The sequence below is a fragment of the Streptomyces sp. H27-D2 genome (genome assembly GCF_035828615.1).
Classification (GTDB): domain Bacteria; phylum Actinomycetota; class Actinomycetes; order Streptomycetales; family Streptomycetaceae; genus Streptomyces.
The window spans coordinates 1-55,401 of the sequence record NZ_JAYMZR010000033.1 but is presented as its reverse complement, the minus strand read 5'-3'; the positions used below and the strand labels follow the sequence as shown (position 1 = coordinate 55,401).

The 55,401-nt window shown below is 71.2% G+C and carries 50 protein-coding genes, 6 pseudogenes and 1 riboswitch (1 of these 57 only partly in view); of the genes and pseudogenes, 22 read left to right on the top strand and 34 right to left on the bottom strand.

Features of this window, described 5'->3' with window-relative positions; translation table 11 throughout:
* Window positions 1-2,379, bottom strand: the 5' portion of a protein-coding gene (locus tag QMK28_RS15280) for an ABC transporter permease (protein ID WP_326438114.1). Its footprint begins 195 nt before the window's first position; the window shows 2,379 of its 2,574 coding nt (coding positions 1-2,379); it begins with the start codon at window positions 2,377-2,379; its stop codon lies beyond the left edge, outside the window.
* A gap of 5 nt (window positions 2,380-2,384) precedes the next feature.
* The gene (locus QMK28_RS15275) at window positions 2,385-3,191 is read right to left on the bottom strand and encodes an ABC transporter ATP-binding protein (RefSeq protein ID WP_326438112.1); all 807 of its coding nucleotides are present in this window, start codon (window positions 3,189-3,191) and stop codon (window positions 2,385-2,387) included.
* 200 nt (window positions 3,192-3,391) lie between these two features.
* Between QMK28_RS15275 and QMK28_RS15270 the strand changes: the two genes are divergently transcribed.
* A complete protein-coding gene (locus QMK28_RS15270; protein WP_326438110.1) occupies window positions 3,392-3,619 on the top strand; it encodes a toxin-antitoxin system HicB family antitoxin in 228 nt (75 codons plus the stop codon).
* The gene (locus tag QMK28_RS15265) at window positions 3,616-3,987 is read left to right on the top strand and encodes a fic family toxin-antitoxin system, toxin component (protein WP_326438108.1); all 372 of its coding nucleotides are present in this window, start codon (window positions 3,616-3,618) and stop codon (window positions 3,985-3,987) included. The genes QMK28_RS15270 and QMK28_RS15265 overlap by 4 nt, the downstream gene beginning before the upstream one ends.
* A 36-nt stretch (window positions 3,988-4,023) precedes the next feature.
* Here the strand turns inward: QMK28_RS15265 and QMK28_RS15260 are convergent, their stop codons facing one another.
* The 4 genes from QMK28_RS15260 to bioB form a co-directional block, all read right to left on the bottom strand.
* The gene (locus QMK28_RS15260) at window positions 4,024-4,800 is read right to left on the bottom strand and encodes a class I SAM-dependent methyltransferase (RefSeq protein WP_443050733.1); all 777 of its coding nucleotides are present in this window, start codon (window positions 4,798-4,800) and stop codon (window positions 4,024-4,026) included.
* A 158-nt stretch (window positions 4,801-4,958) separates the two neighbouring features.
* On the bottom strand, window positions 4,959-5,681 hold the full coding sequence (gene bioD, locus QMK28_RS15255) for a dethiobiotin synthase (RefSeq protein WP_326438106.1): 723 nt from the start codon (window positions 5,679-5,681) through the stop codon (window positions 4,959-4,961).
* 85 nt (window positions 5,682-5,766) lie between these two features.
* Window positions 5,767-7,164: an adenosylmethionine--8-amino-7-oxononanoate transaminase gene (locus QMK28_RS15250; RefSeq protein WP_326438105.1), complete on the bottom strand. Its 1,398-nt coding sequence runs from the start codon at window positions 7,162-7,164 to the stop codon at window positions 5,767-5,769.
* Window positions 7,157-8,485 carry a biotin synthase BioB gene (gene bioB, locus QMK28_RS15245; RefSeq protein ID WP_326438103.1) on the bottom strand — a complete coding sequence of 443 codons (1,329 nt, stop codon included), beginning with the start codon at window positions 8,483-8,485 and terminating at the stop codon, window positions 7,157-7,159. Before bioB ends, QMK28_RS15250 begins: the two co-directional genes overlap by 8 nt.
* Window positions 8,486-8,656: 171 nt before the next feature.
* Here bioB and QMK28_RS15240 point away from each other — a divergent pair, with 171 nt between their 5' ends.
* A complete protein-coding gene (locus tag QMK28_RS15240; protein ID WP_326438101.1) occupies window positions 8,657-9,817 on the top strand; it encodes an 8-amino-7-oxononanoate synthase in 1,161 nt (386 codons plus the stop codon).
* 4 nt (window positions 9,818-9,821) lie between these two features.
* Here QMK28_RS15240 and QMK28_RS15235 read toward each other — a convergent pair whose 3' ends face one another.
* A complete protein-coding gene (locus tag QMK28_RS15235; RefSeq protein ID WP_326438099.1) occupies window positions 9,822-10,088 on the bottom strand; it encodes a DUF397 domain-containing protein in 267 nt (88 codons plus the stop codon).
* Window positions 10,069-10,957: pseudogene (locus QMK28_RS15230) on the bottom strand (helix-turn-helix domain-containing protein). Before QMK28_RS15230 ends, QMK28_RS15235 begins: the two are co-directional and overlap by 20 nt.
* A gap of 264 nt (window positions 10,958-11,221) precedes the next feature.
* Here QMK28_RS15230 and QMK28_RS15225 point away from each other — a divergent pair.
* Window positions 11,222-11,665, top strand: coding sequence for an ATP-binding protein (locus QMK28_RS15225; protein ID WP_326438097.1), 444 nt, complete (start codon window positions 11,222-11,224; stop codon window positions 11,663-11,665).
* Between the two features lie 239 nt (window positions 11,666-11,904).
* Here the strand turns inward: QMK28_RS15225 and QMK28_RS15220 are convergent, their stop codons facing one another.
* The 3 genes from QMK28_RS15220 to QMK28_RS15210 all read right to left on the bottom strand — a co-directional run bounded on the left by QMK28_RS15220 (window position 11,905) and on the right by QMK28_RS15210 (window position 14,578).
* Window positions 11,905-12,378 carry a C40 family peptidase gene (locus QMK28_RS15220; RefSeq protein ID WP_326438095.1) on the bottom strand — a complete coding sequence of 158 codons (474 nt, stop codon included), beginning with the start codon at window positions 12,376-12,378 and terminating at the stop codon, window positions 11,905-11,907.
* A 3-nt stretch (window positions 12,379-12,381) separates the two neighbouring features.
* Window positions 12,382-12,566, bottom strand: a riboswitch (cyclic di-AMP (ydaO/yuaA leader).
* A 535-nt stretch (window positions 12,567-13,101) separates the two neighbouring features.
* Window positions 13,102-13,371: an ATP-dependent Clp protease proteolytic subunit gene (locus QMK28_RS15215; RefSeq protein ID WP_443050732.1), complete on the bottom strand. Its 270-nt coding sequence runs from the start codon at window positions 13,369-13,371 to the stop codon at window positions 13,102-13,104.
* A 256-nt stretch (window positions 13,372-13,627) separates the two neighbouring features.
* Window positions 13,628-14,578, bottom strand: coding sequence for a M28 family metallopeptidase (locus QMK28_RS15210; protein ID WP_326438094.1), 951 nt, complete (start codon window positions 14,576-14,578; stop codon window positions 13,628-13,630).
* 467 nt (window positions 14,579-15,045) lie between these two features.
* On the opposite strand from QMK28_RS15210, the gene QMK28_RS15205 reads away from it, so the two are divergent.
* From QMK28_RS15205 to QMK28_RS15175, 7 genes are all read left to right on the top strand, one after another.
* Entirely contained in the window at window positions 15,046-15,348 is a 303-nt protein-coding gene (locus QMK28_RS15205; protein WP_326438092.1) for an urease subunit gamma, read from the top strand.
* Between the two features lie 16 nt (window positions 15,349-15,364).
* Window positions 15,365-15,676: an urease subunit beta gene (locus tag QMK28_RS15200; protein WP_326438090.1), complete on the top strand. Its 312-nt coding sequence runs from the start codon at window positions 15,365-15,367 to the stop codon at window positions 15,674-15,676.
* Window positions 15,669-17,390: an urease subunit alpha gene (locus tag QMK28_RS15195; RefSeq protein WP_326438088.1), complete on the top strand. Its 1,722-nt coding sequence runs from the start codon at window positions 15,669-15,671 to the stop codon at window positions 17,388-17,390. Before QMK28_RS15200 ends, QMK28_RS15195 begins: the two co-directional genes overlap by 8 nt.
* Window positions 17,391-17,398: 8 nt before the next feature.
* Window positions 17,399-18,163 carry an urease accessory protein UreF gene (locus QMK28_RS15190; protein ID WP_326438086.1) on the top strand — a complete coding sequence of 255 codons (765 nt, stop codon included), beginning with the start codon at window positions 17,399-17,401 and terminating at the stop codon, window positions 18,161-18,163.
* 105 nt (window positions 18,164-18,268) lie between these two features.
* The gene (gene ureG, locus QMK28_RS15185; protein ID WP_326438084.1) at window positions 18,269-18,964 is read left to right on the top strand and encodes an urease accessory protein UreG; all 696 of its coding nucleotides are present in this window, start codon (window positions 18,269-18,271) and stop codon (window positions 18,962-18,964) included.
* Window positions 18,965-19,080: 116 nt separating this feature from the next.
* Window positions 19,081-19,881: an urease accessory protein UreD gene (locus tag QMK28_RS15180; RefSeq protein ID WP_326438134.1), complete on the top strand. Its 801-nt coding sequence runs from the start codon at window positions 19,081-19,083 to the stop codon at window positions 19,879-19,881.
* A gap of 115 nt (window positions 19,882-19,996) precedes the next feature.
* Window positions 19,997-21,634, top strand: a complete 1,638-nt coding sequence (locus tag QMK28_RS15175) for an alpha/beta hydrolase (RefSeq protein WP_326438082.1) — start codon at window positions 19,997-19,999, stop codon at window positions 21,632-21,634.
* A 176-nt stretch (window positions 21,635-21,810) separates the two neighbouring features.
* Here QMK28_RS15175 and QMK28_RS15170 read toward each other — a convergent pair whose 3' ends face one another.
* The 6 genes from QMK28_RS15170 to QMK28_RS15145 form a co-directional block, all read right to left on the bottom strand.
* A complete protein-coding gene (locus QMK28_RS15170; protein WP_326438080.1) occupies window positions 21,811-22,512 on the bottom strand; it encodes a lysophospholipid acyltransferase family protein in 702 nt (233 codons plus the stop codon).
* Between the two features lie 292 nt (window positions 22,513-22,804).
* Window positions 22,805-22,963, bottom strand: coding sequence for a hypothetical protein (locus QMK28_RS15165; protein WP_326438078.1), 159 nt, complete (start codon window positions 22,961-22,963; stop codon window positions 22,805-22,807).
* 87 nt (window positions 22,964-23,050) lie between these two features.
* Complete coding sequence (locus QMK28_RS15160; RefSeq protein ID WP_326438076.1) at window positions 23,051-24,001, bottom strand: cytochrome c oxidase assembly protein; 951 nt, start codon at window positions 23,999-24,001, stop codon at window positions 23,051-23,053.
* A 139-nt stretch (window positions 24,002-24,140) separates the two neighbouring features.
* On the bottom strand, window positions 24,141-25,166 hold the full coding sequence (locus QMK28_RS15155) for a 6-phosphofructokinase (RefSeq protein ID WP_326438074.1): 1,026 nt from the start codon (window positions 25,164-25,166) through the stop codon (window positions 24,141-24,143).
* A 134-nt stretch (window positions 25,167-25,300) separates the two neighbouring features.
* Window positions 25,301-26,029, bottom strand: coding sequence for a type 1 glutamine amidotransferase (locus tag QMK28_RS15150; protein ID WP_326438072.1), 729 nt, complete (start codon window positions 26,027-26,029; stop codon window positions 25,301-25,303).
* A gap of 19 nt (window positions 26,030-26,048) precedes the next feature.
* Window positions 26,049-27,287, bottom strand: a complete 1,239-nt coding sequence (locus QMK28_RS15145) for a Mur ligase family protein (protein ID WP_326438070.1) — start codon at window positions 27,285-27,287, stop codon at window positions 26,049-26,051.
* 194 nt (window positions 27,288-27,481) lie between these two features.
* On the opposite strand from QMK28_RS15145, the gene def reads away from it, so the two are divergent.
* Window positions 27,482-28,036 carry a peptide deformylase gene (gene def / locus QMK28_RS15140; protein ID WP_326438068.1) on the top strand — a complete coding sequence of 185 codons (555 nt, stop codon included), beginning with the start codon at window positions 27,482-27,484 and terminating at the stop codon, window positions 28,034-28,036.
* A gap of 201 nt (window positions 28,037-28,237) precedes the next feature.
* On the opposite strand, the gene QMK28_RS15135 is transcribed toward def, so the two are convergent.
* A complete protein-coding gene (locus QMK28_RS15135; RefSeq protein WP_326438066.1) occupies window positions 28,238-28,882 on the bottom strand; it encodes a TetR family transcriptional regulator in 645 nt (214 codons plus the stop codon).
* A gap of 161 nt (window positions 28,883-29,043) precedes the next feature.
* Between QMK28_RS15135 and QMK28_RS15130 the strand changes: the two genes are divergently transcribed.
* Window positions 29,044-30,270 carry an acyl-CoA dehydrogenase family protein gene (locus QMK28_RS15130; protein ID WP_326438064.1) on the top strand — a complete coding sequence of 409 codons (1,227 nt, stop codon included), beginning with the start codon at window positions 29,044-29,046 and terminating at the stop codon, window positions 30,268-30,270.
* Between the two features lie 333 nt (window positions 30,271-30,603).
* Here the strand turns inward: QMK28_RS15130 and QMK28_RS15125 are convergent, their stop codons facing one another.
* The gene (locus QMK28_RS15125; protein ID WP_326438062.1) at window positions 30,604-31,413 is read right to left on the bottom strand and encodes a helix-turn-helix domain-containing protein; all 810 of its coding nucleotides are present in this window, start codon (window positions 31,411-31,413) and stop codon (window positions 30,604-30,606) included.
* Between the two features lie 64 nt (window positions 31,414-31,477).
* Between QMK28_RS15125 and QMK28_RS15120 the strand changes: the two genes are divergently transcribed.
* Window positions 31,478-32,056: a TIGR03086 family metal-binding protein gene (locus QMK28_RS15120; RefSeq protein WP_326438060.1), complete on the top strand. Its 579-nt coding sequence runs from the start codon at window positions 31,478-31,480 to the stop codon at window positions 32,054-32,056.
* A gap of 246 nt (window positions 32,057-32,302) precedes the next feature.
* Here the strand turns inward: QMK28_RS15120 and QMK28_RS15115 are convergent, their stop codons facing one another.
* The 4 genes and pseudogenes from QMK28_RS15115 to QMK28_RS15100 all read right to left on the bottom strand — a co-directional run bounded on the left by QMK28_RS15115 (window position 32,303) and on the right by QMK28_RS15100 (window position 36,802).
* On the bottom strand, window positions 32,303-33,196 hold the full coding sequence (locus QMK28_RS15115; protein WP_326438058.1) for a hypothetical protein: 894 nt from the start codon (window positions 33,194-33,196) through the stop codon (window positions 32,303-32,305).
* Between the two features lie 424 nt (window positions 33,197-33,620).
* A complete protein-coding gene (locus tag QMK28_RS15110) occupies window positions 33,621-34,976 on the bottom strand; it encodes a 6-phospho-beta-glucosidase (protein ID WP_326438056.1) in 1,356 nt (451 codons plus the stop codon).
* Window positions 34,973-35,726 (bottom strand): annotated as a pseudogene (locus QMK28_RS15105) (DeoR/GlpR family DNA-binding transcription regulator). Before QMK28_RS15105 ends, QMK28_RS15110 begins: the two are co-directional and overlap by 4 nt.
* A 56-nt stretch (window positions 35,727-35,782) precedes the next feature.
* Window positions 35,783-36,802 (bottom strand): zinc ribbon domain-containing protein, encoded by a 1,020-nt coding sequence (locus tag QMK28_RS15100; protein ID WP_326438055.1) that lies wholly within the window; start codon window positions 36,800-36,802, stop codon window positions 35,783-35,785.
* Between the two features lie 12 nt (window positions 36,803-36,814).
* Here QMK28_RS15100 and QMK28_RS15095 point away from each other — a divergent pair.
* The 3 genes and pseudogenes from QMK28_RS15095 to QMK28_RS15085 all read left to right on the top strand — a co-directional run.
* A pseudogene (locus tag QMK28_RS15095) lies at window positions 36,815-37,125 on the top strand (carbohydrate kinase family protein); the annotation flags it as partial.
* Window positions 37,126-37,213: 88 nt separating this feature from the next.
* Window positions 37,214-37,641, top strand: a pseudogene (locus tag QMK28_RS15090) (extracellular solute-binding protein); the annotation flags it as partial.
* Between the two features lie 110 nt (window positions 37,642-37,751).
* The gene (locus QMK28_RS15085; RefSeq protein ID WP_326438054.1) at window positions 37,752-38,546 is read left to right on the top strand and encodes an SDR family NAD(P)-dependent oxidoreductase; all 795 of its coding nucleotides are present in this window, start codon (window positions 37,752-37,754) and stop codon (window positions 38,544-38,546) included.
* A 116-nt stretch (window positions 38,547-38,662) separates the two neighbouring features.
* On the opposite strand, the gene QMK28_RS15080 is transcribed toward QMK28_RS15085, so the two are convergent.
* Entirely contained in the window at window positions 38,663-39,691 is a 1,029-nt protein-coding gene (locus QMK28_RS15080) for a PHP domain-containing protein (protein ID WP_326438053.1), read from the bottom strand.
* Window positions 39,692-39,997: 306 nt separating this feature from the next.
* Between QMK28_RS15080 and QMK28_RS15075 the strand changes: the two genes are divergently transcribed.
* Entirely contained in the window at window positions 39,998-40,147 is a 150-nt protein-coding gene (locus tag QMK28_RS15075) for a hypothetical protein (RefSeq protein ID WP_326438051.1), read from the top strand.
* An 18-nt stretch (window positions 40,148-40,165) separates the two neighbouring features.
* On the opposite strand, the gene QMK28_RS15070 is transcribed toward QMK28_RS15075, so the two are convergent.
* The 7 genes and pseudogenes from QMK28_RS15070 to QMK28_RS15040 form a co-directional block, all read right to left on the bottom strand.
* Entirely contained in the window at window positions 40,166-40,501 is a 336-nt protein-coding gene (locus QMK28_RS15070; RefSeq protein ID WP_326438049.1) for a hypothetical protein, read from the bottom strand.
* Window positions 40,502-40,624: 123 nt separating this feature from the next.
* Window positions 40,625-41,614 (bottom strand): zinc-dependent alcohol dehydrogenase family protein, encoded by a 990-nt coding sequence (locus tag QMK28_RS15065; RefSeq protein ID WP_326438047.1) that lies wholly within the window; start codon window positions 41,612-41,614, stop codon window positions 40,625-40,627.
* Window positions 41,611-42,474, bottom strand: a complete 864-nt coding sequence (locus tag QMK28_RS15060) for a carbohydrate ABC transporter permease (RefSeq protein WP_326438045.1) — start codon at window positions 42,472-42,474, stop codon at window positions 41,611-41,613. Before QMK28_RS15060 ends, QMK28_RS15065 begins: the two co-directional genes overlap by 4 nt.
* Window positions 42,471-43,457 carry a carbohydrate ABC transporter permease gene (locus tag QMK28_RS15055; protein ID WP_326438043.1) on the bottom strand — a complete coding sequence of 329 codons (987 nt, stop codon included), beginning with the start codon at window positions 43,455-43,457 and terminating at the stop codon, window positions 42,471-42,473. Before QMK28_RS15055 ends, QMK28_RS15060 begins: the two co-directional genes overlap by 4 nt.
* Window positions 43,457-44,628 (bottom strand): annotated as a pseudogene (locus tag QMK28_RS15050) (ABC transporter substrate-binding protein). The gene QMK28_RS15055 and the pseudogene QMK28_RS15050 overlap by 1 nt, the downstream one beginning before the upstream one ends.
* A 189-nt stretch (window positions 44,629-44,817) precedes the next feature.
* The gene (locus QMK28_RS15045) at window positions 44,818-45,579 is read right to left on the bottom strand and encodes a DeoR/GlpR family DNA-binding transcription regulator (RefSeq protein ID WP_326438041.1); all 762 of its coding nucleotides are present in this window, start codon (window positions 45,577-45,579) and stop codon (window positions 44,818-44,820) included.
* A gap of 397 nt (window positions 45,580-45,976) precedes the next feature.
* Window positions 45,977-48,235, bottom strand: coding sequence for a family 2 encapsulin nanocompartment cargo protein terpene cyclase (locus tag QMK28_RS15040; protein ID WP_326438039.1), 2,259 nt, complete (start codon window positions 48,233-48,235; stop codon window positions 45,977-45,979).
* Window positions 48,236-48,662: 427 nt separating this feature from the next.
* On the opposite strand from QMK28_RS15040, the gene QMK28_RS15035 reads away from it, so the two are divergent.
* A complete protein-coding gene (locus QMK28_RS15035; protein WP_326438037.1) occupies window positions 48,663-49,091 on the top strand; it encodes a LysM peptidoglycan-binding domain-containing protein in 429 nt (142 codons plus the stop codon).
* Window positions 49,092-49,184: 93 nt separating this feature from the next.
* Here QMK28_RS15035 and QMK28_RS15030 read toward each other — a convergent pair whose 3' ends face one another.
* Window positions 49,185-49,463 (bottom strand): peptidoglycan-binding domain-containing protein, encoded by a 279-nt coding sequence (locus tag QMK28_RS15030; protein WP_326438035.1) that lies wholly within the window; start codon window positions 49,461-49,463, stop codon window positions 49,185-49,187.
* 212 nt (window positions 49,464-49,675) lie between these two features.
* Here QMK28_RS15030 and QMK28_RS15025 point away from each other — a divergent pair, with 212 nt between their 5' ends.
* The gene (locus QMK28_RS15025; RefSeq protein ID WP_326438033.1) at window positions 49,676-50,773 is read left to right on the top strand and encodes a hypothetical protein; all 1,098 of its coding nucleotides are present in this window, start codon (window positions 49,676-49,678) and stop codon (window positions 50,771-50,773) included.
* A 264-nt stretch (window positions 50,774-51,037) separates the two neighbouring features.
* Here QMK28_RS15025 and QMK28_RS15020 read toward each other — a convergent pair whose 3' ends face one another.
* The gene (locus tag QMK28_RS15020; protein WP_326438031.1) at window positions 51,038-52,366 is read right to left on the bottom strand and encodes an aldehyde dehydrogenase family protein; all 1,329 of its coding nucleotides are present in this window, start codon (window positions 52,364-52,366) and stop codon (window positions 51,038-51,040) included.
* A gap of 53 nt (window positions 52,367-52,419) precedes the next feature.
* Here QMK28_RS15020 and QMK28_RS15015 point away from each other — a divergent pair, with 53 nt between their 5' ends.
* A complete protein-coding gene (locus QMK28_RS15015; protein WP_326438029.1) occupies window positions 52,420-53,106 on the top strand; it encodes a TetR/AcrR family transcriptional regulator in 687 nt (228 codons plus the stop codon).
* Window positions 53,107-53,411: 305 nt separating this feature from the next.
* Window positions 53,412-54,395, top strand: a complete 984-nt coding sequence (locus tag QMK28_RS15010) for an acyltransferase domain-containing protein (protein ID WP_326438132.1) — start codon at window positions 53,412-53,414, stop codon at window positions 54,393-54,395.
* Between the two features lie 140 nt (window positions 54,396-54,535).
* On the opposite strand, the pseudogene QMK28_RS15005 reads toward QMK28_RS15010, so the two are convergent.
* Window positions 54,536-55,401: pseudogene (locus QMK28_RS15005) on the bottom strand (pyridine nucleotide-disulfide oxidoreductase); the annotation flags it as partial.

Sequence of the window (55,401 nt, the reverse complement as noted above, 5' to 3'; positions counted from 1 at the left end):
GCCCAGCACCGCGCCGAAGACCGCGATCACCACCGATTCGAGCCGGATCATGCGGCGCAGCTGCACCCGTGACAGACCGAGCGCCCGCAGCAGCCCGATCTCCCTGGTGCGCTCCACGACCGCCAGCGCGAGGGTGTTGACCACCCCGAGCACGGCGATCACGATCGCCAGCCCCAGCAGGGCGTACACCAGGTAGAGCAGGACGGAGATCTGGCCGCGGATCAGCTCCTTGTAGTCCGCCTGGTCGCGTACCTGGATCTGCGGGAAGGGCTTGAGGGCCGCTTTGAGGTCCGCCCGCAGCCGTTCCTTGTCGGTGCCGGACGCGGCGTTGGCGTACAGCGCGGCGTCCTGCCCGCCCGGCAGGTACTTCTCCAGGGTGGCCAAACCCATCATGACGCCCTCCGCCGGAGCGCCTCCCTGGGCCTGGTCCGAGGTCAGCGCGCCCACCGTCAGCTCGGCCGTGCGCCCGGTGGAGAAGAGGGCCTTGACCCGGCTGCCGATCCGTACGTCGTGCTGCTCGGCGAACTCGCGCCGGAGGCCGATCCGGCCGGGCGCGAGCGCCGCGGCGGTGTCACCGGCCGCGTAGTGGAACCGCACGGCCCGGTCGAGTTGCGGATCGAAGGCCCCGCCGGTGGTCTTCACGGTCCTGCCGTCCGGCAGGACGAGCCGCATCGGCGCGTACCGCTGCCGGACGAGGGTGCCGACGCCGTCCACCTCGCGGACCCGTTCGGTCACCTCCCGCGGGAACGGCCCGAAGTTACTGCTCTGCAGCACGAAGTCGGCTCCGAGCGACTCGTCGATCTGCTGGTCGAAGGACTTGGTCATCGACGCGCCCGCCACCGACATCCCGGTGACCAGCGCGAGGCCGATCATCAGCGCGGCCGCGGTCGCCCCGGTGCGGCGCGGGTTGCGCAGCGCGTTGCGCTGGCTCATCCGGCCGACGGAGCCGTAGACCTTGGGGAACGCGGCGCCCAGCACCCGGATGACCGGGCGGACCAGGATCGGCCCGGCGACCACCCCGGCGATCAGCGTCAGCACGACGCCCAGGCCCAGCAGCGAGGAGGCCGTCGCGGTCTTCGTGGCCAGCGCGCAGCCGACCAGGGCCGCCGCCCCCGCCGCGCCCAGCACCAGCCCCACCACGGCGCGGATGCGCAGCGGCCTGCCGGTGCCCGCCACCTCGATGTCCGCGAGCGCGGCCATCGGGGAGACCCGGGCGGCCCGGCGCGAGGGCAGATAGGCCGCGACGAACGTCACGCCGATGCCGACCACATACGCGGCCACCGGCGTCGGCCAGCGCACCGCCAGCTCCGCCGCGTCGAGGTTCATGCCGAACTGGCCCATCACCCAGAGCAGTCCGACCGCGAGCCCGATGCCGGCGGCCAGCCCCAGCGTGGAGCCGACCAGGCCGAGCAGCAGGGCCTCGGTGAGCACCGACCGGCGCACCTGGCGGCGGTCCGCGCCCAGCGCGCGCAGCAGCCCCAGCTCGCGGGTGCGCTGCGCGATGAGCATCGAGAAGGTGTTGACGATCAGGAAGATCCCGACGAGCACCGCGATGCCGGCGAAGCCGACCATCACGTACTTGATCACGTCGAGGAAGCCGCCGAGATCGGCCGCCGAGGACTCCGCCTGCTCCGCGCCCGTCTTCAGCTCGTACTTCGGTCCCAGCTCGGCCGCGATCCGGCGCTTGAGCACCTTGTCCGAGACCCCGGGGGCCGCTTCCGCCGAGATCGACGTCGCCCGGTCCGTGCTGCCGAGCAGCTTCTTCTGGGCGGTGGGGGTGTCCAGGAAGACCAGCGCCGCGCCCGGGTTGGTGGTGGTGAAGGTCGCGATGCCCACCACTTCGACCGGGAAGGCGCCGGGCGGGGCGATCACCCGCAGCCGGTCGCCGATCCTGATGTGCTTCTGGTCGGCGGTGTCGGCGTCGATGAGGGCCTGCCGGTCACCGCGCGGGGCGTGCCCGCTGGACAGCCGCACCGGGCTGCGGTCGCTGGCGTACCAGTTGGTCGCGATGGTCGGCGCGCCGCTGGTCGGGCCGACCTGCTTGTCCGCCGCGTCGACCACGGTGGCGTTCTCCAGCGCCGCGTCCACATGCGCGTCGGCGACCCCCTTGACCGCCGCGATCCGGTCGCGCAGCGCGGCGGGCACGGTCGGGACGCGTCCCGAGCCCAGCCCCTGGCCGCCGTTCTCGTCGAAGGCGGTCTTCGGCTCCACCTTCACGTCCGCGGCCGTCGAGGCGAACAGCCGGTCGAAGGTCCGGCTGACCGTGTCGGAGAAGATCAGGCTGCCGGAGACGAACGCCACCGACAGCACGACGGCGAGCGCGGACAGCAGCATCCGGCCCTTGTGCGCGAAGAAGCTGCGCAGAGTCGCCCGCAACACCGCGATCAGCCCTTCCGCGCCGAGTCGAAGAGTTTCATTCGCTCCAGCACCGTCTCGGAGGACGGGCGGACGATCTCATCGACGATCCGGCCGTCGCCGAGGAACAGCACCAGATCCGCGTGCGCCGCCGCGCCCGGGTCGTGGGTGACCATCACCACCGTCTGGTCCAGTTCGTCCACCGCCTCCCGCAGGAACCGCAGCACCTCCAGGCCGGAGCGCGAGTCGAGGTTTCCCGTCGGCTCGTCGGCGAAGATCAGCTCGGGCCGCGAGGCCAGCGCGCGGGCGCAGGCCACCCGCTGCTGCTGGCCGCCGGACAACTGGGCGGGCCGGTGCTTGAGCCGGTCGCCGAGCCCCAGCGTGTCGATGACCTTGCGCAGCCATTCCTGGTCCGGCTTGCGGCCCGCGATGTCCATCGGCAGCGTGATGTTCTCCTCTGCCGAGAGCGTGGGCAGCAGGTTGAAGGACTGGAACATGAAGCCGATCTTGTCCCGGCGCAGCCGCGTCAGCTCGCGCTCGTTCAGCCCGGTGATCTCGGTGTCGCCCAGCCACACCTGGCCCGCGGATACCGTGTCGAGCCCCGCCAGGCAGTGCATCAGCGTCGATTTCCCGGAGCCGGACGGCCCCATCACCGCGGTGAACCGGCTGCGGGCGATCGCCACGTCCACCCCGTCCAGGGCCACTACCCGGGTCTCACCCGTGCCGTACGTCTTGGTCAGCGCCGAGGCCCGCGCGGCGGCCGACCCGTGCCCCTCGGCTTCTTGCGGTGTCCGATCCGCCGGAACCGACACAACTGCCTCCCCGTTTTGGGACATTCCAACTCCCGTACAGCACAGGAGCGTAGAGGCGGGACCGCGCCTCCGGTATCCCTTTGCGACAGCCGGGCGTGGCACGCCCGGCGCGGGGCTCGGTCCGGGGGAGGCGGTGGGGGCGGCGTCGGGGGAGACCGCGGCGGCCGTACGTACGAGCTGATCCGCGCTTGCGGATGCTAGCGGATGGGCGCTAGCTTGGAAGTGTGGCGAAAACACAGCTGAACGTGCGAGTGGACGAAGCCACCGCTGAGGCGGCGCGGGAACGCGCGCTGCAGCGGGGCGTGAGCGTGAACCGCTATATCGAGGAGCTCGTCCGCCAGGACGCGGGCGAAGTCGGCCATACCTTCGTGGAATCGGCCGCGGACTTCATGAAGCAGTACGAGACCGTGTTCGCCGAGGAGTTCGGCGCGGAGCGCGAAGGCCGCCGTTGAGCCTCCGCATCGACCTCGCCTGGCTGCTCATGATCGCTGAACACAACACACCCGGTGACCCCCAGGTCACCGACTGGGGCGCCCTCGTCGCCGCCGTGAGCAGGCACGAGGCGGACATCTTCGGCACCCCCGTCTACCAGGACCCGCAGGCCCGCGCCGCCGCGCTGCTTCAGCTGCTGCTGCACGTACCGGCGCTGGAACGCTCCAACGCGCTGTTCGCCTCCGCCGTCGCCTACGCTTATCTCGTCGCCAGCGGCCTCAAGATCGTCACCTCGCCGGAGCAGGTCCGCGACCTGGCCCGGCTGGTCAAGGACGGCACGGCGGACGTGCACGCCATCGCCGACGAGCTGCGCACCTGGAGCCTTTAGCGGCGGGGGTCGCCAGTGCCCCTCCCGGAACAGGCCCTAGGAGGCTTCCGCGTCCGGGCTCTCGACCGGGCCTTCGCCGCCGTCCTCGTCCTCGACCGGCCGCCGGGCGACGCCCAGCACATGCGCCGAACTCGGCAGCGGCAGCCCGTGCTCCGGCACCCGCAGCCTGCGGTACGGGCCGACCTCGAAGCCCGCCTCCGCCAGCGCGGCCAGCGTGTCCCGGCCCGTATGGCAGCCCCCGAAGAACAGCGGCCACACCGTATGGTCCAGCGCCCGCTGCATCGCGGCCAGGCACCGGCCGCGGGCCCGGCAGTGCTCGTAGAAGCGCAGCTCGCCGCCCGGCCGCAGCACCCGCCGGATCTCCCGCAGCGACCGGGGCAGGTCCCGCACCGAGCACAGCACAAGCGACGCGACGGCGGCGTCGAACGCCTCGCTCTTGACCGGCAGCGCCTCCGCCGCGCCCGGTGCGACGTCCACCGGGACCTCGGCGCGCAGCGCCGCGCCGACCGCCAGCCGGCGCAGGCTGCGCTCGGGCTCGATCGCGACCACCTCGGAGACCGTCAGCGGGTAGTGCGGGAAGTTCAGCCCGTTGCCCGCCCCGACCTCGATCACCCGGCCGGACAGCCCGGCGAGCAGTTCCTCGCGGTGCGCCCCGACGCCGGCCCGTTCCTCGGCCAGTGCGCTGAGGCGGACGCAGAGGCGGGCGAACCAGGGGTGGTGCACCGCGTCGTGCGGCAGCTTCCTTCTCCGGGAGAACGGCAGAGACCGCCAGAACGGCAAAGACCTCGTAGACCGCGTAGACCGTGAAGACATAGCCCGACCCCTTCCTGCACGGCACTTCGGCTACCGCGATTGTGCCCTGCGGATGCGCTCCGTGACCGGACGACGCCGGACCGGCGGGTCCGCCCGCACGGAGCCCGTACGACCAGAGGGGCGGGGCCGCCCAGTGAGGCCGGAGGGGGAGTGCGGGACTACGCGTCAGGGGCCATCCGGGCGCGGAACTCCTCGGCGTCCCACCCGCCGTCGAGGGCCGGCGCGAGCCAGCCGGCCGAGGCCGCCCGGAACGCGGCGGGTGTCAGCGCCCCCGCGCCGGCGGGGATCGCGCCCAGCAGCGGAGCGCCGGCCGACTCGGGCAGATCGGCCAGATTGCAGCGCGCGGCCAGATCCGGTCCGGCCGGCCAGCTGCCGACCAGCACCCCCGCGCACACCAGGCCGCCGACGCGCAGCGCCTGCGCCGTCAGCGCGGTCGCGTTGAGCGTGCCGAGCCCGGCCGGGGCGACGATCAGGACCGGCGCGTCCAGCAGCGTCGCCGCGTCCGCCAGCGTCGAGCCCGCCGCGTCGAACCGTACGAGCAGCCCGCCCGCGCCCTCGATCAGCACCAGGTCGTGCTCGGTGGCCAGTTTCCCGGCGGCCTCGGCGATGTCGCGCGGCTGTACGGGTGTCATCGCGGCCCGCCGGGCGGCCGTCGCCGGGGCCAGCGGCTCGGGGAAGCGGGCGAGTTCGACGGCGGTCACCGCTCCGGCGAGCCGCACGACCTCCATCGCGTCGCCCGGCTCGCCGGGACCGACGCCGGTCTGCGCGGGCTTGAGCACGGCCACGCTCCGGCCGCGAGCCAGCGCCGCCGCCGCGATCGCCGCGGTGGCCACCGTCTTGCCGACCTCCGTGCCGGTCCCCGTGACGACCAGTACCGACATCCCGCCCCCTTCCGCTCTGTCCAGCTCTGACTCTGTCCATCGATCCCGCTGGCGGGGTGCGCCGGCGCACCCCGCCCCGGCGGCCTCAGCCCGCGCTCGCCGCCGCGCTCACCGCCGCGCAGATCCGGGCCAGATCCTCGTCATCGGTGACGAACGGCGGCATCGTGTAGATCAGGTCGCGGAACGGCCGCAGCCAGACGCCCGCGCGCACTGCGGCCTCGGTCGCCGCCGCCATGTCCACCTCGTGGTCGAGCTGCACGACGCCGATCGCGCCGAGCACCCGTACGTCCCGTACGCCCTCGACCGCGGCCAGCGGCGTCAGGCCGTCCCGCAGTCCTGTCTCGATCCGCTTGACCTCCTGCCGCCAGTCCTGCGCGAGGAGGAGGTCGATGGAGGCCGTCGCGACGGCCGCGGCCAGCGGGTTGGCCATGAAGGTGGGGCCGTGCGCGAGCACCGGGACCTCGCCCCGGGAGATGCCCTCGGCGACCCCGGAGGTGCACAGCGTGGCCGCCATCGTCAGATAGCCGCCGGTCAGCGCCTTGCCGACGCACATGACATCGGGGGAGATCCCCGCGTGGCCGGCCGCGAACAGCTCGCCCGTGCGCCCGAAACCGGTCGCGATCTCGTCGAGGATCAGCAGCACGCCGTACGCGTCGCACGCCTCGCGCAGCACCCGCAGATAGCCGGGGGAGTGGAAGCGCATCCCGCCCGCGCCCTGCACCACCGGCTCCACGATGACCGCGGCGAGTTCGTCGGCGTGCTCGGCGATCAGCGCCCGCAGTCCCGCGACGTAGCCGGGGTCGGGGTCGGCGTCGAAGCCCGCGGGCGGCTCGTCCGCGAAGATCTGCCGCTGGAGCACCCCCGACCAGAGCTGGTGCATCCCGCCGTCGGGGTCGCACACCGACATCGGCTGCCAGGTGTCGCCGTGGTAGCCGCCGCGCCAGGTGAGCAGCCGCTGCTTGGCCGGCCGCCCGGCCGAGCGCCAGTACTGGAGGCACATCTTCACGGCGACCTCGACCGAGACCGAACCGGAGTCGGCGAGGAAGACATGGCGCAGCGGCTCCGGGGTGATCTCCACCAGCCGGGCCGCGAGCCGCACGGCGGGCTCATGGGTGAGCCCGCCGAACATCACATGGCTCATCCGGTCCAGCTGGCCGCGCGCGGCCTCGTTGAGCACCGGGTGGTTGTAGCCGTGGATGGCCGACCACCAGGAGGACATGCCGTCGATCAACTCAACGGCGCCCCAGGCCGGTTCGGCGAGCCGCAGCCGGACCCCGGACGCGGATTCGACGACCAGCGGCGGCTGCCGGCCGGGCATCGGCCCGTACGGGTGCCAGACGTGCTCACGGTCGAGGGCCAGCAGCTCGCCGGTGGTCAGCGCGCCGGTGCCGACGCCGCCGGCGGAAGGGCCGAGCGCGGGCCCGGTATCGGGCGGCGTGGCGTCGGGCGGCGCGGCTTCGGCGCGGGGGAGCGGCTCAGGCATTGGGCGGCAGCTCGGTTCCCGCGCCGCGGCGGCGCACCGAGACCAGATCCGCGCGGGACGGGCCGGCGGCGACGGCCGCGACCGGCGCGGGAGCCGCAGCGGGAGCCGGGGCGACCTTGACCGCCGGGCCGGGTACGACGGCGGTGACCGGCGCGGACTCGGCGGGCGCGCCCGGAGTGCCGTCCGATGCGGTGCCGCCCGATGCGGCGTCGTCCGAAGAGGTCTCCGCGGCGGAGCCCCCGCACGGGCCGCGGCCCCCGGCGTCGTGGCCGGAGCAGCCGCCGTCCGCCGCCGCCTTGGCCGCGGTCTGCGCGTCCACGCGATGCGTGGGCAGCGTCGTCGCGTCGGTGCCCTCCACCTCGAAGCCCGCGTCGGCGATCATGTCGAGGTCGGCCTGGCCCTCCTGGCCCTCGCTGGTCAGGTAGTCGCCGAGGAAGATGGAGTTGACCAGGTGCAGCGCGAGCGGCTGCATCGTCCGCAGATGCACCTCACGGCCGCCCGCGAGACGTACCTCCACATCCGGGCAGACGAACCGGACCATCGCGAGGATGCGCAGCGCCCGCTGCGGCGTCAGGTTCCACTCCTTGCCGAGCGGTGTGCCCTCGAACGGGATCAGGAAGTTGACCGGCACCGAGTCCGGGTCCAGCTCGCGCAGCGCGTAGACCACGTCCACCAGGTCCGCGTCGGACTCGCCCATGCCCGCGATCAGCCCGGAGCAGGCGGACAGCCCGGCCGACTGGGCCTGCTTCACCGTCGAGACCCGGTCCGCGTAATCGTGCGTCGTGCAGATGTCGCCGTATGTCGCTTCCGAGGTGTTGAGGTTGTGGTTGTACGCGTCCGCGCCCGCCGTCCGCAGCCGCGCCGCCTGGCCGTCCGAGAGCAGCCCGAGGCACGCGCAGACCTCGATGCCCTCGTTCTGCGCCTTGATCGCCTCGATGGTCTGCGAGACCCGGTCCACGTCCCGGTCCGTCGGCCCGCGGCCGCTGGCGACCAGGCACACCCGCTTCGCGCCGCCGGCCACCCCCGCGCCCGCCGCCGCGGCGGCCTCGTCCGGCTTGATCCAGGTGTACTTGAGGATCTCGGCCTTCGAGCCGAGCCGCTGCGAGCAGTATCCGCAGTCCTCGGGACACAGCCCCGACTTGAGATTGACCAGGTAGTTCAGCTTCACCCGCCGCCCGAACCACTGCCGGCGCACCTTTCCGGCGGCGGCCACCACGTCGAGCAGTTCGTCGTCCGAGGTGGCCAGCACGGCCAGCGCCTCGTCCCGCGTGGGCAGCTCGCGGCGCAGCCCCTTGTCCACCAGTGTGTTCAGCAGGTCCATGTGGCTGATCCTCGCCTACGCCGGCATCCGGGGCCAAGGAGAGATCGAACAACACCGGCCGATCCAGGTGTGTGTATCGCCACACCCTGTGCCGGCTCCCGCGCGGCTACGTTTTAGTCGAACCCCACAGGAACAGCAGCAGAAACACGCAGCAGCAGCGAAGGACGGCCGATGCCGCAGGACCCGCGCGACCCGTTCGACTGGATCGACGAGCAGGCGCGGGCGCGCCGCGGCGCCGGGCTGGTGCGTACGCTGCGGCCGCGGCCCGCCGACTCCCCGCTGCTGGACCTGGCGAGCAACGACTACCTGGGCCTGGCCCGGCACCCGGAGATCACCCGGGCCGCCGCCGAGGCGGCCGAGCGGTGGGGCGCGGGCGCGACCGGCTCCCGGCTGGTGACCGGCAGCACCGAACTGCACGCCGAGCTCGAAGCCGAACTCGCCGACTTCTGCGGATTCGAGTCCGCGCTCGTGCTCTCCTCCGGCTACGCGGCCAACCTCGCCGCCGTCACCGCGCTCACCGCCGCCGGCACCCTCGTGGTCTCCGACGCGGGCAACCACGCCTCGCTCATCGACGGCTGCCGGCTCTCGCGGGCCGAGACCGCCGTCGTGCCGCACACCGACCCCGAGGCGGTGCGCAAGGCCCTCGACGCGCACGATCCGGTGGACGGCCGCGCCCTCGTGGTCACCGACTCCGTCTTCTCGGTGGACGGCGACGCCGCGCCGCTCGCCGCGCTGGCCGCCGCCTGCCGCTCGTACGGCGCGGCCCTGGTGGTGGACGACGCGCACGGCCTCGGCGTGCTGGGCCAGGGCGGTCGCGGCGCGGCGCACGCCGCGGGGCTCGCGGGGGCGCCCGACGTCGTCGCCACCGTCACCCTCTCGAAGTCGCTGGGCAGCCAGGGCGGCGCGGTGCTCGGCCCGGCCCGGGTCATCGAGCATCTCGTCAACACCGCCAGGACCTTCATCTTCGACACCGGGCTCGCCCCCGCGGCGGTCGGCGCCGCCCTCGCGAGCGTGCGGCTGCTGCGCCGGGAGCCCGAACGGGCCGCGCGGGCGCGTACGGTCGCGGGCGAACTGCACCGGCGGCTGAGCGCGGCGGGCCTCGACGTGACCCGCCCCGACGCCTCGGTGGTCTCGGTACGGGCCCCCTCGGCGCGATCGGCGCTGCGCTGGGCCGCGGACTGCCGCTCGGCGGGGCTGGCGGTCGGCTGTTTCCGTCCGCCGTCCGTGCCCGACGGCGTCTCCCGGCTGCGGCTGACGGCCCGCGCCGATCTGACGGATCAGCGGATCGGGGACGCGGTCGACGCGATCGTGAAGACCGCGCCGACCGGTTGAGCACTCAACTCCGGGTCGGGAACGTCCCGTTGCCCACTGCTTCGACGAACGCCGCCCAGCTGGGCGGCGAGAACAGCAGCGCCGGGCCGGCCGTGTTCTTGGAGTCGCGCACGGCCAGCGCCCCGGAGCGCAGCGAAGCCGCTTCGAGACAGTTGTTCATCGCGGTGCTCCAACTGCTGCGATGCCAATGGACGCCGATCAGGGTCGCGCTGTGCGGTACGTGGCGAGGAGGTGCGGACCATGGTGCCTCCTTACGTTCGCGCGCCGCCATACGCCTGCGCGATGCCGGCGATGAAAGCCAACGAATCCTTGTCGGGAAGGGCGCGGGCCCGCAAAATGTCGAATGCGGCGTTGCACGCCCTGAGGTCTTCCTTCTGTTCGAGATAGAGGCTACTCGTCAGGTGGTCCAGAACAACCATATCCAGATCAGCAATGAGCGGAAAGGAGAAGATAACGAAAGGGCCGGTCACTCCGATATGCACCCCACGCGAGAACGGCAATACGCTGGAGCCGCACCCGGGGCAGCGCTCCCCATTCCACCAGCCGCCACAATTGCTCGGCCATTACCCGCGGGCCACCCACATCGCGGCGCAGCACCGCCTCGTCCAGCACCGCGCACAACTCCATCGGCGGGTCGGCCCGCAGCACCGCCTGCCGCGCCATCCGCACCTCCACCAGCGAGTTCAGCTTGGCCGGCGGCAGCGCGCCGAGGGTCGCGCGGGTCAGCGCGCGGGCGTAGCCGGGTGTCTGCAGCAGCCCCGGCACGACGGTCGTCTCCAGCGTGCGCACCCGCGCGGCCTGCGACTCCAGACTGATGAAGTCCCGGCGCTCCGGCGGCAGTAGTTCCCGGTAGGCGTTCCACCAGCCCTGCCGGACCCCGTCGCCCCGCTCGCTGTCCGCGCCGCCGCAGAGTGCCGTCAGCAACGCCCGCAGCTCCGGATCGGTCACCGCGTACGCGTCCATCAGCCGCGCGACGTCCCAGGGCTTCACACCGCTGCGGCCGGTCTCGATCCGGCTGACCTTGGACTGGTGCCAGCCCACCCGGCGGGCCGCCTCACCGCTGGTGAGCCCGGCGTGATCGCGCAGCCGGCGCAATTCCGCGCCGAGCTTTCGGCGGCGCACCGCGGGACCGTGGCGCATGCCGCCTCCTCCGGACAATGCCGCCCGTTCGATCCGTTGTGGCCGATCCGTTCGTGGTCAATGCACCAGTGTGCCGCCCGAATACGGTCTCCCGTAGCAGAGTTCACCGCTTCGAGCGACAGATATATGCATACCTTGGTGGATCGCCACCAATGACGGCAGCATAAATGGGACTCTGGCGCGAAGCAGCCGTTCGGGGCCGCCCGCGACTTCGCTACGCACCGCATCGGAGTCCGGCCTCGGCGGGAAAGGGACAGCGTCGCCATGGCAGACCACCAGGAAGTATCCGTCACCCTGCCGAGCACTCCGGTGTCGGTTTCCACGGCGCGCGCCTATGTCACCGGCCTGCTCACCGATTGGGGGCTGCCGCCGGGAGCCGACATCCGGGACAGCGTCCGGCTGATCGTCTCCGAACTCGCCACCAACGCGGTCCAGCACACCTTCGGCCAGTCGCCCACCTTCACCGTGCAGGTCCAACTCGACCGGGACGAGCAGCTTCGCGTCGGGATCACCGACAGCCACCCGCGCTGGCCGCAGCGGCTGCCCGCGGCGGTCCAGCAGGACAACGGCCGCGGCATGGTGATCATCCGCTGGCTTGCCGCGGAGGCCGGCGGCCGGATGTCCGTCACGCCCACCGAGGAGGGCGGTAAGACGGTCTGGATCACGCTGCCCTGGCCCTCGGCGACGCCGCTTCAGGGTGAGCGCTGATCCTTGCGGGGGCTGTTCGGCTCGGCCGGGACCGGCCCACCGGCCTTCCCCGGTTCGGTGATCCTCCACGATCACCGAACCGAGGAAGGCCCGGCGGGGCCGGTTCTACGGCCTCAGCTCTACGGCCTCAGCTCTACGGCCTCAGCTCTACGGCCTCAGCTCTACGGCCTCAGCTCTACGGCCTCAGCTCTACGGCCTCAGCTCTACGGCCTCAGCTCTACGGCCTCAGCTCTACGGCCTCAGCGCACCCGTCCGTACCAGACGCTGCGCGTCCAGATCCGCTCCAGGCGCACGACCGATCCGCTCTTGGGCGAGTGCCAGATCCGGCCGCGCCCGGCGTAGATCCCCACGTGGTAGACGCCCCGTCCCGAGTGGAAGAAGACCAGGTCGCCACTCTTGCGGTGGGACGCCGAGATATGTCGGGTCTTGTTGTACTGGGCCGCCGCGGTGCGCGGCAACTGCTTGCCGACGCGCTTGAACGAGTAGAGCGTGAGCCCCGAGCAGTCGAAGCGGTGCGGGCCGCTGGCCCCGTAGCGGTAGGGCGAACCCTTCTTGGACGCCGCGATCTTGAGTGCTTCGGACGAGTGCCCCGACGCTTCGGCGGTCGGGGCGAAACCCGGGGCCAACGCGGTGCCGCCGACAGCGGCGATGGTGAGAGCCGAGATGGTGCCTGCCCGGGTGAACAGTGCGGGGACGTGAATTCGCGCAGTCATGCGCAACCCTTCGTCAACCGCCTGCGAAAGATGACCTGTCGGGTTCGGGCAGGCGAAGTTGCCCGGCCGTTTTCACGGCTTCACCCCAAGGGGCGACCGGTGTGTCCGGTCGGCCCGCCGTGCTTGGGTCCTCCGCTCCTGCCGATCCACTGGTGTCGACCAGTCATCCGGTACGGCGGCAGGATTCGGCGTCCGCCCGGACCGCCCCACCGAGGCGGCGGGGGCTTGTCGTCCCAGGGATCGTCACGCACCTCGGCCACCGGTTCCGAGCCGAAACGCCCTATTGTGACACTCGCCACTTCTGACCCATTCAGGTGACACGGGCTGATTCGCTCCTGGTGCGCGACCCCCGAGGAGTCCCGTACCAGGGGCGGAATGGACACCTCCGCCAAACGCCCGGGCGCTCCGTGCAAGTTGATCAGCGCAATACGTCTGCCTCCGGCTACGCCGAACAGGTGATCCCATTCGGTGCGTACGAGCGACTACAGCGGGTCGCCCCACCCCGATCCGCATCGGTCCGATCGCGGATATCGGGCTCGGCGGGCAATGCGCTCAACGGCTGGGGCCGGTCCCGGAGCCGGCTCCGGGACGGGGATCAGCCCTTATATCACCCTCCGGGTAGGGGCGGCAACGAGACCCGGCGCGCGCGGCGCTCCCCATCCAGCACCCGCAGCGCCCGCGCCGGCGCGTTCATGGGCGGCTCGCGCTCGCCGCGCTCGTGCGTCAGGGCCGGACCGGGGCCTGCTTGCGGCTGCTGGTCGGCCCGTCCACCAGGCCGTAGGCCACCGCGGCCTCGGCGTCGAAGATCTTCTCGCGCTCGATGTCCTGGCTGATCCGCGCGGCCGGGCGGCCGGTGTGCCGTACCAGCAGCTCTTCCAGCAGGGCGCGGACCCGCTGCATCTCCCGGGCCTGGATCTCCAGGTCGCTGGCCTGGCCGTGGAACGGCTCGCTGACCGACGGCTGGTGGATGAGCACCCGGGCCGTCGGCAGCATCACCCGCCTGCCCGCCGCAGAGCACCGCGGCCCGGACGCCGGGGATCGGCGACCGGGCCGCTAGGGCTGACGGTGATGCGGGCTGTGCTCCCGGTGCCCGCGTGTGCCGCGGGCGCCGGCGGCTGTGGAGCCGGCTGTTCCGGGTGGTGCTGTCGGTTCCGCCGCCGCGGGCCGCGCCGGTGACGCCGCCCGCACTGCTGACGCGGGCCCGGCCGGTGTTTCGGGTGCCGGGGGCGGCGGCCCGCAGCGTCCGGGGTCAGGAGCTGAGCTGCCAGACCGCGTCGGCGATGGCGTCGCTGTTGGTGTCCAGCGCCTTGTCGTCGATGTTCGCGGTCGTGTCGCAGGACGCGTGGTAGCAGGGGTCGAAGGCCTCGCCGGCCTTGCCGCCCCACTTGTCCGCCTGCTCCTGGGTCTTCTTGTAGTCCGCGCCGGAGAAGAGGCCGCCGACGGGTATCCCGGCGTTCTTGAAGGAGGCGTGGTCGGAGCGGCCGTCGCCCTCGGTCTCGATCTCGGTCTTGATGTCCTTGGCGGCGTACCAGTCCTTGAACGTCTTCTCGATCGCGGGGTCGTCGTCGTAGACGAAGTAGCCCGGGTTCGGCGAGCCGATCATGTCGAAGTTGAGGTAGCCGCCGATCTTCGAACGGTCGCCGGTCGACAGCTTGTCGACGTAGTGCTGCGAGCCGATCATGCCGAACTCCTCAGCGCCCCACCAGCCGAACCGCAGGTGCTTGGTGGGCTTGAGATCCGCCTTGGCGACGGCGAGCGCGACCTCCAGGATGCCGGCTGAGCCCGAGCCGTTGTCATTGATGCCGGGACCGTCGCCGACCGAGTCCAGGTGCGCCCCGGACATCACGACGTCGTCGGCGCTGCCTCCGGGCCAGTCGGCCACCAGGTTGTAGCCGGTGGCGCCGTTGTAGTCGAACTCCTGGACGGCGGTGGTGAATCCCGCCGCGTCCAGCTTCGCCTTGAGGTAGTCGATGGAGGCCTTGTAACCGGCCTCGCCGTGGGCGCGGTTGCCGCCGTTGGCGTCGGCGATCGACTGCAGTTCGCCGAGATGCGCCTTGACGTTGGCGACCGAGATATCCGGCGCCGCGGCCGGCGCCGGGGCTCCTTGAGCGCCGCTCGCGGCGCCGAGCAGAGCGGCGGTGAGAGCGGTGCAGGCGCCCGCGGCCAGCGCGGCGCGACGCAGAGGTGCTGTTCGTGTCATGTGAGGCTCCGATGATGATGTGGGGGGTCGTGCGGAGCGAGTTGACGCGGACATGAGAATCGATGGTGCGGCGGCGCACGTCAAGAGCGCATACCGGACACGGAGTTGCGGCATGCGGACGAATGCGGGCATACGCCAAGCCGTCGGAAGGGTCGTGCGCCGTCCGCGTCCCGCAGTGGGCCTGTGTGTGGACGTCGAGGTCAGGGGCGGTGCGGAACGCTCTTCCGGGGCTCACCTCCATGGGGGAGCAAAGGCCGAGTTAACGCGATGGAAAAGGTTGCGTATTAGCGTGTAATTCCTGGGCGTCGGACCGCTAACCGCAGGTCAACAGAGTGTTGAAGTCGGATAGGGTCCCGCTGAGGTCGGTGGGCGATACATCCATACTCGCCGCTCTCGGACCGGTAGTAACGCCGGGCCCCTCCCGTTCCACGCAGGGCGGTGGGAGGGACGACTGTGAGGTGGGAAGCGTGCATCTGACCCCGCACGAGCAGGAACGACTGCTCATCCATGTGGCCGCCGACGTGGCCGAGAAGCGACGGGCACGGGGGCTGACGCTCAATCACCCCGAGGCGGTCGCGCTCATCACCTCGCACCTCCTCGAAGGCGCCCGCGACGGCCGCACCGTCGCCGAACTCATGTCCTCCGGCCGCAAGGTGCTCACCCGCGACGAGGTGATGGACGGCGTGCCGGAAATGATCCACGACGTCCAGGTCGAGGCGACCTTCCCGGACGGCACCAAGCTCGTCACCGTCCATGAGCCCATCGGCTGACAGGCAAAGACCGCAGATGATCCCCGGAGAAATCCTCTTCGCCGACGAGCCGGTGCGCCTCAACGAGGGCAGCCCCGTCACCCGTCTCGCCGTACTCAACATCGCCGACCGGCCCGTCCAGGTCGGCTCCCACTACCACTTCGCCGAAGCCAACCCCGGCCTCGACTTCGACCGGGCGGCGGCCCACGGGCAGCGCCTGAACGTCGCGGCCGGGACCGCCGTGCGCTTTGAACCCGGCATCCTCGCCGAAGTCGAACTCATCCCGCTCGCAGGCCGCCGCTTCGTCGCCGGCCTGCGCGGCGAGACCGGAGGCGTTCTGCATGACTGAGCTGAGCCGCGCCGCGTACGCCGACCTCTTCGGCCCCACCGCCGGGGACCGGATCAGGCTCGCCGACACCGACCTGCTGATCGAGATCGACCAGGACCTCTGCGGCGGCCCCGGACGCGCCGGCGACGAGGCGGTCTTCGGCGGCGGCAAGGTCATCCGCGAATCCATGGGCCAGTCCCGCGCCACCCGCGCCGACGGGGCGCCGGACACCGTGATCACCGGCGCCGTCGTGCTCGACCACTGGGGCGTCGTCAAGGCCGACGTCGGGCTGCGCGACGGCCGGATCACCGCGCTGGGCAAGGCCGGCAACCCCGACACCATGGACGGCGTCCACCCCGACCTGGTCATCGGCCCCGAGACCGAGATCATCGCCGGCAACGGCAAGATCCTCACCGCCGGGGCGATCGACGCCCATGTGCACTTCATCTGCCCGCAGATCGCCGACGAGGCCCTCGCCTCCGGCATCACCACGCTGATCGGCGGCGGCACAGGCCCGGCCGAGGGCAGCAAGGCCACCACCGTCACGCCCGGCCCCTGGCACCTCGCCCGGATGTTCGAGGCGATGGAGGCGTACCCGCTCAACATCGGACTGCTCGGCAAGGGCAACACCATGAGCCGGGGCGCGATGTACAGCCAGCTGCGCGGCGGAGCGGTCGGATTCAAGATCCATGAGGACTGGGGCGCGACCCCCGCCGTCATCGACGCGTGCCTCACCGTCTGCGAGGAGACCGGCGCCCAACTCGCCCTCCACACCGACACGCTGAACGAGGCCGGGTTCGTCGGCGACACCCTCGCGGCCATCGCGGGCCGCTCCATCCACGCATACCACACCGAGGGCGCGGGCGGCGGCCACGCGCCCGACATCATCACCGTGGTCTCGCAGCCCCACGTGCTGCCGAGCTCCACCAACCCCACCAGGCCGCACACCGTCAACACCATCGAGGAACACCTCGACATGCTGATGGTCTGCCACCACCTCAACCCCGCCGTGCCCGAGGACCTGGCCTTCGCCGAGTCCCGCATCCGGCCCAGCACCATCGCCGCCGAGGACATCCTGCACGACCTCGGAGCCATCTCGATCATCTCCTCCGACGCCCAGGCCATGGGCCGGGTCGGCGAGGTCGTGCTGCGCACCTGGCAGACCGCCCACGTCATGAAGCGGCGGCGCGGAGCGCTGCCCGGCGACGGCCGCGCGGACAACCACCGGGCCCGCCGCTACGTCGCCAAATACACCATCAACCCGGCGGTCGCCCAGGGCCTCGACGCCGAGATCGGCTCCGTGGAACCGGGCAAGCTCGCCGACCTGGTGCTGTGGGCCCCGGCGTTCTTCGGCGTCAAGCCGCAACTCGTCATCAAGGGGGGCCAGATCGCCTACGCGCAGATGGGCGACGCCAACGCCTCCATCCCCACCCCGCAGCCGGTCCTGCCCCGGCCCATGTTCGGCGCGATCGGCCGTGCGCCCGCCGCCAACTCCTTCAACTTCGTCACGCGGACGGCCATCGAGGACGGCCTCCCCGAACGGCTCGGCCTCGGCAAGAAGTTCATCGCCATCCGCAGCACCCGCGGCCTCACCAAGGCCGACATGCGCGAGAACGACGCCCTGCCGCACGTAGAGGTCGACCCGGACACCTTCACCGTGACCATCGACGGCGACCCGGTCGACCCGGCCCCGGCGGCCGAACTTCCGATGGCCCAGCGCTACTTCCTCTTCTGATGATCCCCATGACCGTTCCGGTCGCCCCCGCCGAACACCCGCCGGCGAGCCCGCCGACGCCCGCGCCAGGGCGTTCGGCCGGCTCACCGGCCCCGCCGGCGAACCGCGCGGCGCTCCTCGTACTGACCGACGGCCGCTTCCCGGCCGGCGGCCACGCCCACTCCGGCGGCGCCGAACCGGCCGTCGCCGCCGGGCGGATCCACGACGCCGCGAGTCTCGAGGACGTCTGCCGGGGCCGGCTGCACAGCGCCGGCCTGGTCGCCGCGGGCCTCGCCGCCGCGGCCGCCGCCGGGCTCGACCCGCTCGACCTCGACGAGGCCGCCGAGGCCCGCACGCCGTCCCCGGCGCTGCGGCTGACCACGCGCCGGCTCGGCCGCCAGATGATGCGGGCCGCCCGCGCCGCCTGGCCGTCCGCCGAACTCGACGCGCTCGCCGCCGCCCGGCCGCGCGGCGCCCACCAGCCGATCGTGCTCGGCCTCGCCGCACGCTCGGCGGGCCTCGGCCCGCTCGACGCGGCCTACGCGGCCGGATACGAGTCCATCAGCGGCCCCGCCACCGCTGCCGTACGACTGCTCAGCCTCGACCCGTTCGACGCCACCACCGTCCTCGCCGTCCTCACCGCCGAACTCGACCAGGTCGCCGAACGAGCGGCGGACGCGGCCGAACAGGCCCGCACCGAAGGCGTCGACGCGCTCCCCGCCGCGTCGGCCCCGCTGCTCGACATCGCGGCGGAACAGCACGCGGCCTGGTCCGTACGCCTCTTCGCCTCGTAGCGCGCCCGACGGGAGGGGACGCCCCGCCCCGTACGACCGGCTCCCGCATGAACCTGCACGAATCTGCACGAACCCGTACGAACCGAGAACCCCGGAGCGCACACCATGCACCTCGATCACAGCGACACCTTCCCGCAGCGCCACACCTACAGCTCCCCGCAGCCCATCCGCCCCGACGGCACCCGGCGCGCGCTGCGCATCGGGCTCGGCGGGCCGGTCGGCTCCGGCAAGACGGCCACCGTCGCCGCGCTGTGCCGCGCGCTGCGCGGGCAGTTGTCCATCGCCGTCGTCACCAACGACATCTACACCCGCGAGGACGCCGAGTTCCTGCTGCGCAACGCGGTCCTGCCGCCGGAGCGCATCACCGCCGTGGAGACCGGCGCGTGCCCGCACACCGCGATCCGCGACGACATCTCGGCCAACCTCGAAGCCGTCGAGGACTTGGAGGACGCGGTCGGGCCGCTCGACCTCGTACTGGTGGAATCCGGCGGCGACAACCTCACCGCCACCTTCTCCAAGGGGCTCGTCGACGCCCAGGTGTTCATCATCGACGTCGCGGGCGGCGACAAGATCCCGCGCAAGGGCGGTCCCGGTGTGATCACCTCGGACCTCCTGGTCATCAACAAGACCGACCTGGCCCCGCTGGTCGGCGCCGACCTCGGCGTCATGGACCGCGACGCCAGGGCCCAACGCGGCGACCTGCCCGTCGCCTTCACCTCGCTCGCGACCGAGGGCGGCATCGAGCCGGTCGCCGACTGGGTCCGCGAGCGGCTCGCCGCCTGGACCGCGGCCCGGCCGTGACCGCGAGCGCACCCCCGGCCGAAGCGACCGGCGCGCGGGGCGGTGGGCGGGGCGCTGACACCACCACCGGCGCACCCGTCGCCGCGCCCACCCCCGAACGGCCCGCGCCGACCGGCATGTCGACCGCTGTCCGGACCACGGCCCCGCCCACCTCCGGCACCGGAGTCCGTGCCACCGCGCGGATCACCGCCGCGCCCGACGGGCGGGGCGGCACCGCGCTGCCGCTGCTCGCCGGGGACGGCCCGCTCGCGCTGCGCCGCACCCGGGGGACGGGCTCGGCGGCCCATGTCACCATCGTGGGCGCGATGTGCGCCCCGCTGGGCGGCGACCGGCTCGCCATCGATGCCGCGGTGGAGGCGGGCGCCCGGCTGCGTGTCGGCTCGGCCGCCGCGACCGTGGCCCTCCCCGGCCGCACGGCGCAGCCCGCCTCGTACGACGTGCGGCTGACGGTCGGTGAGGGGGCCGAGGCGTGCTGGCTGCCCGAGCCGCTGATCTCCGCCCGGGGCAGCGATCTGCGGATGACCACCCGGATCGACCTCGCGGCCACCGCCCGCCTGGTGTTCCGCGAGGAACAGGTCCTCGGCCGCTGGGGCGAGTCCACCGGCCGCCTCACGACACGGCTGACCGTACGGCGCGGCGGCCGCCTGCTCCTCGATCAGGAGCTCTGCTACGGGCCCGGAGCGCCCGGCTGGGACGGCGGCGCGGTCCTCGGCGGGCACCGGGCCGTCGGCCAACTGCTGGTCGTCGACCCGGCCTTCGCGGACAGCCCGCCGCAGCGGCGGCTGCTCGGCGGCACCGCGATCGTGTCCCCGCTGGCCGGTCCCGCGCTGCTCGTGACGGCGCTCGCCCCGGACGCGCTGCGGCTGCGCAACCTGCTCAACGAGGCGGCCGCGGAAACCGCAATCCTTACGGATTAGTAAAGAAACACCAGTACGACCTATTCCCAACGGTCCTTCAGGCGAAAGTATCCTCCTGCAACTCTGTGATCTCCGCCGCCACAAGCAGCGCACACCATGCAGGGGGAGTACCTACGTGAGACGTACAGCAATATTCGGTGCGGCCGGGACCCTGGTCACCGGCGCGCTGATCGCCGGAGCGATAGCCGCTCCAGTGGCCACCGCCGGCGGACGCGCGTCCGCCGGCGCCGCCGAAGCACGCGGCGCGCAGCTCGCCGCGGCCAAGGCCGCCAAGGCGGGCATCGACTGGAAGACCTGTCCCGCTGACTGGGGCTTCGCATCGCCCATCCAGTGCGGCTATGTCAAGGTGCCCGTCGACTACAGCAAGCCGAACGGCCGCACCATCAAGATCGCGGTCGACCGTATCGGCAACACCGGTACCGCCAAGGAGCGTCAGGGCTCGCTCGTCTACAACCCGGGCGGCCCCGGCGGCTCGGGCATGCGCTTCCCGACCCGGGTCACCAACAAGAACCCGCTGTGGACCAAGACGTCGAAGGCGTACGACTTCGTCGGCTTCGACCCGCGCGGCGTCGGCCACTCCGCGCCGATCTCCTGCATGGACCCGCAGGAGTTCGTCAAGGCGCCGAAGCTGGACCCGGTGCCCGACAGCGAGGCGGACAAGCGCGTTCAGCGCAAGCTCGCCAAGGAGTACGCGGACGGCTGCAAGGAGCGCAGCGGCTCGCTGCTGCGCCACATGACGACGCCGAACACCGCTCGCGACATGGACGTCATCCGTGCCGGGCTCGGCGACCGCAAGCTGAACTACCTCGGCGTCTCCTACGGCACCTACCTCGGTGGCGTGTACGCGACGCTCTTCCCGACTCACGTCCGCCGCATGATCGTGGACAGCGTGGTCGACCCGTCGCAGGACAGCATCTGGTACGAGGCCAACCTCGGCCAGGACGTGGCCTTCGAGATGCGCTGGAACGACTGGAAGAAGTGGGTCGCCAAGAACGACGCGGCCTACCACATCGGGGATACCCCGGCGGAGGTCCAGAAGCAGTGGGAGAAGCTGCGCGCGACCGCGAAGAAGAACCCGATCGGCGGTGTCGTAGGCCCCGCCGAGCTGCTGGGCTTCTTCCAGAGCGCGCCGTACTACGACTCCTCGTGGGCGCCCGTCGCCGCCGTCTGGAGCAAGTACCTCGCCGGTGACGAGAAGTCACTCGTCGAGGCCGCGGGACCGGATATGTCGGACGTCGCGGGCAACATCTCCGCGGAGAACGGCAACGCCGTCTACACCGCGGTGGAGTGCACCGACGCCAAGTGGCCGACCAGCTGGAAGAAGTGGGACCGGGACAACACCCGGCTGCACAAGGACTACCCCTTCCTCACCTGGTCCAACGCCTGGATGAACCTGCCGTGCGCCACCTGGGGTGTGCCGCAGCAGAACGCGATCAACGTCAAGTCCCACAAGGGCCTGCCGAAGACGCTCATCGTGCAGAGCACCCGTGACGCCGCGACGCCGTACAGCGGCGCCGTCGAGCTGCACAAGCGCCTCAAGGGCTCGCGTCTGATCACCGAGAAGAACGCCGGTTCGCACGGCGTCACCGGTCTGCTCAACGCGTGCGTCAACAGCCGGGTGGACGACTACCTGCTCAAGGGCAAGGTCGACGCCAAGGACGTGACGTGCGCGCCGCACGCCACCCCGCAGCCTGCCCCGGCAGCCTCGAAGGCCACCGCCAAGGCGGCTCTCGACCTGCCCGCAGCGCCCTGATCCCAGGGACCGCACGGCAGAACCGCTGAAAGTGAGGGGCGGCCGGGAAACCGGCCGCCCCTCACCGCGTGCGGCGTACGGGTCTCTTCAGGAAGCCCGTCAGGAAGCCCGTAAGGCCGCCGGGAACACCTCGGCGCGACCGGGAGCACGCCCGTTCGCGGCAGGCTGATCAGTGGTCAGTGCGCACCCCGGTGCGGACGCTTGGAGTGCTCCGCCTTCACCTCGGTCGCGTAACGGTCCACGTACTCCTGGCCCGAGAGCTTGAGGATCGTGTACATGATCTCGTCGGTGACCGCGCGCACCGCGGTCCGCTCCTCGCCCATGCCCGCGTACCGCGTGAAGTCGAGCGGCTCGCCGAACCGGATGGTCACCCGCTGGATGCGCGGCAGCTTCCGCCCGGTCGGCTGGATCTCGAAGGTCCCCACCATCGCGCACGGCACCACCGGCACCTGTGCCGTGATCGCCATCGCGGCCACGCCGGTACGGCCCTTGTAGAGCCGCCCGTCGTGCGAGCGGGTGCCCTCCGGATAGATGCCCAGCAGCCTGCCCTTGCGCAGCACGGACAACCCGGACCGCAGCGCCCCCTGGGACGCCTTGCCGCCCGAGCGGTCCACCGGGATCTGTCCCGCGCCCCGGAAGAACGCCGCTGTCAGCCTGCCCTTGAGCCCTCGGCCGGTGAAGTACTCCGATTTCGCGAGGAAGGTGATCCTGCGCGGCAGGATGGCGGGCATCAGGAAGTGGTCGGAGAACGACAGATGGTTCCCCGCGACGATCGCCGCGCCCTCCGCCGGGACGTGCTCCAGACCCTCGATCCGCGGCCGGAACAATAGTCTCAACAAAGGTCCCAAAATGATGTATTTGAGTACTTGATAGAACACGACGCCCGCCTCCGCCTAGTTCCGCTGCGGACGCACAGTAGCCCGAGAATCACTCTCGGGGCAGAGGGCCTGCCCACGGCGTCCCGGGCGGGTGGCGTCGAGCGCGGCCCGGCGGGGGTGATCTCCGCCGGCGCGACCGCGTCTCACTGCCCTGTCGTCGCCAGGACCGCCCTCCGGACGGGCGCCCTCAAGCGCCGGACGGGCCGGACCCGCCCGCCGGCCACCCTCTCCGGTGCCGGGGGGGCGATCCGACAAGCTCGCCCGCGCCGGTCGGCGCAGGGGAGCGGACCGCTCACGTCCCGCCGGAGACCAGCACCCCCACCGTCACCAGGCCGAGCACGACCCACGCGAACCACAGCCAGCCGTTGCCGCCCAGGGCGGCCGTATAGGCGGTGGCCACGACCAGACCGCTCACCGTGCACACCGACATCGCCTTCGCAGAACCGGGCATCCCGCATCCTCCTCCAGGCGGCACCGGCGGCACTGCGCCGGCGCCACGGACAAGAAGGCCATAGTCACCCCGACAGGGGTGGTACCGCTACTGGCCGCGTGCCTGCAAAGACGCGAGGTAGGCGTTGTACGCGTGAAGATCCTTGTCCCCGTCGCGGTCCGCGGCCCGGTCCAGCCGGCGCGATTCGCGCTGTTCGGAGGTGTACCACTGGAAGACCAGCGCCACGAGCACGATGACCGACGGAATCTCGCTGAAGGCCCAGGCGATGCCGCCGGCCGCGTTCTGGTCGGTCAGCGCGTCGATGCCGAGTGAGGCGGCCGGGTGCTGGTAGGTGGTGACCATCGGCTCGGAGGCCATCATCAGCGCGATCCCGAAGAACGCGTGGAAGGGCATTCCGATGAACAGTTCCAGCATCCGCATCACATAGCCGGGCCGGTGCGGACCGGGGTCCACGCCCATGATCGGCCAGAAGAAGACCAGGCCCACCGCCAGGAAGTGCACCATCATCGTGAGGTGGCCGGCCGTGCTGCCCATCAGGAAGTCGAAGATGGGCGTGAAGTAGAGCCCGTAGAGGCTCGCGATGAACAGCGGAAGGGTGAACGCCGGGTGCGAGACGAGCTTCATGAACCGGCTGTGCAGCAGCGCCACCAGCAGCTCGCGCGGCCCCTTGGAACCCCGTTTGGCCGTCGGCAGGGCCCTCAGTGTCAGGGTGACCGGCGCGCCCAGCAGCAGCAGGATCGGCGAGAACATGCTGATGATCATGTGCTGCACCATGTGCACGCTGAACATGACCATGCCGTACTCGTTGAGCGCGGTGCACATCACCGCGCCCACGGACAGCACACCGGCCGCGAACGCGATCGTACGGGTCACCGGCCAGCTGTCCCCGCGCCGCCGCAGCCGCACCACGCCCCAGCCGTAGAGGGCCAGTGCCAGCAGGCAGCCGATGAGGAAGAACGGTTCGCCGGTGAACTCCAGCCCCCGCTCCAGCGTGAACGGCGGCAGATCCATCGTCATGCCGTGCCCGCCGTGATCCATCCGGTGTCTCCTGTCGCGCTCGCCTGGCACACCGAAAATGCGGGGATTCGCACCGGATGCGCCCGCACCAGAGTAGAGCCGCCCCCGGCCGGTGGTCCGGCCGGGGGCGGCTCCAAGGGCGGTCGCGCCCCCGGTGCGCTCAGAGCACGCACTCCGCCTCGGCGTACCGCTCGGCCGGCACCGTCTTGAGGTGTTCGACGGCCTCGGCCAGCGACACCAGCGTGATGTCGGTGCCGCGCAGCGCCGTCATCATGCCGAACCTGCCGGCGTGCGCCGCCTCGACCGCGTGCCAGCCGAAACGGGTGGCCAGCACCCTGTCGTACGCGGTGGGCGTGCCGCCGCGCTGCACATGCCCCAGGATGACCGGCCTGGCCTCCTTGCCGAGCCGTTCCTCCAGCTCGATGGAGAGCTGCTGGGCGACGCCCGCGAAGCGCTCGTGGCCGTACACGTCCTTGCTGCCGACGTCGAACTCCATGGAGCCCTGGCGCGGCTTCGCGCCCTCGGCCACCACGACGATCGCGAACTTCTTCTTCGCGTCGAAGCGCCGACCGACCAGCTCGGCCAGCTCGCCGATGTCGAAGGGACGCTCAGGCACCACGATCGCGTGCGCTCCCGCGGCCATTCCGGAGTGCAGCGCGATCCACCCGGTGTGCCGCCCCATGACCTCGACGATCATCACCCGCTGGTGCGACTCGGCGGTGGTCTTGAGTCGGTCGAGCGCTTCGGTCGCCACACCGACGGCGGTGTCGAAGCCGAAGGTCACATCGGTGGACGCGATGTCGTTGTCGATGGTCTTGGGTACGCCGACGATGGGCAGCCCGGCGTCCGACAGCAGTCGCGCCGCCTTGAGGGTGCCCTCGCCGCCGATCGGGATGATGGCGTCGAGGCCCAGGTCGGCCACATGGCCGCGGGCCCGCTCCACGCCGTCGCGCAGGTGCGCGGGCTGTACCCGGGAGGAGCCCAGAATCGTTCCGCCACGGGCGAGGATGCCGCCTACCGCGTCCAGGTCCAGCTTGCGGTAATCGCACTCCAGCAGGCCCCGCCAGCCGTCGTGGAAGCCGATGACCTCGTCACCGTGATCGACGACGGCGCGGTGCACGATCGACCGGATGACGGCGTTCAGACCGGGGCAGTCGCCACCGGATGTGAGCACACCAATTCGCATTGCTCGTGATACCTCTGCAACTCAACCGGACGGCCGGACCCCGTCGTCCGGTTGGATTCCCGCCACCCTACAAGCGTGCGGGACCGGCCAGGCACCGTGCGTCCGAGGCGCGGACACACGGTGCGCGGCGGGCGTCAGGCGGGCTGGGTCGCCGCGGCGATCCGCTCGTTGCGCAGCGCCTCGTACCAGCGGTCGTCGACCGGCGGCAGCGCGTTCACATCGAGGGACAGCTTGATGAGCAGATCCGCGATCAGCGGATTGCGCGCGAGCACCGGACCGTGCATGTACGTGCCGAAGACGGTGTCGTTCCACGCGCCCTCGGTGCCGTCACCGGTGCCGTTGCCGTTGCCGAACCGGACCCGCGCGAGCGGACGGGCGGTCGGGCCCAGGTGGGTGACGCCCTGGTGGTTCTCGAAGCCGGTCAGCGGCGGCAGCCCCAGCCGGTCGTCGAGGTCGCCCAGCACGTCGCCGACGCAGCGCGCGCCCTCACCGCGGGTGCTGATCACGTCGAGCAGGCCGAGGCCCTCCTGCCGCTCGCCGAGGTCGTTGACGAACTCGTGCCCGAGGATCTGGTAGCCGGCGCAGACCGAGAAGACGATCGCGCCGTTGGCGACCGCGCGGCTCAGCCCGCCGTCGCGGCGCAGCCGCTCGGCGGCCAGCCGCTGCGGCCGGTCCTCGCCGCCGCCGATCAGGTAGATGTCCCCGGAGGTCGGGATCTGCTGGTCGGAGCGGACGTCGACGCGTGCGACGTCCAGCCCGCGCTGCCGGGCCCGGCGCTCCACGACCAGGGTGTTGCCCTGGTCGCCGTAGGTGCTCAGCAGGTCGGGGTAGAGCCACACGAGGCGCATGCTGTTCTGGCTCATGCTCACAGTCCTTCCGGGATCAGTTGCCGACGCGGCGGCGCAGGTCTTGGAACGAGGTGTAGTTGGCGATGGCCTCGATCCGGCCGGGCGGAGCCATCCGCACCGCCTCGTCGGCGTCCGCGCAGACCCGGAAGTCGAGCCCGGCTACCTCCAGCCGCACCGCCAGGTCCAGCTTGCGGTCCCCGATCACGAAGATCGGGTGCCCGGCGAGCCGGGTGTAGTCGACGTCCCAGAGCCACGAGGTGTCGGTGCCGTCGGCCCCGCGGGCGTTCACGGCGAGGATCACCGGCGTCGGCGGACCGTCGATCAGCGAGAACGTCTCCAGCCAGCCGGCCGGGTTCTTCGCCAGCAGCAGCCGCAGCTCCCGGTCCAGGTACGTGACGACGTCGTAGCGTCCGGCCACCGCGGCCACCGCGTACATCCGCTCCAGCGCGACCTGCGGCGGTACCCCGAAGGTCGCCGCGACCGCGGCCGACGTGGTGGCGTTGGCCTTGTTCGCACGCCCCGGCAGCTGCAGATGGATCGGCCACGCCGAGCCGTGCGGGTCGATGACGTAGTCACCGGAGAGCGCCCAGCTGGGGGTGGGACGGCGGAAGCCGCAGTCCCCGCACAGCCAGTCCTCGCCCGGACGCTGCAGCACTCCGCCGCAGGACGGGCAGGACCAGGCGTCTTCCTTCCACTCCTGGCCCGCCGCGACCCACACCACGTTCGGGCTGGAGGAGGCGGCCCAGGCGATCAGCGGGTCGTCCGCGTTCGCGATCACCACGGCCTGGGTGCCGGCCAGACCCTCGCGCCACTTCTCCGCGAGCATCCGCGTCTCGGCGGCCCGGTCGAGCTGGTCGCGGGAGAGGTTCAGCAGCGCTATGGCCTTGGGCGTCACATCCCGGGCGACCCCGGCGAGGTACTTCTCGTCCACCTCGATCACGCCGTAGCGGGCGTCGGAACCGCCGGCCAGCGCCGAGGTGATGCCCGCGGGCATGTTCGCGCCCAGCGCGTTCGAGACCACCGGGCCGCTCGCCCGCAGTGCCTCGGCGATCAGCCGGGTCGTGGTGGTCTTGCCGTTGGTCGCGGACACCAGGATCACGTCCAGATGCCCCGCGAGTCTGGCCAGCAGATCCGGGTCGAGCCTGAGCGCGACCTTGCCGCCGATGACCGATCCGCTGCCGCGGCCCGCCGCACGCGACACCGCGGCCGCGGCCTTCCCTGCCGTCACGGCCAGCTTGGCCCGCGGCGACAGCGGCTCCGTGTTGCCTGCCATCGTCCTTGATCCTCCTTGCATCCGGCGCCCCGCCTGCCCTGTGCCCTTCGGGCCGCCGGTGGAACGCTCCTCCGCGCCGAATCGCCAGCCGGGAGGCTTCGGTCGGGCATCAGCCTATCGAGATCCTGCGGCGCGCCCGCACCGCACCACCCGGCGGGGCTTGCGGGGCGCGCACAGCCCGTACCCTTGCGGCCATGCGAAATCGCGTGATTCCCGGCAGCTCCGGGCTCGTACGGCCGATGCGGCTGCTCGGCGACCGGGTGCTGCACGCCTCCTGCCGGGAGGTCACCGAGTTCGACGCGTCCCTTGTGAAGTTGATCGAGGACATGTACGCGACGATGTACGCGGCCCAGGGCGTGGGCCTCGCCGCGAACCAGATCGGCCTGCCGCTGCGGGTGTTCGTCTACGACTGTCCGGACGACGACGACCGCCGACATCTCGGACACATCGTCAACCCGAAGCTCGTCGAGGCCGACGGTGTCAGTGTGCGGGGGCCGGAGGGCTGCCTGTCACTGCCGGGGATCGAGGCCGCCACCCCGCGCTTCGACCATGCCGTCGTCGAAGGCGTGGACGCCGACGGCGCGCCGGTCCGGGTCGAGGGCACCGGCTTCTTCGCCCGCTGCCTCCAGCACGAGTGCGACCACCTGCACGGCGGGCTCTTCACCGACCGGTTGGGCGGACTGCGCCGCCGCCGGGCGATGCGGGCGGCCGGGCGCGCGCCGTGGGCGACGGGGCGTCCGCGCGGCTAGCGCCGCGACCGGCGGGTTTTCTCCCGGCCGAAGGCTGGGGGAGGTTGAGGACAGCGTCCACCGGGCGGAACCGGTCAACCATCGCGCTCACCGCACTCGCCGGCAGGCTCGCACCCACCGGCGGTGACGGGGCGGCCGGCGCCGACCGCGAGTCCGGGCAAGTGTGCCGGACCGTCAGACCCCCTCGCGGGAGCGGCCCGCTCAGAACGCGGGGCCGCCGGGCCGGTCGCCCGCCGCCGCCAGCCTGCCCCACAGCAGATCGGCGAGGTGGTGCACCAACTGGCTCCGCGGGCAGGGGCGTTCGCGCAGCCACCAGTCCCCGGCCGCGTGCATCATGCCGACTATTCCGTGGCCCCAGGCGCGTGACAACTCCGCGCTGCCGGGCCCGAGATCGACCCGCTCGGCGATCACCTGTGCGAGCTCCTCGCCGAGTCGGCGCAGCAGCGGCGCGGAGTGCCGGCCCGCGTCGAAGCCCTGGTCCGCGCCGGTCGAGCCCTCGGAGGGGTGCATCAGGAAGCGGTAGACCTGCGGTCGCGCCTCGATCGCTGCGAGATAGGTGTCGAGGGTGGCCTCGACGCGCTCGCGGCGCAGCGCCGGGGCGTCGAGCGCGGCGCGCAGCGAGGCGAGCAGGGCGTCGGTGTGCCGGACGGCGAGGGCCCGGTAGAGCCCGTCCTTGTCGCCGAAGTGGCGGTAGAGGATGGGCTTGGTGATGCCCGCCTCGGCCGCGATGGCGTTCATCGAGGCGCCGGGGCCGTCGCGCAGGACGACCCGGTCGGCCGCCTCCAGCAACTCCTTGCGCCGCCGCTGGGCCGGGGACTGTTGATCCTCCCGCTGACCGGTCTCCATGCTGAGCCTCCCCGCCCTACGAATTCCTTGACGCTCGCGCAAGTTAACACCCGCGGCGAGGGGGCATCGGACGGCCGAGGCGTCGACGGGGGGAGTTGACAGATGCTACTGGCCGGTAACACACTGAAGTTACCGCAAGTAACAAGCAGGTGGAGGGGACCGTGGGAGACTTCACGTTCGAGCTCAACGAAGACCAGAAGGGCGTCCGCGACTGGATTCACGGGTTTGCCGCCGATGTGATGCGTCCGGCGGCGGCCGAGTGGGATGAGCGCGAGGAGACCCCTTGGCCGGTCATCCAGGAAGCCGCCAAGATCGGCCTCTACTCCCTCGACTTCTACGCCCAGCAGTTCTTCGACCCCACCGGCCTCGGCATCCCGATGACCATGGAGGAGATCTTCTGGGGCGACGCGGGTATCGGCCTGTCCATCGTGGGCACCGGCCTGGCCGCCGTCGGCGTCCTCGCCAACGGCACGGAGGAGCAGGTCGGCACCTGGGTCCCCCAGATGTACGGCGACGCCAACGACGTCAAGGTCGCGGCGTTCTGCTCCTCGGAGCCCGACGCCGGCTCGGACGTCTCCGCGATGCGCACCCGCGCGGTCTACGACGAGACCAAGGACGAGTGGGTCATCAACGGGACCAAGACCTGGGCGACCAACGGCGGCATCGCCAACGTCCACGTCGTGGTGGCCGTCGTCGACCCCGAGATCGGGGCCCGCGGACACGCCTCCTTCATCATCCCGCCGAAGACCCCGGGCCTGTCCCAGGGCCAGAAGTTCAAGAAGCACGGCATCCGCGCCTCGCACACCGCCGAGGTTGTCCTGGAGAACGTACGGGTGCCGGGCCACTGCCTGCTCGGCGGCAAGGAGAAGCTCGACGAGCGCCTCGCCCGCTCCCGCGAGCGCGCCAGGACTGGCGGCGAGCGAGTTAAGAACGTGGCCATGGCCACCTTCGAGGCGTCCCGCCCGGCGGTCGGCGCCCAGGCCGTCGGCATCGCCCGCGCCGCGTTCGAGGTCGCGCTCGACTACGCGAAGACCCGCGAGCAGTTCGGCCGCCCGATCATCGACAATCAGGGCGTCGCGTTCCAACTCGCCGACATGCGCACCCAGATCGACGCGGCCCGGCTGCTGGTCTGGCGCGCGTCCTGGATGGGCGTCGCGGGCAAGCCCTTCACCTCGGCCGAGGGCTCCATGTCGAAGCTGTTCGCGGGAGAGACCGCGAAGACGGTGACGGCCCAGGCCATGCAGATCCTGGGCGGCAACGGCTACACCCGCGAGTACCCGGTGGAGCGCATGCACCGCGATGCGGCGATCTACACGATCTTCGAGGGCACCAGCGAGATCCAGCGACTGGTCATCGCCCGGACGCTGTCGGGCATGCCGATTCGCTGAACGGACAGTCCGGCGAGCGGACAGCTCACTCGGACGGGCAGAGCCCCCGCAGACGCCCCACCGCCGTACGGCGGTGGGGCGTCTCTCGTCTTGCGGCTGTCAGTCCCAGCCGCCGAGGAGGCCGCCGTGCCGCCCGCTTCCACGGCCTGCCTCGCGGGCAAAGCGGGGAGTAAGTTCGCGGACGCGCCGGTCCCGCCTTTCAAGGGCGCCACCCGCACAGCGGTGAACAAGCTGTCCTGACGGATGGGTCGGGGCGGGTGGGGCGGGGGTGTTCGGCGAACGTGCTCGCCGCCCGCCTGTCCCTTCGTCGAGCAGGCCCGGGGGACCCGTGTCTCACTGCCCGTACGCCGTCGGCGGCACGCCCACCGTCGCGGTGAAGTCGCGGACGAGGTGGGCCTGATCGCTGTAGCCCAACTCGGCGGCCAGGGCGGCCCAGTCGATGTCCGCCTCGATGGCGGCGCGCTCCAGGGCCTCGTGGATGCGGTAGCGGAGGATGACCCACTTGGGGCTGACGCCGACGTACGAGGCGAAGAGGCGTTGCAGGGTGCGCACCGAGAGGCCCTCGGCGCGGGCGAAGTCGGAGACACGGCGCACTGTGCGGTCCGTACGGATGCGCTGTACGAGGGCCATGGCGAGGTCGGCCTGCGGGTCCGCGTCCGGGGCGAGGGCGAGGAGGAAGGCGTCGAGGGCGGCGACCCTGGCGTCCTCTTTTTCCGGGTCCAGGACGCGGGAGACGTCCGAGGAGCCCCCGTCCGGGGTGCGGAGTGCCTCGGCGAGGGGCACCCGCCGGCCCGTCCAGTCCGATACCGGGCGGTCGGGGACGAACGGCCGGAAGCCTCCGGGGCGGAACTGGACGCCGCACACCCGCCCGGTTCCCTCCAGCTTCTTGGTGAACAGGCCGAGCCCGATGCCCGCGACCTCGCCGAAGCCGGGGGTGCCGTCGTAGCGCTGGAAGACGAGATTGACCGAGGGGTGCGGCACGACGTGCGTGGCGTACGGTTCGGGCAGCTCCCAGTCGATGAGCCAGTAGTGCTCCAGATATCGCCGCAGCGGTTCGGCGGGCTCACGGCGGCGGAAGCGGACGTGCGAGAACAGCTCGGACGCGTCGACGATGCCGCGGGAGTCACGCCGTGGACCTGCCATGGCGGCGATCCTATGTCGCGTTTCTTCAAGCCGCCGGGCGTCGGCCCTCCGTAACGTCGATGCCATGACAACCAAGATCAGTGAACTGCTGGACGCGGCGGCCAGGGGAGCGGTACCCGTGGTCCGCGGCGTACGTGACGACCGGCTCGGGGAGCCCACGCCGTGCGCGGAGTATGCCGTGCGCGACCTGCTCAATCACCTGTTCCACGTGGTCATCGGCTTCCAGTCGCTGGCTGCCAAGCAGAGTGCGGACTTCACCACGACCCCCGACTACCTCAGCGGTGACTGGCGTGCCCGCTTCGAGGAGGAGACCACGCGGCTCGTCGCGGCATGGGCCGCCCCCGGCGCCGACGAGGGCGTTTCGGGGGGCATGAACCTCCCGGCGGAGACGGTCGGGAGCATGGCGCTGCTCGACCTGACCGTGCACCCCTGGGACCTGGCGCGGGCGACCGGCCAGGACTTCGCGCCGGACCTGGCGAGCCTGCGCTCGCTGGAGGCGCTGGTGGAACGGATGGGGCCGACGGCCCGTGAGATGAAGGTCTTCGGCGAGCCCTTTCCGCTCGCCGTCGGCGCGTCCGACTTCGCGGCGCTGCTGGCCGCGGTGGGGCGGGACCCGCAGTGGGCGCCTGACCGCGTGGCCTGAGAGCGGCGGCGGGTGCGGCGGAGCCCGTACGCCGGCTACCGGCGGCCCTGGACGCGCGGCGGTGGGTGCGCGGCGGTAGGTGTGCGGGTTTGTGCCGGTCAGGCGTGCCGGCCCCCCGATGGGTGCTGTTATCTGGCTCGCGCGGACGCGCGGCAGGAACCTGGAGGAGCCGATCCCGGCACGCCTCCTCACCGGGGGCCGGACATGACAGAAGGACGCTCCGATGGACACTCCGCTCCCTTCGGCTCACAGCCGGCGCTCACGGTGGACGGTCGCCGTCGCCGCTCTCGCGCTGGCCGCCAGCGCGCTGATCCCCTCGGCGACCGCCGCCACCGCTTCCCAGCCCGACCGTGCCGCTACCGCCGCTTCCCAGCCCGACCGTGCCGTCGCCGTGCTCACGGCCCGGGCCGAGCCGAAGCCCCTCACCCCGAAGGAGGCGTACGCGCCGGCGGTCGCGTTGAAGCTCGTCTCGGGGCTGCTGGGAATCGAGCTGCCGGCGCCCCCACCCTCCGCGACGCTGCCCGCCCCGGTGTAACGGGCACGGACAGCGCCGGGGCGCGAGGTACCCCGGGGGCGGCTCCGGCGCCGCTCGTGGTCGTGACCCAGCAACTCGGGTGGGACATCAGGCGGTACGACGGACGCACGCTGCGGGTCAGCCGGCGGATCCGTCCGCAGATCAGCCGGCGAACCCCTCGGCGGAGCCGGTCGCCGCAGTGAACAGCACGACCGGTTCCTCTGCCTGACCTCCCGTCGGCAGAGGAAGACCACGATCATGACGGGAAGGAACAGCTGGGTGAACCCCCGGCCGCTGTCGTCCGCCAAGGAGTTCAGCGCGCTGACGATCAGCCAGCCCTGAACGGCCAGCAGCCCGCGCCATGTCCAGATGTCGCCGGTCCAGGTACGCCTGGCCAGCACAAAGCCCGCCACGCCCGGCAGCGCCGCGTAGGCGACCCGGCCCAGGACCTCGCCGTCCACCGACTCCACGGCTCCCAGCACGCCGAGCCCGCCCAGCACCGTGAAGGCGAACAGGACATGGGCCAGGACCAGGACCACCGCCAGCGGACGCGGCAGCGGCCGACGCGCGCGCTCGTACGGGGCCCACGCCCCGCCGTACGCCGGGGAGCCGCCGGAAACAGACATGCCACGACCTCGGTTCGTAAGTCCGCGTGAGGGTCTGACGAAGGTGCGAGGGTGAGGCTAGGGCGGTTGATCGTGCGGGGCATGGGTCCACGGGCCCATCCCAGGGCCCAAATCCCTTATAGCGCAGGTGACTTGTGGTCGGCGGCGCCCGACCGGCGGCTTGGCCGGTTCAGCAATCGCCCTTCCTGGACGGCCTCGTCAGGACGAACGGGTGGCTGGCCGGCCCGATCTCGGGCTTGCTCGTCGCCGTCGGGTCGGGGCAAAGGTCGTTGGTGACCGGATAGCCGTCGGCGACGTACAGGTGGGTGATCGGCCAGGTGGGTGATCGGCTCGCCGGAAAGCCTGTGGCGCGCGGCCTCGTCGCCGGTCTTCGCAGCCAGGAACCGGAAAGCCCGCCGACCGCCGGTCACAGCGTGCCCGCCGCTCAGAATCCGCCCGCCGCGTCCAGGATGCGTCCGGCGACCCGTACCGAGTCCACTAGCGGGTGCAGCGCCAGCGCGCGCAGGGCCGCGTCGCGTGAGCCGCTCGCCGCCGCCTCGATCGCGGACCGCTCGACGGCCTTGAGCGAGAGCATCAGGCCGAGCTGGTCGGGGGCGACGGCTCCGGTCGCCAGCGGGCGCGCGCCGCCCGCGTCGACCAGGCACGGCACCTCGACGACGGCCTCGGCGTCGAGGCCGGGGACGGCGTTGCGGTTGGCGACGTTGAGGATGAGGGTGGTGCGCTCGTTGCGGGAGATCGCGCGCATCAGTGCCAGCGCGACCCGGTCGTAGCCGCCGCCGTCGAGGTCGCAGCTGTCGCGCTGCCAGCCGCCGGAGGATTCGCGGCTCTCCGCCATGTACGTCTCCTCGCGCTCCAGGCGGGTACGGTCCCAGCTCTCGTACGCCTCCTTGGGCTCGCCAGTACGCAACTCCTCGTAGAAACGCGCCTGTTGGTCGCGGAGGAACTCGCCGCGGGTGGCGCTCGCGCGGCTGAGTGACGCCACCGCCTCGCGGTTGAAGTAGTAGTAGTGCAAGTACTCGTTGGGGATGGCGCCCAGCGGTCGCAGCCAGTCGGCGCCGAAGAGCCTGCCCTCCTCGAAGGACTCCAGCCGCGCGCTGTCGGCGAGCAGTTCGGGCAGCCGGTCGCGGCCGCCCACGACGACGCGGCGCAGCCAGCCCAGGTGGTTGAGGCCGACGTAGTCGTAGTCGGCGCGGTCCGGGTCGGCGCCCAGGGCGCGGGCGGCTCGGCGGCACAGGCCGACGGGCGAGTCGCAGATGCCGATCACCCGGTCGCCGAGGCCCCGTTCGCGGAACACCCGGGTCATCGCCTCGGTGACCATGCCGGCCGGGTTGGTGAAGTTGATGATCCAGGCGTCCGGCGCGACGGCGGCGACACGCTCGGCGATCCGTACGGCGACGGGCAGCGTGCGCAGCCCGTAGAGCACGCCGCCGGCGCCGACCGTCTCCTGGCCGAGGACCCCTTCGTTCAGCGGGATGCGCTCGTCGCGGGTGCGGCCTTCCAGGCCGCCGACCCGGATCGCGGAGAAGACGAAGTCCGCGCCGCGCAGGGCGTCGTCGAGGTCGGTGGTGGTCCGCACCACCGGGGCCGGACCGCCGCGCCGCTCGGCGTGCTCTTCGGCCTGCCGGGCGAGCACCGCGCGGATCGCGTCGAGGCGGCCGGCGTCGGTGTCGTGGAGGACGAGTTCGGTGCAGCGCCCCGAGGGGTCGCCGCTGTCGTCGAGCAGTGCGCGGTAGACCAGGGGTACGCGGAATCCGCCGCCACCCAGCACGGTGAGCCTCATGCTTGAACAACCTCCACATCGGCCTCGCGGAACACGCCGAGAGTGGCCGGGTCGGACGCCTGATTGGTGATCAGAACGTTGATGTCTCGGGGCCCGCAGACACGGGCGTTCCCCACGCCGGAAAACTTCTTGGCGGTGGCGAGCAGCACCACCTGGCGGGCCGAGGCCAGCATCGTCTGCTTGACCGGTACCTCGACGTCGGTGGTGTCGAGCACCCTGCCGTCCGGCAGCACCCCGCTGGTGCCGAGGAACAGCCGGTCGGCGTAGAGGTGGCTCAGAGTGACCTGGGTCAGATGGCCGACCAGCGAGCAGTAGTTGCGCCGCACCTCGCCGCCCAGCAGGATCAGGCTCACCTGCGGGTCGTCGCGCAGCTCCTCGTAGACGGCCAGGTTGCTGGTCGCCACGGTGATCCTCCGGTCGTGCAGCAGCCGGGCGAGCTGGAGCGTGGTGGTGCCGATGTCGAGCAGCACCACGTCGCCGTCCTCGACCGGGCGGGCGGCCTGCCGGGCGACGGCGTTCTTGTCGGCGAGATCGTCGACCTCCTCCTCGGCGAAGGGGCGGTCGGCCGGTTCGCGGGCGACGGCGCCGCCGTAGACCCGGGTCAGCCGGCCCACCTCGGCTGAGATCGGTGAGGTCGCGCCGGGCGGTGGCCTCGCTGACCTCCAGCCGTTTGGCGATCTGCCCGATCGGCAGCACACCCTCCTCGCGGAGGATCCGCAACAGGTGCTCATGGCGGTTCTCGCGCAACATGCTCGGCAATCTAGCCCAGCTGAGCGACTCTGCGCTTACTGGGAGAGCGTCTCTAATCAGCTTAGTGATCCTGTGTCGGACATGGTGTCTGGGATCGTTTCCCACCGTGGTGGGGAGGCGTGGGCGTGGCGGTGGAATCCTGCGCCCAGTGCTGCTCCGCGTGGCCGGTGGCCGGTGGTGGGTGTGCTGATTGTCGTCACGCTCTGGTGCCGGTGGGCTGCGCGGGGCAGCCGGGTCCGGCCCGTTGGGGCGTGTCCCTCCGGACGCTTGCCCGCCGGGCCTTGCGGCCTGGTGGGGGAAGGCGCCCCGCGTCGCCTGGGCGCGGGGCGTGGTGTCTTGGACCGGTCGTTCCGGCTGGCCGTGGGTGCGGTGGGTGTGATGACCGCACCGGTTTCGAGTGTGTCCACGAGGGCGCGGATGACCATGGTGGCGCTTGCGCGGTCCACGACGGTCTTTGCCTGGTGGGTCAGACCGCGTGCGGCGATGCGTTTCCACGTCCCCTGGTCGCGGTCGCCCTGGTAGCCGCAGGACGGGCACAGGGCCCATTTCCAGCCAGGGACGGTGGGCCGGTCGGGGGCTTTGCGATGCCGTAGTGGGGTGAGGCAGTTCGGGCAGTGCTTGGAGGTTCCCCTCACCGGGACGGCGGCCACGGCGATACCCACTTCGGCTGCGAGGTGGCGCATACGGTCGGCGATCTGCCCGCGCACGACCTGGGACAGGCGGGTATTCATCTTCCGTCCCATGCTCTTGGCCTCCATGGAGCGCAGGTCTTCGAGGTAGATGACACTCGCTCCGGCGGCGACGGCCTGATCCACCGCCCACCGGGCGGCAGCCCAGGCGAGGGCGTCGTTGAGGTTCGAGCGGCGGGCGGACACGTGCCGGATCTCATCCCGCAACGCCGCGTGTCTGTCGTTCAGCGCTTCGCCGGCGGGCAGTTCGCGGCGGGTACGGCCGGCGGTCAGGCGCTGGTAGCGGTCGGCCTTGGCATGCAGGCGTTCGGGCAGTCGCCGCAGGCGGTGCTGCTTGGCGAGGACTCCGGCGGCACGGAACATGCCCCCGGAGCCGAGCGCGGTCATCCGACCGTCGTCGTGGACCCGACCGGCGCGGGCGACGTCTTCGTGGCCGGATTCACCACCGGAACGCTGGCCGGCTGGCCGCTCGCCGACCGGCTCGCCTTCGCCAACCTCACCGCCGCCCTGTCCGTACAGCACTTCGGCGGCTCGCCGTCCGCGCCCGGCTGGACCGAGGTCGCCGCGTGGTGGCAGTACGCCACCCGGTGCGGCGGGCAGAGCGGGACGTGATGCGCCGCTACGCCTTCCTGACCGACCTGCTCCCCGCCGGCAGCCGCGACTCGGCGCTGCTCCGGGCCACTCCGACCATCGGATTCCGCGCGTCGTAACGGCCCGCAGCTCACGCCCGCAGCTTACTTCCGTCGTTCACCCCGCAGGCCGCGCCGCCGTCCGGCTGCCGAGAGGAGATCCCCCACCATGAGATCCGCCCGCCCCAGCGCCCGCCGACGGCGGCCCGCCGCCTCGATCGCCCTGGCCCTCGGCGCCGCGCTGCTCGCCGCGGCCTGCCTGCCGGGCACCGACGGATCGGGGGCCGTGGGCTCCGGGCCCGCCGGGTCCGCCACCGCGGTGCCGGCCCGGCCAAGGCCGGAAAGGTCACCCTGACGGTCTGGGACCAGGAGGTCCGCGGCGGCCAGAACGCCGAACTCCAGCGGCTCAACAAGGAGTTCGGGCGGAAGTACCCGAACGTCCGGATCAAGCGGGTCGCCCGCAGCTTCGCCGACTTCAAGACCACGCTCAAGCTCGACATCTCCGGCAACAAGCCCCCCGACGTGATCCAGGCCCACCAGGGCTACCCCGACATGGCGGTCTTCGTGAAGGCCGGACTGCTCACCCCGCTGGACGACCCGCAATTGCGGGCGGTTGCAATATAAGGCGTGTGCAACTAAAGTCGCCAGGTGCAGCCGTCACGCCACTCGGCTCGCCCCACCCCCGCAGCGCTCCGAAGGAGAATTCCGTGCACCTCGACCTGACCGGCCGGACCGCTCTGATCACCGGCTCGACCTCCGGCATCGGCCACGCCATCGCCACCGCGTTCGCCCGCTCCGGCGCCCACGTCGTGCTCAACGGGCGCGACGAGAAGCGCACCGCCGAGATCGCCGCGCTCATGGTCACCGAGACCGGCAACCCGGACATCCGCCCGGTCGCCGCCGACGTGTCGACCGCCGAAGGCGCGGACACGCTCATCGCCGCCGTCCCGGACGTCGACATCCTGATCAACAACACCGGCATCTTCGGGGCGCAGCCCGTCTTCGAGATCCCGGACTCGGAGTGGACCCGCTTCTTCGAGGTGAACGTGCTCAGCGGAGTGCGGCTGGCGCGCCACTACACGCCCCGCATGGTGACGCGCGGCTGGGGCCGCGTGGTCTTCATCAGCAGCGAGTCCGGCGTGATGACGCCCACCGAGATGGTCCACTACGGCATGACCAAGACCGCTCAGCTCGCCGTCTCACGCGGCATGGCGCAGAGCGTCGCCGGCACCGGCGTCACGGTCAACTCCGTACTTCCCGGCCCGACCCTCACGCCCGGCGTCGAGGAACTGCTCGCCGACCGGATCGGCGCCGACGTGCCGCTCGACGAGGCCGGACGCCGCTTCATCGCCGAGGAGCGTCCCACCTCGCTGCTCGGCCGCCTCATCACCCCCGAGGAAGTGGCCAACATGGTGCTCTACGTCAGCTCGCCGCTGGCCTCGGCGACCACGGGCGGCGCGCTGCGCGTCGACGGCGGCGTCGCTCCCACCCTCATTCCCTGAACGTTCCTTGAACGTGACGGACAAGACGGGCGGGGCGGACGCGACGAACAGGGCGGGCGGGGCGGACGCGACGAACAGGGCGGGCGGGGCGGACGCGACGAACGTGACGGACGCGCTCAGCGCCGGGGCGTCCCGCCGGCGCCGGTCCACGTCAGCAGTTGACGGGCCGTCCAGGTGGTGATGATCCGGTCCGCGGGCACACCGCACTCCTCGGCCCGCACGCAGCCGTAGATCTGCCACTCCAGCTGGCCGGGCGCGTGGGCGTCGCTGTCGATCGAGAACAGCGTCCCCGCGTCCAGGGCCTGCCGCAGCAGCCGCCGCGGCGGGTCGAGCCGGTCGGGCCGGCAGTTGATCTCCACCGCGGTGTCGTACGCCGCGCAGGCCGCGAAGACCATCCCGGCGTCGAACTCCGACTCCGGCCGCAGGGTGCCGGTGAGCTGCCGCCCCGTGCAGTGGCCGAGCACATCGACCAGCGGACTGCTGACCGCCGACACCAGCCGCCGCGTCATCGCCTCGGAGTCCATCCGCAGCTTGGAATGGACCGAGGCCACCACCACGTCGAGCTGCCCCAGCAGCTCCGGATCCTGATCGAGCCCGCCGTCGGCGAGGATGTCGCACTCGATTCCGGTCAGCAGCCGGAACGGCGCGAGCCGCTCGTTCACGTCCGCCACCACCCGCAGCTGCTCCCGCAACCGCTCGGAGCTGAGCCCGTGGGCGATGGTGAGCCTGGGGGAGTGGTCGGTCAGCACGCACCACTGGTGTCCGAGCTCGCGGGCGGCGCGGGCCATGGCCTCGATGGGGCTGCCGCCGTCCGACCAGTCCGAGTGGAGATGGCAGTCGCCCCGCAGCGCTCGCCGCAGGCTCTGTCCCAGATCCCCCTCGACCAGCGGGCCCGCCTCGTCCTCCAGCCGCGCCAGATAGCCGGGCACCTGGCCGTCGAGCGCCTCTTCGACCACCTGGCCGGTCTTCGGCCCCAGCCCCTTGAGCCGGGCGAGCGAACCGGCCGAGATCCGGTCCTTGATCTCGTCCTCGGACAGCTCGGCGATCACTGCCGAGGCCGTGCGGAACGCCTGTACGCGATACGTCGCAGCCCCCTGCCGCTCCAGCAGGAAGGCGATCCGGTCCAGTGCCTCCACCGGTTCCACGTGCCGCTCCTTCCCACGCGACCGCCTCGCGGCCTCCTCCCACGGTGCCCCACCCGGTGCGCGGCTGCCACCGCCCCGGCGGTCGGTGGCGACCGGGATCAGCGGATTCCGTCGCTCGGCTTGGGGTCGGCCGGCCGGGAGCAGTGGCGCCGGCCCCGGAGCCGTAGGACCGACAGGGCCGGAACTTGTCCTTCGGCCGGTGCGTTCTCGTCTGAACAGCGGGTAGGCGCAGCCCCGACGACCGTGCCGGGGCTGCCCCGGCAGCCATGTCGGCCGCAGGGCCGGGAGCGACCGAAGGAATGGAACATGTCGGGAATCATCGATCGGATCAAGATGTTCGCGCGGAGCCCGAAGGGCCGCCGTCTGATCGCCGAGGGCAAGCGGGCGGCCTCCGACCCGCGCAAGCGCGCCCAGGCGAAGCAGGCGTTCGGCAAGCTGCGCGGCGGCAAGCACTGACGTCGCCGGCGCGCCGGCTCACCTGAGCGGGGGCTCGATGGCCTGGTGGCCGGGGGCGATCGAGTTGACCAGCACCGCGTCAATGGGGTGCGACCCGGACCGGTTGTGCTCCTCCTGCGGGTCGTGGTCCCCGGGGAGCAAGTAGAAGTAGCGGCGGGTGACCTCGCCCTGGCCGGGAGCGGCCTCGGTGTACGCCACCAACTGCCGGTCCGTCTCGGGCGGACCGATGGGGCCGGTACGCGGGAACCGGTCCTGCACCTGGTGGGCCCACCAGGGCCGGTCCACCTCGGCGACGAGCCACTCCACCCGCACTTCCTCGGACAACAGGGGATCGATTTCGCCTGTCTCGCTCATGACGGCCTCCTGCTCCTCAGCCTCACCCACCCCCGCGCCGCCCGCCAGGCGGGGAGGGGCGTAGCCGGCCCGGGGGCGGGGGAGCGCTGAGGCGCGGAGCGCCCTGCCCGGCCCCCGCCCCGCCTACGGCACCACCACGATCTTGCGGCCCTGCCCGGACCGGAACTGGTCCAGCGCCTGCGGGTACTGCTCCAGCGGCATCCGGTGGCTGATGAAGATCTCCGGGTCCAGCACCCCCGTGCCGAACAGCTCCGCGGCCCGCTCGTAGCTGTGCAGGACGGCCATCGAGCCGGTGATCGTGATCTCCTGGTTGTAGATCTTGTACGGCTCGATGGTGGCGGTCGTCGCGTAGTCGGAGACGCCGAACTGCAGGAAGGTGCCCGCCTTGGCGACGCGGCCGAGCCCGTCCTGGATGGCCGCGGCGTTGCCGGTGGCGTCGATCACCACGTCCCAGCCCTGCGGACGGTCCAGCTCGTCGGCGCCGGCCGCCGATCCGGAGCAGCCCAGCTTCCGCGCGGTGGCGAGCCGTTCCGGGTTGAGGTCGACGATGTCGACGCCCGCGGCCCCGGTGCGTTTGGCCAGTTCGAGCATCATCAGGCCCATGGTGCCGGAGCCGTAGATCAGCACATGGGCGCCGAGCCGGCTGCCCAGCACGTCGTAGCCGCGGACCGCGCAGGACAGCGGTTCGATCAGGGCGGCGTCCGCCGTCGAGACGTGATCGGGCAGCTTGACGCAGTTGGCGACGGGGGCGAGGGCGTACTCCGCCGCGCCGCCCGCGACGGTGACGCCGATCGCGGCCCAGCGGTCGCACAGGTTGTTGTGCCCGGTGCGGCAGTACTTGCACTCGTAGCAGTACAGCGAGGGGTCGACCGCGACCTGGTCGCCGATCGCCAGCTCGGTCACCTCCGCGCCGATTCCGACGACCTCCCCGGCGAACTCGTGTCCGGGCACCAGGGGCAGACTCGGCGCGAACTCGCCCTGCAGGATGTGCAGATCGGTGCCGCACAGTCCGCAGGCCGCCACGTCGACGACCACCTGGCGCGGCCCCGGTGTGGGGTCGGGGATCGTGGTGAGGGTGACTTTGCCCGGGGCTTCGATGAGTGCGGCCCTCATTTGACTGCTCCTAGAGACAGGCCCTGGACGAGTTTGTCCTGGGCGGCGAAGCCGGCGGCGAGCACCGGCAGCGAGATGACGATGGCGGCGGCGCTCAGTTGCGCCAGGAACAGACCTTGGCTGGTGACGAATCCGGTCAGGAAGACGGGCGCGGTCTGGGCGGCCACCCCGGTCAGCACCCGGGCGAAGAGCAGTTCGTTCCAGCTGAAGATGAAGCAGATCAGCGCGGTGGCGGCGATCCCGGGGCCGGCGATCGGGGCGACCACCCGTACCAGGATGGACGGCAGTCTGGCCCCGTCGATCTGGGCCGCCTCGATGATGGACACCGGCACGTCGGCGAGGAAGGACTGCATCATCCAGACCGCGATCGGCAGGTTCATCGAGGTGTAGAGAATGATGAGCAGCCAGATGTTGTCGAGCATCCCGGTGTTCTTGGCGAACAGGAAGATCGGCAGCAGCCCGGCGACGACCGGCAGCATCTTGGTGGACAGGAAGAAGAACAGGACGTCCGTCCACTTCTTCACCGGCCGCAGCGAGAGCGCGTACGCGGCCGGCAGCGCCAGCACCAGGACGAAGAACGTGGAGACCACGCTCGCCCACAGCGAGTTGACCAGCGGCGGCCAGGGGCTGGCCCCGCCGGAGCCGCCGAAGAAGGTCCGGTACGCGTCCAGGGTCAGCGGGGCGGCCAGCGAGGGCGGGTTGGTCGCCGCGTCGGTCTCGGAGTGGAAGGAGGTCAGCAGCATCCACAGCACGGGCATGACGAAGACCAGGCCGACCGCCCAGGCCAGCAGGCCCAGTGCGGTGTTGCGGCGCCGGGCCCGGCGCACGGCCGGTGGAGTGAAGACGGTGGTGGCGGTCATCCCCGGGACACCTCCTCGCTGAAGAGAGACGAGGCGACCCGCAGCGCGAAGGTCGCGATGATGATGGAACCGATCACCACGAGCACGCCGGCGGCGGACGCCAGCCCGTACTCATGGGCCTCGTAGAACGTCTGGTAGACGGTGTAGGGAAGGTTCGCGGTGCCCAGCCCGCCCTTGGTGATGGTGAAGACCGCGTCGAAGTTCTGCACGATGTAGATCGAACCGAGCAACGCGCCCAGTTCCAGGTAGCGACGCAGATGCGGCAGGGTGAGATAGCGGAAGATCTGCCAGGCGCTCGCCCCGTCCAGCCGGGCGGCTTCCACCAGGTCGAGCGGCCGGCTCTGCAGCCCCGCCAGCAGGATCAGCATCATGAACGGGGTCCACTGCCACACCAGGGACGCTTCCACGGCGAGCAGCGGCATGGAGGAGATCCAGTCCGGCTGCGCTGGCCCCTCGACGCCGAGGAGATCGGCGAGCCAGGCCAGCGACCCGTTGAGCAGGCCGTACTCCGGGTTGTAGAGCACGTGCTTCCAGAGCAGCGCGGAGGCGACCGGCACCACCAGGAAGGGGGTGATGAGCATGGTGCGCACCAGGCCGCGGCCCTTGAACGTGCGGTCGAGTAGCAGGGCCAGCAGCAGCCCGAGGACGACGCTGGTGATGACTACGGAGGCGGTCAGCAGGATGGTGGTGAGCACGGACTCGCGCAGCGCGGCGTCGGTGGCCACGGTCGCGTAGTTCGACAGGCCCGCGAAGCTGCGGTTGCCGGGAGAGAAGGCGTTCCAGTCGAAGAGGGAGATCACCAGCGTTGCCACGAACGGCAGTTGGGTGACGACGATGAGGAAGATCAGGGCGGGCAGCAGCGGGGCGCGGGTGGCCCAGGCTTTGAGAGCGCTGGAGCTCTGCTTTTTGCGCGGTGGTGGCGTGGCGGCCGGCGGACCCGTGCGGGTCGCGGATGCCACGGATTCCGTGAGGAGGGTGCTCATCAGTCCTGGTACTCCTCTGCGACCTTCTCCGCCAGCTTCTGCGACTTCTTCAGCGCCGCGTCGACGGACTGGCGGCCCGCGATGGCCTCGCTGAGCTCCTGCGAGACCTTGGTGCCGAGATCGGAGAACTCGGGGATGTCGACGAACTGGATGCCGATGGTCGGCCGCGGCTGCTTGCCGGGGTTACGGGGATCGGCGCTGGTGACGGAGCGGCGGGTGACCTCGGAGAAGGTCCCGGCGACGTTGCGGTAGTCGGGGTTCTCGTACGTGGACTGCCGTTTGCCCGCAGGGACGTTGGCCCAGCCGATCTTCTCGCCGACGAGCTTCTCGTACTCCTTGCGTCGTACCACATGGCGGATTTGCTCTGGGTGAGGTTGTTGAGGCACTCGGCGTACCCGGCCTGCGGCGCGCCGGCCTCACCGTGCTCGCGCACCAGGTCGACGTAGAACTTGGTCGCCTTGACGAACTCGGGGGAGGTGAGTCGTGCCTTCCAGTCCTTGGTGAACCAGGTGCCGCCGAAGGTGTTGACGACCGTGGTGAGCGGGGCGATCATCTCGCCCCAGCCGGGCAGCCCGCGCAGGCAGATGCCCTTCATGCCGGGGCGGGCGCCGTCCAGCTTCGCCGCGAACCCGGCCACCTGCTGCCAGGTCGGGTCGGCCGGCATTTTCAGGCCCTCCTCGGCGAAGACGTCCTTGCGGTACATCAGGAAGGACGACTCGCCGTAGAACGGCTGGCCGTACACCTTGCCGTCCTCGGCGGTGAGCGATTCGCGGACCGGCTCCAGGATGTCGTCCTGGTCGTAGGCCGCGTCCTTCGCGGCGAATTCGTCCAGCGGGCGGAGCCAGTCGTTCTTCGCGTAGAAGGGGATCTCGAAATTGCTCAGGGTGGCCACGTCGTACTGGCCGGCCTGGTTGGCGAAGTCCTGGCTGATCTTGTCCCTGATGTCGTTCTCCGGCAGGACGGTGAAGTTGACCTTGATGCCGGTCTCTTGGGTGAAATGAGCTGCGGTCAGCTTCTGGAGCTCGGTCATCTGCGGGTTGTTCACCATCAGGACATTGATCGTGTCGTCGTCGGAGCCGAGCCCGCCGGCGCCGGTACACCCCGCGAGCAGGGCGCCGCCGCTCACGGAGACCACCAGTGTCCGGACGAGATGTCGTTGCCGATTCGGCATGGGTTCTCCCAACCGCTCGATCGAGCGGGGTCGTTGGCCGCGGCGTGGGGGGTGCGGCGGCGCACGGGACCGGACCGCCGGCGCGGTCGCCGGGGGCCAGGGGCAGAGGACGGGGGCGGAAGAGGGGGCGGTGACTTGAGGTGTGGGGGAAAGGGGTGCGGGGGGAAAGGTCGTCTCAGCGGATGCGGGTCACACCCGGATGACTTGAGGGCCGAGCAGTGAATAGCGATGGGCCTCCGACAGCGGCAGCCCGGTGTCGGTCACGATGGCCTCGAAGTCGGACACCTCCGCGAACCGGCAGAAGCTCGCTGCCCCGAACTTGGTGTGCACCCCGGCGAACACCCGGCGCCGGGCCACCCGCATCACCTGCGACTTGACGTCGCTGACGGCGGGATCGGGGGTGGTCAGGCCGTGCTCGCGGGAGATGCCGTTGGCGCCGAGGAAGGCCAGGTCGATGACGAAGCCCGCCAGCATCCGGGTCGCCCAGTGGTCGACGGTCGCCATCGTGCCGCCCCGGACCCGGCCGCCCAGCAGCAGCACACTGATCTGCTCGCGGTTCGCCAGCCCGCCGGCGGTCACCAGGGACGATGTGACGACCGTCAGCGGCCGGTCCCGGGGCAGCACCTCGGCGATGAGCTGGGGGGTGAACCCCTCGTCGATGTAGACGGTCTCGGCGTCCCGCACCAGATCCGCGGCCGCGGCGGCGATCCGGGCCTTCTCGGGGACGTGCATGGTGGTGCGGAAGGCCAGTGTCGTCTCGAAGCCGGCGCTCTCCACCGGGTAGGCGCCGCCGTGCGTACGCCGTACCAGGCCGTGTTCCTCCAGCACGTGCAGGTCGCGCCGGATGGTCTCCTTCGAGACGCCGAAGTCCGCCGAGAGCTTCGCGACGTCCACCGCGCCCGAGCGTCGGGCCTGTTCGAGGATTCCCCGGCGTCTTTCCTCGGTGTCCACGGCGCGCCTCCTGTTCCCACGACTTGCTGCTCATGACCGGTTCGGTTCATGACCGAATTCGATGACGGTACCGAGTCCGGTTCGCGACCGATGCGATGCCCGTTCGGGCTTGCAAGGAAGTTTCTACAAGTACGTGGGCGGTGTGGCCAGGTTCGATACAACAACGATCATGCCCGCATGTGCCCGTTCCGGCGCTGTGGCCTGTCCTGCTCATGGCGACAGGAAGCGCTTGCTCCGGGGAATGCCGGTGCCTGCTTGACCGGCCGCGGAGCCCGTTCACCGCCCGTTTCGCGCCGCGCGGACCCCCGTACGGGCGTCGGGCGGGCGGGTCCGAACGACGGCGACCGCCGGCCCGCCCGGGTGGGCGGGAGCGACGGTCGCCGGGTCCGGTTACGGCTCAGCCCTGAGCCACCGGAAGCGGTGTCACGGCGGGGCTGCGGAGCAGGCTCGTGATGCGGGCGGCCGAGGTGCCCAGTCCGGTGGGCCCGCCGATGCTGAACGTCGGCACGGCCGGCTGGCGGCGGAGCTCCGACTCCTCGTAGCGGTGGCAGCCCTCGTGCCAGGTGAGGATTCCGGCCAGCCAGTCCTCAAGCTCCGCCGCGTACCCGGTCAGGGTGGCGCGGGCCTCGGCGTCGAGGTCGAAGTCGTCGAACAGGACCGGAAGTTGGGTGGAGACGGTGTGCTGGAATTCGCGCATCCGGGACGTCATCAGGTCATTGACGATGCCGAGGGCCTCGGGCGTGCCGCAGTTGAAGAAGTTCTGGACGACGAGGATGGCGTTGTGGATCTCGCCCTCGAACTGGATCTCCTTCTGATACGAGAAGACGTCGTTGACCAGGCACGCGTAGTCCGCCGCCGAGTTCTCCATGGCTTTCATCGGCCGGGACCGGTAGATCTCCTGCGGCACGGTGTTGCCGTGGGCCAGCCGCGAGAGGCTCATGGTGAGATCCGAGCCGAAGGTCTTGCGGCGCATCTCGATGTAGTCGACGGGGTCGGGGATGCGGTTCTGCTTCTGGTTGGCGAGTTCCCACAACCAGCTCGATGTCATGTCCTCGATGGCGGTACGGAATTTGCGCCGCGCGTCCGGCGTCATCGGGCCCGCCGTACGGGACCAGAGGTCCGCGAGGCCGCCCTCCAGCGCGTTCAGCGGCGGCGGCGCCGAGGCGGCGTCCAGCGGCATGAACGTCGAGAGCCGCTCGTTGCAGGCCTTGGCGCCGGCCATGTCGAGGGTGCGGCCGAAGACCACCGGGAAGTAGTCGTCCCCGTAGGTGCCCCAGGTGAGCCAGTCGGTGGTCAGGTCGAGTTCGTCGACGCTCGCGTCCGGGTGGATCCCGGCGGAGCACAGGGCGAAGTCGAAGCCTTTGAGCTGGCGCTCGTCCCAGATGCCGGAGCCGGGGATGCCGGGGATGGAGGCCAGCATCCCCATCCGGCGGCCCCACTCGACGTTGTGCCGGCGCGAGGCGTCGAGATGGGGGCTCAGCCGGGTCTTGAAGGGCATGTGGAAGTCGGGCGGCGTCAGATGGCCGACCTCCTGGAACGGCACATGCGTGTAGCTCCTGAGCCGCGCGGGCGCCGACGCCGCCAGCGAGGACAGCACGCGCGCGGCCGAGGTGCCCAGCCCGGCCGGCCCGCTCAGCACGCCGACCGGCGCGGCCGAGGTGTCCGAGCCGCCGTTCATGTAGCGGCCGGAGCGCATGTGCCACTCGTGTCCGCCGGACTGCCAGTCCTGGAGCCCCTTGACGTAGGCGAACACCTTCACGCAGGAGACCGGGTCCAGCCCGGTCTCCTGGAAGAGGGGCGCCAGTTCGGTGAGCGCGGTGTGCTCGAACTGCTGGAGCCGCGAGGTCAGCAGGTCGTTGGTGGCGTCGGCCGCCTGCTGGGTGTCGCAGCCGAGGAAGTGCTCCAGGACCAGTACCGCGTTGGCCAGCTCGCCCTCCTCCTGGGTCTCCCGCTGGTACGAGAACAGGTCGTTGCGCAGGTGCACCCCGTCGGCGAAGGTGTCCTTGAGGACCCGCATCGGCCGGCTCGCCGCGATCTCGGCGGGGACTTCGGCGCCCGCCGCGTGCTCGACGAGATTCGCGGACCAGGGCGCTCCGCCCACCTTGCGGCGCATCTCGATGTACTCGATGGGGTTGGAGATCCGGTTCTCGCTGATGTTGGACAGTTCCCACAAGGACTCTTCAAGCAGGTGCTGCGTGCTCTCCGCGAAGCGACGGCGCCAGTCCTCGGACATCGTCGGGATCGTACGGGTCCACAGGTTCGCCAGGCCCGCCTCCACCTGGTTGGTCGGCTCTTCGACGGCGCCGCCCGGCTGCACCGGCATGAAGGCGGGCAGCCGGTCGAGGTACGCCTTCGCGCCGGCCGTGTCCTGGGTGCGTTTGAAGATGTCCAGGAAGTGGTCGTCGAAGAAGAAGACCCACACGTACCAGTCGGTCACCAGGTCGAGTTCGGGACCCGAGGCATCCGGGTGGGTGTAGGCGCAGAGCAGTGCGTAGTCATGGGAGTCGAACGCGCTCTCGTCCCAGATGTTCGAGCCCTCGATCATGTTCATCTCGCGGGCCCACGCCTTGGAGTGCTCGCGGGCGCCCGCGAGATGCGGATTCAGGCGCGCCGGATACGGCATGTAGAACTGGGGGAGTTCGAAGGGCTGTGACATCGCGCGCGACCTTTCGCATGTCCCGGATCAGTGGCTGGATGCTGCTCCTGAGCAGGTGCCGGTCGGCGCTCGGGCCGAGGGCCCGCCCCGGATGACGATCACCACCGGCTCGGTGATCGCCCATCACGCTAGGTCGTGCGGTGGGCCGGGGGTATCCGTCCGGGCGCTCCCCGCTCAAACAGGTGAATCCTGGCTCAGTTCGATTAAGGATCTTCATCGTGGTATCGGCTGTCGGCCATGCGTTCGGTGTGCGTACTCCCGCACGCGGTGTCTCCGTGCCGGCCGGCCCTTCCAACGGCCCGCGCGAACCGGCCGCACCCTGCTGAATAGCTACGAAATGCGAGCCACGCGGAATCGCCTGAGGCGCGCCGCGCGTAACAGATTGCCCGTCATGCGAGAGGCAGGTAAGTCGTCTAGCATGAGAATTATGAAGACACAAGACGCGTACTACATCGTCGAGGAGGGCGACACGCTCTCCGCCATCGCCAGGAGATACGGGACCACGGTCAAGCAGCTTCAGGCGTGGAACCATATCCCCAACCCGGACAAAATCAAGATTGGGCAGCGACTGATCGTTTCGAAGGATGAACGAGACGTATCAGAGTACGTGCCATTCCCCGGCGCCGAATGGTTCAAGCGCGCACCGAACAGCCCCATCATCAGCATGATGGCCTATCGCTTGGTCGATGAGGGCTGTTCCGCCTACAAGGTGGATCCAGAGCCTCAGTGGACGCGAGAGCACCGTGACTCCTATGCCCTGTGGCAGCGCGAACTCGGCTACACGGGTGCGGACGCGGACGGCTGGCCGGGAGCGGAGTCCTGGGCGAAGCTAAACGTTCCATTTCCGGGCGAGTGAAGCAAGCTGGACGTCGTCCACCCATCGGGTGCCGGCGAGGTGCTGCTGGTCGAGACGGTCCGCAAGACCGGCCTCGACCAGGCGGCATCACCCTCAGCAGGCGAAGCCTGAGCTGTTTGCCCAGAACGTCAGATGGGACCAGGTCTGGGCTCCGATAATGCCGTCAATCGTGATGTCAGCACACTTCTGGAACTTGTGAACCGCCGCGTCAGTGACGGGCCCGAACTCGCCGTCCTCAAGTAGGCCTTTGCCCTTCAATGAATGGTTGAGGTAACACTGCGCCTGCTTGACTGCCACGCCTGACGCACCGCGCTTGATCGTCGGACGACTTTTGGTGAACTGACATACCTGGCTTACTTCAGGGTTCGTCATGGCGAGCTTCCTTCTGGTTTCGACCGTGGGGCGATCGACGGCTTGAGGCGTCATGGAGGCGGCGGATCAGGATTCCCAGCTGGGTGGCGAGTTGACCGACGACGGCTCCAGGGCTGTTCAGTTCGAGGGAAGCATGCGATCGCGTGCTTCGCATATCGACGTGGCCGGCAGGGTGACGTCAGGCCGGCGGTGGCTTTGAGGAAAGTGGGCCCATGAGCGGACGAAAGAGTACATTCTGGGAGCGCCGAAGGGAGAGCGCGCACGAAAGGGGGCTGTGGGAGCTTCGGGAAGCCCTGTGCTCGCGCATCAACGAGCTTGAGGTTCTCGTCAGGAGCAACTCGTTGCCCGGGCAGCTCTCGCCGGAGATGCAGCCGCTGGCGGAACAGGCGCTCAAGGAGTTGCAGGAAGCGGAGGGCAACCTGCACCACACCGATCACCCTCGGCGCCTGCCAGGGGCGCACCTGGCCGTTTCGCAGACGCACTTCGACGTGGCACACGCACTGATGCTGCGGTTTCGTCCATCGACTGAGGTCCAGGCGCTGACGCCGGGCTTGGCGGCCTTTGTCCGGGAACACCTTCCGGCCAGTGACCAGCGCAGAGTGCAGGTCGAGGAGATCGCGTTGTCGGTTCGGGCGGGCAATCCGCTCGACGATGTGCAGCGCGAGATGCTCGTCGACGCGGTGACCGTCGCCCGCCAGGGGTTGTTGAGGGAGAATCTCCGGGTCCGCAGCTTCACCTACGTCGTGTTCGGCATGTCGATCGTCCTGACGTTCGTCGCCGTTCTGGTCGCCGTTCTCGGCAGTTTGTGGCCGACGATCGTGCCTCTGTGCTTCCGGCCGAATGGGATCGGGGCGGTCTGCGCCACGGCGAGCGACATGTCTGAACGCAGCAAGGCCCCCCTGGCCGATGCCGATGCCGTCTTCGCCATGGTCGCGTCCGGGTGGGACTACCCCGTCGTCGAGTTCGTCGGGCTGGTGGCAGCCGCTATCGCCGCAGCCGCGTCACTAAGGCGGATCAGGGGCACGTCAAGCCCGTACAACGTGCCTGTGGCACTGGCATTGCTGAAACTCCCGACGGGGGCGCTGACAGCCGTCCTCGGCCTCCTGCTCATGCGGGGCGAGTTCGTTCCTGGCCTCAGCGCCCTCGACTCATCGGCCCAGATCATCGCCTGGGCCGTCCTTTTCGGCTATGCCCAGCAGTTGTTCACCAGGTTCGTCGACACTCAGGCCCAGACCGTTCTGAACTCCGTCGGCAGCCCGAACGGTGCGCCCGGCAAGCCCGGCCGCATCCCGCAGGCCCCCGCTACCTAGCAACGCGACGGGCGCTTGATGTGTACCCGCCGAGGAAGGGTTGGGGGAATTCGGTGATGCGGTTGCGACCGATTCGAAACCGCTTGCTCTGAGCTCCGGTTGAGCAGCGGGGCGGTCAACAGGGCTTGTTGGTAAGGGAGTTGCTGGTCGGCGATTCATCGGGAACGCGCTTCGGCGGCCGGACGAGGGACGTGTCCTGACGTGACCCTGTCCGGCCGCCGAGGGCCGGTCATCTGCTGTCGGGAGGGACTGCCGTGGCCGGGGTCAGCCCAGCGGCTTGTCCAGCACCGCCTTGCTGTGGCTGAACGTGTCGATGGAGTACTCGCCGTGGTAGCGGCCCATCCCGCTCTCGCCGACGCCGCCGAACGGCAGCTCAGGGGCGGTGAGGTGGGCGACGGGGATGCCGAAGGCCAGCGCGCCGGACGAGGTCTCGTTCACCAGCCGCTGCTTGGTGTCGGCGGAGGCGGTGAAGGCGTACAGCGCCAGCGGCTTGTCGCGCTCGTTGATGAAGGCCAGGGCCGCGTCGAGGTCCGGCACCGGGACGATCGGCAGGATCGGGCCGAAGATCTCCTCCCGCATCACCGGGGCGTCGGGGGAGACGTCGGCCAGCACGGTGGGCGCGATGTAGCGCGTCGTACGGTCGTGGTCGCCGCCGACGACCGCGCGGCCGCTGTCGAGCAGGCCGGTGAGCCGGTCGAAGTGGCGCTCGTTGACGATGCGTCCGTAGCTCTCCGAGACGGCCGGCTCGGCGCCGTACATCGCGCGCACGGCCTCCGCGAGATGCGGCTCGATGGCCTTGGCGGTGTCACCGATGGCCAGGACGTAGTCGGGGGCGACGCAGGTCTGGCCCGCGTTGAGGAACTTGCCGAACACGAGCCGCTGCGCCGCCGCGGCCAGGTCGGCGCCCGGATCGACGACGGCGGGGCTCTTGCCGCCGAGCTCCAGGGTGACCGGGGTCAGGTGCTTGGCGGCGGCCGTCATGACGATGCGTCCGACGATGCCGTTGCCGGTGTAGAAGATGTGGTCGAACCGCTGCTCCAGCAGCGCCGTGGTCTCCGGGATCGCGCCTTCGACGACCGCGACCGCGTCGGAGTCGAGGTAGCGCGGCAGCAGCCGGGCCATCGCGGCGGAGGTCGCGGGGGCCAGCTCGCTGGGCTTGACGACGGCGCAGTTGCCCGCCGCGAGCACTCCGACCAGCGGGGCGAGGGCGAGCTGGAGCGGGTAGTTCCAGGGGGCGATGACCAGCACGACGCCGAGCGGGTCGCGTACGACATGCGCCTCGGCCGGGAGCAGCTTCTCGGGGAGTGCGGCGGGGCGCGGGGCCAGCCAGCCGTCGAGGTTGTCCAGGGTGTGGTCGATCTCGTTGATGGTGAAGCCGACCTCGGTGCGGTAGGCCTCCTGCCGGCTCTTGCCCAGGTCGCTGTGGAGCGCGGCGGTGAGCTCGTCGCTGTTGTCGACGAGCAGCGTGCGCAGGGCGTCGAGCGCGCCGCGACGCCAGGCCGTGGGCTTGGTGCGGCCGGTGGCGAAGGTCGAGCGCAGCAGGCCGACGAGCGCTGCGGCGTCCAGGTCCGGGGTTTCGCTGGAGTGCTTCATGTGGCCCGAGCCTACACAAAACGAAAAGCTTTCGTTTCGGTTAGGCTATCGGTGTGAGCGAACGCACCGAGAACGCACCGTCCGCCCCGAGCGCACCGTCCGCACGCGGCCGGCCCCGCGACGCCGGTCGCGACCGGGCCCTGCTGGAAGCCACGCTGGCGGTCCTCTACGAGAAGGGCTACGGCGGGCTGACCACCGCTGCCGTCGCCAAGCGGGCGGGGGTGTCCACCGCGACCCTCTACCGCCGCTGGCGCTCCAAGGAGGACCTCGTCATCGGCACCGCCGCCCAGTGGGCCCGCGACCTCGGGCCGGGGGAGGACACCGGCACCCTGGAGGGCGACCTCGCCGCGCTGCTGCGGGACAAGGCCGAGACGCTGGACGGCCCCGGAGGGCGGCTGCTGCACGTCCTGATCGGCGAGTCCGCGCACAACAGGACGCTGGCGCGGGTCCTCGACACCGCCGTCGTCCAGCCCGTCCGCGACCGGGCCGCCGATGTGGTGCGCCGGGCGGTCGCGCGCGGCGACATCGCGCCGCTCGACGACGCTCATGTTCTCGCCGACCTGGTGGTGGGAGCGATGGTCAGCCGGGTCTTCCTGACGCCCGGCCCGCCGGCGCCGCCCGCCGGGGCGGATGGCCCGGCCGGGGCCGCGGCCCCCGCGGACACCGCCCGGACGGGCGCGGCGATGACCACCGAACTCCTCCCGTTCCTGCTGCGCGCGCTGGGGGCGCGCTCGGGCTGACGCGCGCCCCGCGCCTCCCGCTCGCGCCCGCACAGTCGACTGCCCTCGGTCGTGTCAACTCCGCCCGTCCGTGCCGCCTGTGCGCGATCATGTCTCTGCGGTACACGCCCATGTCTTTTGCGGTTCACCGCGAACCGGGCCCGAACGGTCGCGCCGCCGCCCTGCCCCGGGCAGGGATTCCGGCCGGCGCGAACAGGGTGGCCGTTCGAGCGAAGAAGCGTGAACGTTGGAGCGGGACCGGAGCGGAAGCGGCGGGAAGAAGCGGGCGGACGCACGAGCACCGAAGGGAATCGCCAGTGGCAACCGTGATGGACCTGCTCCGGTCGGACGAGAGTCTCACCAGCTGGATCAAGCGCCTGGGGGCCGACGACGACCGCGACATCGACATCGCCCTGCCGTCGCTGGACGACCTGCCCGCCGTCCTGCTGGACCTCGCCGTGCCGCACGAGGACATCAACGAACTGACCGTGCTGCGCGCCCGCGTGCTGCGGGACCCGGAGCTGTGGTGGTTGCTCGAACGCTGCGCCCGGGTGCTGGTGCGGGAGATCGGGACGGTCGACCGGCCGTTCGCGCTGCCGGTCCTCCCGGCCGAACTGGGAGCCGTGGGACGCTACTTCTACGTGTTCGTCTTCGTCGCGGCGCTGCCGTACATCCATGCGTACCACCGCGAGCGCGGCGTCCCGCCGCACATCTCTCGCCACACCCTCGCCGATCTCGGCCGGCAGATGGCGGTCCACCGCAGGCGGCGCGGGACCGGCGGGCTGCTCACGCCGGGCTGGCTCACGTTCCACTTCCGCGGCGAGCTGTACCAGCTCGGGCGCCTGCAGTTCGAGCGCGCGCGGGTCGGCGTCCGGACCGGGCGGGCCATCGCTGCCTCCGGCGGTCCGGTCGGGCCGGGCGATCCGGGGCTGGGCGTGCACATCCCCGACTTCCGCGGCCCGCTGACCCCGACCGCCTGCGCCCGCTCGCTGGCCCTGGCCCGCGCGTTCTTCCCCCGGCACTTCCCCGACGAGACCTACCCCGTCGCGGCCTGCCACTCCTGGCTTCTCGACGCCCAGTTGCGGGAGTATCTGCCGGCGGACTCCAACATCGTGCGCTTCCAGGACTGTTTCCGGCCCGGGTACGAGGAGACCGACCCCAGCGACACCGAGCCGATCGGCTTCGTCTTCGGCGATCCGGACCTGCCCGTCGAGAAGCTTCCGCGCCGCACCGTGCTGGAGCGGGCCATCGCCGACCATCTGCTCGCCGGCCGTCATTGGTACGGGGGCGACGGCTGGCTGGAGATGTGAGGCGACCGCCGCGAGGCGAAGGGGGCGGCGGCGCCTTCCCCCGCGCCCCCGGCAGCCCGGCCCGTCAGGGAGCAGGGCCCGTCAGTGGAGCCCGGTCCGTCAGTCTGTCCAGAAAGCTAAACCGCCCCCGGTGCCTCCGCTCACGAACTCTCGCGCTCCGGCCCGGCGTCGGCAGGCTCAGCGTCGGCCGACCCGGAGGAGCGGAAGGCCCGCTCCTCCGGTGAGAGGGGAGGGGCCACCAGCGGGGGGCGGCTCGGGCCGCGCAGGACCCGTACGACCACGGAGGGCCGCATGAGGCTGGACAGTGGCCGGGACAGCGTCATGGCGTCCAGGAGGGCCCGGGCGGTGTCGGGTTGGCTGGTCGAGGTGCGGGTCAGCCGGTCCATATAGCCGTGCAGCAGCCGGGCGGCGGCGGACGGCTGCCCGCCGGTGGCCCCGGGGTAGCGGAGGTCCTGCCCGGTGGCCAGATTCCAGGGGCCCTCGACCGCGCGGGCCACGGCGCGCTGGGTGCGGCGGGCGAGGCGGGGATCGTCGCGGGCGCCGCTGTCCAGGGCGCGGCGCAGAGCGGTCGCGCCCTGGGCGGCGACGGTCATGCCGTGCCCGTAGACGGGGTTGTACGTCGCGACCGCGTCACCCATCGCCACGAAGCCCGCAGGCCAGGGCGTGAGGGCCTCGAAGAAGCGCCGGCGGTTCACGGTGCTGCGCGAGATGTGAACGTCGGTGAGCGGCTCGGCGTGGGCGATGAGGTCGGCGACCACCGGATCGCGGACCTGACGTGCGAACGCCTCGAACTCCTCGGCCTTTGCGCTCGGCGGGCCGCCGCGCGTGCCGGAGGTCGTGACGAGCCACCGGCCGTTCTCGATCGGGATCAGGGTCGCGGTCTGCCCCGGGACCGGCCGGCGCGCGTCGGCCTGGACGTTGACGACCGGGAAGTCCTGGCTGCCCGCGGGAGCGCGGAAGATCCGCGTCGCGTACACCAGCCCGGAGTCCACCACCTCCTCACGGA

What these genes read in the sequence shown, in the direction of transcription:
- QMK28_RS15275 (WP_326438112.1), bottom strand. Translation starts at nt 3,191, where the DNA reads ATGTCCCAAAACGGGGAGGCAGTTGTGTCGGTTCCGGCGGATCGGACA.
- QMK28_RS15260 (WP_443050733.1), bottom strand. Translation starts at nt 4,800, where the DNA reads ATGTCTTCACGGTCTACGCGGTCTACGAGGTCTTTGCCGTTCTGGCGG.
- bioD (WP_326438106.1), bottom strand. Translation starts at nt 5,681, where the DNA reads ATGTCGGTACTGGTCGTCACGGGGACCGGCACGGAGGTCGGCAAGACG.
- QMK28_RS15250 (WP_326438105.1), bottom strand. Translation starts at nt 7,164, where the DNA reads ATGCCTGAGCCGCTCCCCCGCGCCGAAGCCGCGCCGCCCGACGCCACG.
- bioB (WP_326438103.1), bottom strand. Translation starts at nt 8,485, where the DNA reads ATGGACCTGCTGAACACACTGGTGGACAAGGGGCTGCGCCGCGAGCTG.
- QMK28_RS15240 (WP_326438101.1), top strand. Translation starts at nt 8,657, where the DNA reads ATGCCGCAGGACCCGCGCGACCCGTTCGACTGGATCGACGAGCAGGCG.
- QMK28_RS15235 (WP_326438099.1), bottom strand. Translation starts at nt 10,088, where the DNA reads ATGGCGGCGCGCGAACGTAAGGAGGCACCATGGTCCGCACCTCCTCGC.
- QMK28_RS15225 (WP_326438097.1), top strand. Translation starts at nt 11,222, where the DNA reads ATGGCAGACCACCAGGAAGTATCCGTCACCCTGCCGAGCACTCCGGTG.
- QMK28_RS15220 (WP_326438095.1), bottom strand. Translation starts at nt 12,378, where the DNA reads ATGACTGCGCGAATTCACGTCCCCGCACTGTTCACCCGGGCAGGCACC.
- QMK28_RS15215 (WP_443050732.1), bottom strand. Translation starts at nt 13,371, where the DNA reads ATGCTGCCGACGGCCCGGGTGCTCATCCACCAGCCGTCGGTCAGCGAG.
- QMK28_RS15210 (WP_326438094.1), bottom strand. Translation starts at nt 14,578, where the DNA reads ATGACACGAACAGCACCTCTGCGTCGCGCCGCGCTGGCCGCGGGCGCC.
- QMK28_RS15200 (WP_326438090.1), top strand. Translation starts at nt 15,365, where the DNA reads ATGATCCCCGGAGAAATCCTCTTCGCCGACGAGCCGGTGCGCCTCAAC.
- QMK28_RS15195 (WP_326438088.1), top strand. Translation starts at nt 15,669, where the DNA reads ATGACTGAGCTGAGCCGCGCCGCGTACGCCGACCTCTTCGGCCCCACC.
- QMK28_RS15190 (WP_326438086.1), top strand. Translation starts at nt 17,399, where the DNA reads ATGACCGTTCCGGTCGCCCCCGCCGAACACCCGCCGGCGAGCCCGCCG.
- ureG (WP_326438084.1), top strand. Translation starts at nt 18,269, where the DNA reads ATGCACCTCGATCACAGCGACACCTTCCCGCAGCGCCACACCTACAGC.
- QMK28_RS15180 (WP_326438134.1), top strand. Translation starts at nt 19,081, where the DNA reads ATGTCGACCGCTGTCCGGACCACGGCCCCGCCCACCTCCGGCACCGGA.
- QMK28_RS15165 (WP_326438078.1), bottom strand. Translation starts at nt 22,963, where the DNA reads ATGCCCGGTTCTGCGAAGGCGATGTCGGTGTGCACGGTGAGCGGTCTG.
- QMK28_RS15160 (WP_326438076.1), bottom strand. Translation starts at nt 24,001, where the DNA reads ATGGATCACGGCGGGCACGGCATGACGATGGATCTGCCGCCGTTCACG.
- QMK28_RS15155 (WP_326438074.1), bottom strand. Translation starts at nt 25,166, where the DNA reads ATGCGAATTGGTGTGCTCACATCCGGTGGCGACTGCCCCGGTCTGAAC.
- QMK28_RS15150 (WP_326438072.1), bottom strand. Translation starts at nt 26,029, where the DNA reads ATGAGCCAGAACAGCATGCGCCTCGTGTGGCTCTACCCCGACCTGCTG.
- QMK28_RS15145 (WP_326438070.1), bottom strand. Translation starts at nt 27,287, where the DNA reads ATGGCAGGCAACACGGAGCCGCTGTCGCCGCGGGCCAAGCTGGCCGTG.
- def (WP_326438068.1), top strand. Translation starts at nt 27,482, where the DNA reads ATGCGAAATCGCGTGATTCCCGGCAGCTCCGGGCTCGTACGGCCGATG.
- QMK28_RS15135 (WP_326438066.1), bottom strand. Translation starts at nt 28,882, where the DNA reads ATGGAGACCGGTCAGCGGGAGGATCAACAGTCCCCGGCCCAGCGGCGG.
- QMK28_RS15125 (WP_326438062.1), bottom strand. Translation starts at nt 31,413, where the DNA reads ATGGCAGGTCCACGGCGTGACTCCCGCGGCATCGTCGACGCGTCCGAG.
- QMK28_RS15120 (WP_326438060.1), top strand. Translation starts at nt 31,478, where the DNA reads ATGACAACCAAGATCAGTGAACTGCTGGACGCGGCGGCCAGGGGAGCG.
- QMK28_RS15115 (WP_326438058.1), bottom strand. Translation starts at nt 33,196, where the DNA reads ATGTCTGTTTCCGGCGGCTCCCCGGCGTACGGCGGGGCGTGGGCCCCG.
- QMK28_RS15110 (WP_326438056.1), bottom strand. Translation starts at nt 34,976, where the DNA reads ATGAGGCTCACCGTGCTGGGTGGCGGCGGATTCCGCGTACCCCTGGTC.
- QMK28_RS15100 (WP_326438055.1), bottom strand. Translation starts at nt 36,802, where the DNA reads ATGACCGCGCTCGGCTCCGGGGGCATGTTCCGTGCCGCCGGAGTCCTC.
- QMK28_RS15075 (WP_326438051.1), top strand. Translation starts at nt 39,998, where the DNA reads ATGTCGGGAATCATCGATCGGATCAAGATGTTCGCGCGGAGCCCGAAG.
- QMK28_RS15070 (WP_326438049.1), bottom strand. Translation starts at nt 40,501, where the DNA reads ATGAGCGAGACAGGCGAAATCGATCCCCTGTTGTCCGAGGAAGTGCGG.
- QMK28_RS15065 (WP_326438047.1), bottom strand. Translation starts at nt 41,614, where the DNA reads ATGAGGGCCGCACTCATCGAAGCCCCGGGCAAAGTCACCCTCACCACG.
- QMK28_RS15060 (WP_326438045.1), bottom strand. Translation starts at nt 42,474, where the DNA reads ATGACCGCCACCACCGTCTTCACTCCACCGGCCGTGCGCCGGGCCCGG.
- QMK28_RS15055 (WP_326438043.1), bottom strand. Translation starts at nt 43,457, where the DNA reads ATGAGCACCCTCCTCACGGAATCCGTGGCATCCGCGACCCGCACGGGT.
- QMK28_RS15040 (WP_326438039.1), bottom strand. Translation starts at nt 48,235, where the DNA reads ATGTCACAGCCCTTCGAACTCCCCCAGTTCTACATGCCGTATCCGGCG.
- QMK28_RS15035 (WP_326438037.1), top strand. Translation starts at nt 48,663, where the DNA reads ATGAAGACACAAGACGCGTACTACATCGTCGAGGAGGGCGACACGCTC.
- QMK28_RS15030 (WP_326438035.1), bottom strand. Translation starts at nt 49,463, where the DNA reads ATGACGAACCCTGAAGTAAGCCAGGTATGTCAGTTCACCAAAAGTCGT.
- QMK28_RS15025 (WP_326438033.1), top strand. Translation starts at nt 49,676, where the DNA reads ATGAGCGGACGAAAGAGTACATTCTGGGAGCGCCGAAGGGAGAGCGCG.
- QMK28_RS15020 (WP_326438031.1), bottom strand. Translation starts at nt 52,366, where the DNA reads ATGAAGCACTCCAGCGAAACCCCGGACCTGGACGCCGCAGCGCTCGTC.